At 48.9% G+C, this 42,532-nt stretch carries 37 protein-coding genes, 3 tRNA genes and 2 pseudogenes (1 of these 42 cut by a window edge); 19 read left to right on the top strand and 23 right to left on the bottom strand.

Features of this window, described 5'->3' with window-relative positions:
- The coding region (locus O3660_RS02605) for a bifunctional (p)ppGpp synthetase/guanosine-3',5'-bis(diphosphate) 3'-pyrophosphohydrolase (protein WP_371464506.1) at positions 1-1,834 on the bottom strand (1,834 nt) is incomplete at its 3' end.
- Between the two features lie 141 nt (positions 1,835-1,975).
- On the opposite strand from O3660_RS02605, the gene grxB reads away from it, so the two are divergent.
- The gene (grxB, locus tag O3660_RS02600; RefSeq protein ID WP_371464505.1) at positions 1,976-2,647 is read left to right on the top strand and encodes a glutaredoxin 2; all 672 of its coding nucleotides are present in this window, start codon (positions 1,976-1,978) and stop codon (positions 2,645-2,647) included.
- A gap of 56 nt (positions 2,648-2,703) precedes the next feature.
- On the opposite strand, the gene O3660_RS02595 is transcribed toward grxB, so the two are convergent.
- From O3660_RS02595 to O3660_RS02585, 3 genes are read right to left on the bottom strand one after another with little or no spacing between them, the layout of a single operon-like run.
- Entirely contained in the window at positions 2,704-3,222 is a 519-nt protein-coding gene (locus O3660_RS02595; protein WP_049352757.1) for an ABC-type transport auxiliary lipoprotein family protein, read from the bottom strand.
- Positions 3,222-4,883, bottom strand: coding sequence for an intermembrane transport protein PqiB (gene pqiB / locus O3660_RS02590; RefSeq protein ID WP_049352755.1), 1,662 nt, complete (start codon positions 4,881-4,883; stop codon positions 3,222-3,224). Before pqiB ends, O3660_RS02595 begins: the two co-directional genes overlap by 1 nt.
- A complete protein-coding gene (locus tag O3660_RS02585) occupies positions 4,880-6,190 on the bottom strand; it encodes a paraquat-inducible protein A (RefSeq protein WP_079454066.1) in 1,311 nt (436 codons plus the stop codon). Before O3660_RS02585 ends, pqiB begins: the two co-directional genes overlap by 4 nt.
- A 404-nt stretch (positions 6,191-6,594) precedes the next feature.
- Here O3660_RS02585 and O3660_RS02580 point away from each other — a divergent pair, with 404 nt between their 5' ends.
- Positions 6,595-7,218 (top strand): biliverdin-producing heme oxygenase, encoded by a 624-nt coding sequence (locus tag O3660_RS02580; protein ID WP_049352753.1) that lies wholly within the window; start codon positions 6,595-6,597, stop codon positions 7,216-7,218.
- 120 nt (positions 7,219-7,338) lie between these two features.
- Here the strand turns inward: O3660_RS02580 and O3660_RS02575 are convergent, their stop codons facing one another.
- On the bottom strand, positions 7,339-8,880 hold the full coding sequence (locus tag O3660_RS02575; RefSeq protein ID WP_049352751.1) for a surface lipoprotein assembly modifier: 1,542 nt from the start codon (positions 8,878-8,880) through the stop codon (positions 7,339-7,341).
- Positions 8,881-9,250: 370 nt separating this feature from the next.
- On the opposite strand from O3660_RS02575, the gene O3660_RS02570 reads away from it, so the two are divergent.
- On the top strand, positions 9,251-10,249 hold the full coding sequence (locus O3660_RS02570) for a Slam-dependent surface lipoprotein (RefSeq protein WP_049352749.1): 999 nt from the start codon (positions 9,251-9,253) through the stop codon (positions 10,247-10,249).
- Positions 10,250-10,303: 54 nt separating this feature from the next.
- A complete protein-coding gene (locus O3660_RS02565; protein ID WP_049352748.1) occupies positions 10,304-12,721 on the top strand; it encodes a TonB-dependent hemoglobin/transferrin/lactoferrin family receptor in 2,418 nt (805 codons plus the stop codon).
- 208 nt (positions 12,722-12,929) lie between these two features.
- Here the strand turns inward: O3660_RS02565 and mnmC are convergent, their stop codons facing one another.
- A complete protein-coding gene (mnmC, locus tag O3660_RS02560; protein WP_371464502.1) occupies positions 12,930-14,540 on the bottom strand; it encodes an FAD-dependent 5-carboxymethylaminomethyl-2-thiouridine(34) oxidoreductase MnmC in 1,611 nt (536 codons plus the stop codon).
- Positions 14,541-14,665: 125 nt separating this feature from the next.
- On the opposite strand from mnmC, the gene O3660_RS02555 reads away from it, so the two are divergent.
- On the top strand, positions 14,666-15,256 hold the full coding sequence (locus O3660_RS02555) for a tyrosine-protein phosphatase (RefSeq protein ID WP_049352746.1): 591 nt from the start codon (positions 14,666-14,668) through the stop codon (positions 15,254-15,256).
- Positions 15,257-15,327: 71 nt separating this feature from the next.
- On the opposite strand, the gene cysE is transcribed toward O3660_RS02555, so the two are convergent.
- Positions 15,328-16,146, bottom strand: coding sequence for a serine O-acetyltransferase (gene cysE, locus O3660_RS02550; protein WP_049329088.1), 819 nt, complete (start codon positions 16,144-16,146; stop codon positions 15,328-15,330).
- A gap of 150 nt (positions 16,147-16,296) precedes the next feature.
- Between cysE and grpE the strand changes: the two genes are divergently transcribed.
- From grpE to O3660_RS02535, 3 genes are all read left to right on the top strand, one after another.
- Positions 16,297-16,857, top strand: a complete 561-nt coding sequence (grpE, locus tag O3660_RS02545) for a nucleotide exchange factor GrpE (RefSeq protein ID WP_371464501.1) — start codon at positions 16,297-16,299, stop codon at positions 16,855-16,857.
- A 300-nt stretch (positions 16,858-17,157) separates the two neighbouring features.
- Positions 17,158-19,086 (top strand): molecular chaperone DnaK, encoded by a 1,929-nt coding sequence (gene dnaK, locus O3660_RS02540; RefSeq protein ID WP_049352743.1) that lies wholly within the window; start codon positions 17,158-17,160, stop codon positions 19,084-19,086.
- A 267-nt stretch (positions 19,087-19,353) separates the two neighbouring features.
- Entirely contained in the window at positions 19,354-19,572 is a 219-nt protein-coding gene (locus O3660_RS02535) for a hypothetical protein (protein ID WP_003684970.1), read from the top strand.
- Between the two features lie 73 nt (positions 19,573-19,645).
- Here the strand turns inward: O3660_RS02535 and O3660_RS02530 are convergent, their stop codons facing one another.
- The 11 genes and pseudogenes from O3660_RS02530 to O3660_RS02480 all read right to left on the bottom strand — a co-directional run bounded on the left by O3660_RS02530 (position 19,646) and on the right by O3660_RS02480 (position 28,892).
- Positions 19,646-20,986 carry a DUF2868 domain-containing protein gene (locus tag O3660_RS02530; RefSeq protein ID WP_049352741.1) on the bottom strand — a complete coding sequence of 447 codons (1,341 nt, stop codon included), beginning with the start codon at positions 20,984-20,986 and terminating at the stop codon, positions 19,646-19,648.
- Positions 20,987-21,753: 767 nt separating this feature from the next.
- Positions 21,754-23,499: pseudogene (locus tag O3660_RS02525) on the bottom strand (DUF927 domain-containing protein).
- The gene (locus O3660_RS02520) at positions 23,496-24,596 is read right to left on the bottom strand and encodes a primase-helicase zinc-binding domain-containing protein (RefSeq protein WP_371464500.1); all 1,101 of its coding nucleotides are present in this window, start codon (positions 24,594-24,596) and stop codon (positions 23,496-23,498) included. The pseudogene O3660_RS02525 and the gene O3660_RS02520 overlap by 4 nt, the downstream one beginning before the upstream one ends.
- Complete coding sequence (locus tag O3660_RS02515) at positions 24,593-24,808, bottom strand: hypothetical protein (protein WP_049329080.1); 216 nt, start codon at positions 24,806-24,808, stop codon at positions 24,593-24,595. Before O3660_RS02515 ends, O3660_RS02520 begins: the two co-directional genes overlap by 4 nt.
- A gap of 142 nt (positions 24,809-24,950) precedes the next feature.
- Complete coding sequence (locus O3660_RS02510; RefSeq protein ID WP_049329079.1) at positions 24,951-25,289, bottom strand: hypothetical protein; 339 nt, start codon at positions 25,287-25,289, stop codon at positions 24,951-24,953.
- Between the two features lie 282 nt (positions 25,290-25,571).
- Positions 25,572-25,829, bottom strand: coding sequence for a helix-turn-helix domain-containing protein (locus tag O3660_RS02505; RefSeq protein ID WP_049329078.1), 258 nt, complete (start codon positions 25,827-25,829; stop codon positions 25,572-25,574).
- 112 nt (positions 25,830-25,941) lie between these two features.
- On the bottom strand, positions 25,942-26,148 hold the full coding sequence (locus O3660_RS02500) for an AlpA family transcriptional regulator (RefSeq protein WP_049329077.1): 207 nt from the start codon (positions 26,146-26,148) through the stop codon (positions 25,942-25,944).
- 97 nt (positions 26,149-26,245) lie between these two features.
- The gene (locus O3660_RS02495; protein ID WP_049329076.1) at positions 26,246-27,043 is read right to left on the bottom strand and encodes a hypothetical protein; all 798 of its coding nucleotides are present in this window, start codon (positions 27,041-27,043) and stop codon (positions 26,246-26,248) included.
- 1 nt (position 27,044) lies between these two features.
- Entirely contained in the window at positions 27,045-27,206 is a 162-nt protein-coding gene (locus O3660_RS02490; protein WP_193699283.1) for a hypothetical protein, read from the bottom strand.
- Between the two features lie 180 nt (positions 27,207-27,386).
- A complete protein-coding gene (locus O3660_RS02485) occupies positions 27,387-28,610 on the bottom strand; it encodes a site-specific integrase (RefSeq protein ID WP_049329075.1) in 1,224 nt (407 codons plus the stop codon).
- Between the two features lie 197 nt (positions 28,611-28,807).
- Positions 28,808-28,892, bottom strand: a tRNA-Leu gene (locus O3660_RS02480).
- A gap of 161 nt (positions 28,893-29,053) precedes the next feature.
- On the opposite strand from O3660_RS02480, the gene O3660_RS02475 reads away from it, so the two are divergent.
- The 4 genes from O3660_RS02475 to O3660_RS02460 all read left to right on the top strand — a co-directional run bounded on the left by O3660_RS02475 (position 29,054) and on the right by O3660_RS02460 (position 30,615).
- Positions 29,054-29,719 carry a hypothetical protein gene (locus O3660_RS02475; RefSeq protein ID WP_049329074.1) on the top strand — a complete coding sequence of 222 codons (666 nt, stop codon included), beginning with the start codon at positions 29,054-29,056 and terminating at the stop codon, positions 29,717-29,719.
- Positions 29,712-30,305 carry a GTP cyclohydrolase II gene (gene ribA / locus O3660_RS02470; protein WP_049351962.1) on the top strand — a complete coding sequence of 198 codons (594 nt, stop codon included), beginning with the start codon at positions 29,712-29,714 and terminating at the stop codon, positions 30,303-30,305. The genes O3660_RS02475 and ribA overlap by 8 nt, the downstream gene beginning before the upstream one ends.
- Positions 30,306-30,430: 125 nt before the next feature.
- Positions 30,431-30,506: transfer RNA gene (locus O3660_RS02465), tRNA-Val, on the top strand.
- 32 nt (positions 30,507-30,538) lie between these two features.
- Positions 30,539-30,615: transfer RNA gene (locus O3660_RS02460), tRNA-Asp, on the top strand.
- Positions 30,616-30,805: 190 nt separating this feature from the next.
- On the opposite strand, the gene parE is transcribed toward O3660_RS02460, so the two are convergent.
- Both parE and O3660_RS02450 read right to left on the bottom strand, forming a co-directional pair.
- A complete protein-coding gene (gene parE / locus O3660_RS02455; protein WP_049350900.1) occupies positions 30,806-32,791 on the bottom strand; it encodes a DNA topoisomerase IV subunit B in 1,986 nt (661 codons plus the stop codon).
- Between the two features lie 68 nt (positions 32,792-32,859).
- Entirely contained in the window at positions 32,860-33,396 is a 537-nt protein-coding gene (locus O3660_RS02450) for an RNA pyrophosphohydrolase (RefSeq protein ID WP_004520487.1), read from the bottom strand.
- A gap of 328 nt (positions 33,397-33,724) precedes the next feature.
- Here O3660_RS02450 and O3660_RS02445 point away from each other — a divergent pair, with 328 nt between their 5' ends.
- From O3660_RS02445 to O3660_RS02435, 3 genes are all read left to right on the top strand, one after another.
- Positions 33,725-34,870: a polyamine ABC transporter substrate-binding protein gene (locus tag O3660_RS02445; protein WP_049350901.1), complete on the top strand. Its 1,146-nt coding sequence runs from the start codon at positions 33,725-33,727 to the stop codon at positions 34,868-34,870.
- Between the two features lie 107 nt (positions 34,871-34,977).
- Positions 34,978-35,250 (top strand): ACT domain-containing protein, encoded by a 273-nt coding sequence (locus tag O3660_RS02440; protein WP_003680574.1) that lies wholly within the window; start codon positions 34,978-34,980, stop codon positions 35,248-35,250.
- A 15-nt stretch (positions 35,251-35,265) separates the two neighbouring features.
- Positions 35,266-36,621: a PFL family protein gene (locus O3660_RS02435; protein WP_049350902.1), complete on the top strand. Its 1,356-nt coding sequence runs from the start codon at positions 35,266-35,268 to the stop codon at positions 36,619-36,621.
- A gap of 48 nt (positions 36,622-36,669) precedes the next feature.
- Here the strand turns inward: O3660_RS02435 and O3660_RS02430 are convergent, their stop codons facing one another.
- From O3660_RS02430 to O3660_RS02420, 3 genes are all read right to left on the bottom strand, one after another.
- Positions 36,670-37,170 (bottom strand): glycosyltransferase family 9 protein, encoded by a 501-nt coding sequence (locus O3660_RS02430; protein ID WP_191620539.1) that lies wholly within the window; start codon positions 37,168-37,170, stop codon positions 36,670-36,672.
- A 208-nt stretch (positions 37,171-37,378) separates the two neighbouring features.
- Positions 37,379-37,867, bottom strand: coding sequence for an N-acetyltransferase (locus O3660_RS02425; protein ID WP_036472879.1), 489 nt, complete (start codon positions 37,865-37,867; stop codon positions 37,379-37,381).
- A gap of 130 nt (positions 37,868-37,997) precedes the next feature.
- Positions 37,998-39,527, bottom strand: a complete 1,530-nt coding sequence (locus O3660_RS02420) for a helicase HerA-like domain-containing protein (protein WP_049350586.1) — start codon at positions 39,525-39,527, stop codon at positions 37,998-38,000.
- A 241-nt stretch (positions 39,528-39,768) separates the two neighbouring features.
- Here O3660_RS02420 and O3660_RS02415 point away from each other — a divergent pair, with 241 nt between their 5' ends.
- The 4 genes and pseudogenes from O3660_RS02415 to O3660_RS02400 all read left to right on the top strand — a co-directional run.
- The gene (locus O3660_RS02415; protein ID WP_049350585.1) at positions 39,769-40,998 is read left to right on the top strand and encodes a multidrug effflux MFS transporter; all 1,230 of its coding nucleotides are present in this window, start codon (positions 39,769-39,771) and stop codon (positions 40,996-40,998) included.
- A 60-nt stretch (positions 40,999-41,058) separates the two neighbouring features.
- Positions 41,059-41,868, top strand: a complete 810-nt coding sequence (gene murI, locus O3660_RS02410; protein ID WP_049331752.1) for a glutamate racemase — start codon at positions 41,059-41,061, stop codon at positions 41,866-41,868.
- A gap of 11 nt (positions 41,869-41,879) precedes the next feature.
- Positions 41,880-42,071: pseudogene (locus O3660_RS02405) on the top strand (UvrB/UvrC motif-containing protein); the annotation flags it as partial.
- On the top strand, positions 42,058-42,532 hold the 5' end (the start) of the coding sequence (locus tag O3660_RS02400; RefSeq protein ID WP_371464498.1) for a hypothetical protein. 515 nt of this gene lie beyond the right edge of the window; only the first 475 of its 990 coding nucleotides appear in the window; it begins with the start codon at positions 42,058-42,060; the stop codon falls past the right edge of the window. The pseudogene O3660_RS02405 and the gene O3660_RS02400, both read left to right, overlap by 14 nt.

Raw genomic sequence — 42,532 nt, 5'->3', positions numbered from 1 at the left:
GTTTGCAGCATTTGGCAAGCGTGGTCATCAGGCCGTCTTCGCCGTCAATCAAAATGCCGTTTTTGCCGCCTTTTTTGATTTTGGACTGCTTAACGATATTGGTTTCATCAATCGGCACAGGAGGCGGCTCATTCAGTGCGCCGCAGGCTTTGTGGATGGCGCGGTTGGAAACTTCGCCCTGACCGATGGCCGTATAGAGTTCGTCAGTTTTTTTGAAGCCGAGTTTTTCCGCCAATGCTTGCAGATTAGGTTTGGGGAAGATTTTTGACAACTGTTTGTCCAACTGGGCGCGGCCTTCTTCGCGCACGGTATCCGCATTTTGCTGGCGGATGTAGGCACGGATTTTGCTGATGGCGCGGTTGGATTTGACCCAGCCTTCGTAGAGCCAGTTGACGGAAGGATTTCCCTCTTTGGCGGTAATGATTTCAACGCGTTGTCCGTTTTCCAAAGGTGTGGACAGCGGTACGATTTGTCCTTCGACTTTTGCGCCGCGACAACGGTCGCCCACGCTGCTGTGCAAGGCGTAGGCGAAGTCGATGGGGGTTGCGCCCGTGGGCAGGGAGAGGACTTTGCCGTGCGGGGTCAGGACGTAAATCGTATCGTTGAAAAGCTCGGTTTTGAAGGCGGCGGCGAGGTCTTCCTTGCCGCTTTCCGCCATGTTTTCGCGCCAGTCCAAGAGTTGGCGCAACCAGGCGATTTTCTGTTCGTAGGCGGAATCGCCCTTGCCGCCCTCTTTATAACGCCAGTGGGCGGCGACACCGAATTCGTTGAATTGGTGCATATCGAAGGTGCGGATTTGCACTTCCACGCCTTTGTCTTCCGGGCCGACGATGACGGTGTGCAAACTTTTATAGCCGTTGCCTTTCGGGTTGGCGATATAGTCGTCGAACTCGCCCGGAATCGGCTGCCAGAGGCTGTGGACAATGCCCAACGTGGTATAACACTCTGGAATGGTGTCCACCAAAATTCGTACGGCGCGGATGTCGAACAGGCCGTCGAAAGTGAGCTTTTTCTTTACCATTTTTTTGTAAATGGAGTAGATGTGCTTCGGTCTTCCGGCAACTTCAAAATGAATATTGTATTTTTTCAGTTCCGTACGCAGGATATTGAGGAAGTTTTCGATATATTCGAGGCGCTCGGTTCGTTTTTCGTCCAAAAGCAGGGCGATTTCGCGATATTTTTCCGGCTCTTGATGACGGAAGCCCAAATCTTCGAGCTGCCATTTGAGTTGCCACACGCCCAAGCGGTTGGCGAGCGGGGCAAAAATGTCGAGGGTTTCTTTGGCGACGGCGCGTTTTTCCGGATTGTCGGGAACGTTGCTTAAGAATTGGAGGGTGCGCGTACGCATTGCCAGCTTGATCAGGACGACGCGGATGTCGGTAACCATCGCCAACAGCATTTTGCGCATGGTTTCGGCCTGTTGGCCGCGTTCTTCCGGCGTGGCAAGGCTGTCCACGCGTGCGAATTGGGTCAGTTTTTGTACTTCGTCTACGCCTTTGACCAGCTCGCAAACGGTGCTGTTGCAGCGTTCGGCAATCAATTCTTGCCAAGTGGGAACGTATTTGCCGATGTCGGACAAAATCGTAGCCGCCACGGCATCGGGCAATAAGTCGAGTTCGCTGACGATTTGCATCGAGCCGAGAAAATGTTCCATTAAAGGCTCGCCGTAAGTCGTTAGGGCATCGGCAGGATAATGTTCTTTAGCTAAGTCAAAGGCCGTCTGAATCAGGTTTTTATCGGAATCGGGCAGCGCGGCAACATAGCCGTCGAACCAAGCGAGGAGGCCTTCCAGCGTTGCACTCGATGTTTGGGGCGTTTGGCGAATAGTGGTCATGGCGTGCGTTTTTTCTTTTTGATAAAAACGTTGCCATTGTAACAGTTTATTGCCGACAGCCCTAGATTTGTATGCGAATGTGGCACTATGTTTCAGGACACCTTGTTTTAGGACACCTTGTTTCAGACGGCTTTGGGTGTTATGGTTAACCGTTTTGAAATTTTAAGGAGTATTTCGATGAAACTGTATATTTACGACCATTGCCCGTTTTGCGTCCGTGCGCGGATGATTTTCGGTTTGCGCGATGTGGCGGTGGAAGAGGTTGTTTTGGCAAACGATGACGAAGCTACGCCGATTGGTATGATTGGCTCAAAACAAGTGCCGATTTTGCAAAAAGAAGACGGTTCGTTTATGGGCGAGAGTTTGGATATTGTCCGTTACACCGATCAAGGCCGTCTGAAAGAAGAAGTTCGTCCCGAGGTTCAGGCTTGGTTGGACAAAGTGGGCGAATACAATAACAAATTGGTACAGCCGCGCATGGTTAAAATCGGCCTGCCCGAATTTGAGACCGATGAAGCGAAAAAATACTTTATTGACAAAAAAGAGAAAAGTATCGGCAATTTCGAGACTAATCTGAACAAAACGGCGCAATATCTGGAGCGTCTGCATCAAGACTTGGCCGAACTGGAAGCGCTGGTGTGCGAAGGCGAGGGCTTGGGCGGTGAAATCAGTTTGGAAGATATCCTGACTTTCCCTATTTTGCGCAACCTGACCGTTGTGTGCGGTATTCAATGGCCGCAAAAAGTGATGGATTATTTGTTGGCGATGAGCGAGCGTTCCGGCGTGGCTTTGTATTTTGACCGTGCGTTGTAATGAGTGTTTGAAACATGAAAAAGGCCGTCTGAAAGTTTTTCAGACGGCCTTTGGGTTTAATAGGCAATCGTATCGGCAACCTGTGACAAACCGTTTTCCAACGATTCGAGCATGGCGGTATAGCCGTCGCCTTGTTGCGGCGTGACGGCGTTAAACGGTTTGCTGCGTCCGTCCGGCCATTGTGCATAACCGCTGATGGTGGTCTGCCCCTGATAGCTGCCTTGGAAGGCTTCAATATAGATTTTCAGGGTTTGGCTGCTTTGGCTGCGTGAAGCAGGCACAAAGGTGCGATGTGGATTGAGGCGGTTGAGCTTGTTGCTGAGGTTTGCTGCCAACGCGCCATCGAGCGGTGCCGCCCAAAGGTGGTTTTTCGCCAGATTCACATGATAGGCATCGGTTTGGTAAACGAGGCCGCCGTTGGCAAGCGGTTCGGCAAGGTTGACTTTAACCGCAATTTCGCTGCCATGCGTAGCAGGTCGGATATACTGGCTGTCGGGCAGAACGAAATATTGTGTGCTTTGCGCAGTGCCACAGGCGGCAAGCGTCAGGGCGGCGGCAATCGGGAAGAGGCGCATTATCGGCTTCCTTTCGGTATAGGGTCTTTGCTGCTGCTGTTGAAAATCAGCGCGTTGGGTTTTTCTTTCAAAGTATTAATCACGGGTTGAACGTCTTTTAAGGTTTTGTCCAAACTTTGCAGCGTATTTTGTACGTCGCCGTAGATAGGCGATTGAGGTGATACGCCTTGCAGGGTTTGGCGCAATTCTTTTAGGGTTTGGTTCAACTCGTTCGGAATGTTTTGTGTCTGCGGTTTGCCGACCAGTTTGTCGATGGAGCTTAGGGCGGCATTGGCAGATTTGAGTGTGGACTTGAGCTCGGCAAGCGAACCGTTCAAGCCGGCAACGGTTTTATCCAATGGCAGATTATTGAACTTGTCTAACAAATCAGCCACTTTTGCCTGCAAATCGTCCAAACCGCCGCCTTGGGTTGCGATAACGGTATCGCCTGCATAAACGGTATGCGGTCGCAGCTTAGGCGAGGCAGAAGGCTGATCGTTCAACTCAATCATTTTGCTGCCGGTCAGCAGGTTGTTGCTGGAGATGGTGGCAGTCAGGCCTTTGTTTAAGGCCGTCTGAAATTGTTGTTTCCAATGTTCTTTGCTTTGTTCGTCCGCATTGATTTCCAAACGGGAAGGCTCGATGCGGATTCGCACGGGAATCCAACCGTTTTCAAACAAGTGCAGGCTGTCGTTGCGGTCGAAATAAGGGACATCGGAAACCACGCCGACATTCAGGCCTTTGTATTCGACAGGCGAACCGGCAGACAGGCCGCGGACGGATTGTTTGAAAAATGCGGTGTAGTACAGCGAGCGGTCGTCAGGCAGGTTGGCAACTTCGCTGCGGCTGTCGTAAAGCGTGAAGCTATCCTCGCTTTTAACGTTTTTGCTGTCGCTTGTTTTAGGCGAGTCAAAGGAAATCGCGCCGGACAGCAGGGCAGGCAGAGGGGCGGAGTTGAGTTTGACGCCGCTGCCCGTGGTTTCGATATTAATGCCGCTTTCCAGCCAGAAACGGCTGGCGGAATTAATCAGTTTGTCGTTAGGGCTTTGGATGAAGATAGTGTAATGCACGCTTTGGTCGGACGGGTCGAAATGTGCGCTTTCTACTTGGCCGACCATAAAGTTTTCATACAAAACAGGGCTGCTGACGTTGAGGATGCGGTCGTTTTTACCGATCAAATTCAGGCGCAGGCCGCTTTGACCGATGGCGGCAATCGGCGGAATGTCTTGGACGACAAATACATCTTTGGTTTCTTGGCTTTTACCCGGTGTAAATGCAATATATGAGCCGGAAAGTAAGGTTCCCAAGCCGGTAACGCCGCTTTGGTCGATACGCGGTTTGACCACCCAAAATTGGGTATCGCTGCGGATAAGGTCTTTGGCATCCGCGCTGAGCTGTGCAGTGACTTCCACGCCTTTTTGGTCGTCGCGCAATTTGATGCGGGTAACGCGTCCGACATCGACGTTCAACACTTTAATAACGGTGTTGTTGACCTCGATGCCTTCGGCGCTGTCCATCAACAGCGTAACGACAGGGCCGCGGTTGCGGATGTCTTTAACCAAAAGCCAGCCGCCGGCAATCAGCGCAATCAGCGGAATCAGCCACACGATAGACGTGAAGACATTGGTTTTCTTGACACGTGCCGGGGCGTGATAATTGGGTGAAGAATCTTGTTTTTTCATTGTGTTAAGGTCTGGTCAGAATCAAGGCCGTCTGAAAGCTGCTGTTGCTTGTCCCAAATCAGACGGGGATCGAAATAATAGGCCGAAAGCATGGTCAAAATAACGACCAGGCAGAAGTAAATCGCCGCACCACCTGGCACGACGCGCGCCATATTGGTGTGGAACGAACTCATCAAAATAATAATCACAAAAATATCAATCATCGACCAGCGGCCGATGGATTCGGTAATCCGATACAAAACCGACATCTTGTCCGCGCTCATCACGGGTTTGAAGTATGCGGAATAAATCAAAACCGCCATCGCAATAATCTTCAAAACCGGCAGCATAATACTGGCACTAAAGATAATCACAGCAATCAATCGGTCGCCGTCGTCCCACATATAAACAATGCCGTTGAAAATCGTATTGATCTCCAAAGCTGTCGGGTTGGACGAAATCATAATCGGCAGGATGTTGGCAGGGAAATACAGGATAAACGCTGCGACTAAAAACGCTAGCGAAATGCTCAGGCTTTTCGGGCGGCGACGGTATAAGTCCGCACCGCATACGCCGCAAGGCTGCTCGTCTTTATTGCGGAAATACAGGCAACGGCTGCAACAGATTTTGTCTTCAGTGGCCGTCTGAACCGCATGGCCGCCGGTTAAACGGTGAATCTTATAATAAACCCAATGCTGCGGAATCGATACCGAAGTCCGAATCAGCATGACCGACAACGGAAACATCAGATAAAACGCCGAGCCGAATTCTACCGTAGCAACGGACGAGAGCTTGATATACGCCACCAGAGTGGAAATAAAAAACACATCCACCATAATCCAATGACGCAGCCGCACCAATACACGCGTTGCAAAGCGCAGCGCAGGGTAGGCCTTTTCGCGTATCAAAGCCGTATAAACATAAAGGCAGAGCAGTAAAAACAGTAAGGGCGCGCCGAAGGTGAGGATAAACATCACTTCCGCCAGAAAACCATAATCCAGCGAAATCAAAAGTCGCATCATTTGCGGCAACGACAAAATCGATGTCACGCCGAACAAATCGACGCGGATATACACCATATTGTACGCGAATGCCATCAGAATCAAGGTTGTCAGCGCATAGGCAATCGGCGCGATATACGGATTGTTTTCCACTTCCACGATTTCATGGTTGCACACCGGACAATGCGCTTCCTGCCCCTGACGCAGGCGCGGAATATCCATACGGCAGCCGCAATCCGGGCATTCCACCGTATGTGCAGGCAGCGTCGCATCAGGAAGATAAGACTTGTAGCGCCACCAGCGATGGTAGGCAGGAATCCGTTTCATGGTTCGGCAGGGGGTAAAGAAGGTGCAAAGAGTGTCGCATTATAAAGGAAAACAGAAGGATAGCCCAAATTTAGGTTGATATTTGATTGAATGGCGGCTGTTTAATAAGGTTTGGGCCGTCTGAAAAGTTTGAAAAGACTTTGGAAGATTATTGCTATGGGCTGTTAAATTTTATTAATAGGTCTTAGTTTGGTTTATTGTCATTAGGATAAAAATGAGATATATTTTCAGTCTTTAAAAACATGATTAGCCTTGTAGATTTGTGGAAGGTGCGTGGTCAACGAACCTGAAGCAGGTTAAAAGTTATCTTCTTTGTTTTTAAAACGATTCTTTTCAAATCAGACGGTATTTTTAACCATAAAAGCCGTCTGAAATCATTAGTCTCTTAATTCAAAGGAAACATTATGAGTGAAACCCAAGAGCTGACTTTCGCCAAACGCTTGAAAGAGCAAACCACGACAACGCACGACAGCGTTGATAACTTGGTTATGTCCGTTCAACCTTTTTCCAGCAAAGAAAACTACATCAAATTCTTGAAACTTCAATCTGTTTTCCACAAGGCTGTTGACCATATCTATAAAGATGCCGAATTGAACAAAGCCATTCCAGAGCTTGAATACATGGCGCGTTACGATGCCGTGACTCAAGACTTGAAAGACTTGGGCGAAGAGCCTTACAAATTTGACAAAGAATTGCCACACGAAACCGGCAATAAAGCCATCGGCTGGCTGTATTGTGCAGAAGGTTCTAATTTGGGTGCAGCGTTCTTGTTTAAACACGCTCAAAAACTCGAATACACCGGCGAATTCGGCGCACGCCACCTGGCTCCGCATCCGAACGGCCGCGGCAAACACTGGCGCGCTTTTGTCGAGCATCTGAATGCTTTGAACTTGACTCCTGAAGCCGAGGCGGAAGCCATTCAAGGTGCGCGCGAAGCATTTGCTTTCTATAAAGTGATTTTGCGCGAAACCTTCGGTTTGCCGGAAGGTGCAGAAGCGCCTGAAGGTATGACACCGCACAGACTCTAAAAAATAATTAAATCAAACAGACAAGGTCTCGGCGTAGATGTTTGCAGGGGCCTTTAATTACACTACAAAGTTTTGTTTGAACGGGTTGCTGTCTTATACCTACTCAGATTTGATTCTCCTTTAAAAATTCCATTCACCACCTAATGACCATTGATGAATATTACGCATTGCATATGGTGCATTGCTACGGGTGTGACTATAACTATAATTCAAAGTAGGGGTAATGCCTTTATAAGATAATTTGTTGTGACTAAGGCTGATAGAGAGGGAGCGCTCCCGGTTGCGTTGCGACTCCGTACCGAATGCCATAATGCCTTTATAGCGACGGTTGGCAAATGAAGCGGTAAGTCTGCTGTTAAGCCCGCCTAAAACCTGCCATTGCTGTATCCAACCTATATTGAAACCGTTGCGGTGGTAGGCCGCATTGTTGACGGTATTACGTATGTTTTTGTTTTCAGGAACAAAGCGGTTGTATTGCCAACCGCCGAACAGGGTCGTACTGCCGAAACGGCGCGCTAGGGAAAGATAAGTACTGTCGTGCCAACCATCGTTGCGCAGTGCACGATCAGTTTCCCGATAGTTTTGGCGGTAGCGCTCCAGCGAGTAATAAAGTTGTGTTGCGTTACCGAGATTGACCATATGCGAAAGCTGTACGCCAACACCGTGTGCCAGCATATACGGCGCGGCGCGACGGTTATTTTCTTTTTTGCTGTCAAACTCGCTGCTGCCTGCCAACTGTGCCTGATAAAACGGTAAAACGCTGATGGTTTGTTTGCCATCCTTGCGCTGCCATCCCAAATAAGCCCTGCCGAACGCATCGTCGTAAGCCGATTGACGGTCGAAAAAATAGCTTGTGCCGCTGAGGTTGGTACGGAATTTGATGGCGTGATGCCCATACAATGGGGTGAGTTTTTCGGTGTTCAATTCGTAATTCAAGCCGTTGGCACTGACAGGTAAGGTAACACTGCATGCGGTTTGCCCCCTTGTTTCGATGCAATAACGCGGAGCAGCGTTGTTGGCATTATCGTTATGCACGGGGCTGATTCCGCCAGACCATTTCCATTCTGTCTGCCGTTTGATGGCTTCTTGAAAATGTTTGACATTTTCCAAAACGGGGGCAGGTATATCGCGTTGCGCGGCATGACGAAAATGCATCGTTGCCTCACCCAAACGATGGTCCTGAAACTCTGCAGCTGCCAAATCCAATAATATGCGGTCGTCTGAAACGTCAGATTCATAAAGGGTACGATAACGTTCGACCGCTTCGGAATTTCGTCCTTTCAACTTTGCCAGCAAAGCATCGGCACGCGCAATCAGTTTGGGATTGTGGTTGGGCTGTTTGCGGTAAAGGGCAACAAGCGAGGAAACCAGATCTGCGCTATTGCCGTTAAGTGCTTGAACTAACGCGTCCTCAAGAATATGCGGGTTTGACGCTAAAAAATCATCGTTAATCAGAGTCGGTCTGCCTATATTCTCATTCTTTTCAGACGACCTTTCTTCCTCAGATAAAATATCTAACCATTGTTTCTGTTGTACTTGTACAGCAGTATTCTGAGAAGAAATATTCTGCCGAACACCCTCTTCGGGAAATTCAGCAAAGACTACTGACGGCAATAGGTAGCACAAAGAAGCTGAGACAATTTTTTGTTTTATTTTTAGCATTTAAAGTCATCCGAAATATATGTATATATTGCAGGGCAAACCGTTTCTAATAAGGGATTTGCTCTTATCATAAAACTGCCTGAGGCATCTCAGGTAATTTTATTTTTTGCATAAAAAATACAGATTCGTATTTAGATTTATCATTATAACGGCAAATTTACGAAATATATATAACTTATTTATTTTTATAGGATTATAAATTACGTAAATATATTTAACAGAGAGAGGATAGCATAAAGATTCACCCTAACTACTGAATAGAGAAAATATTAGTATTGCTAAAATAAAATATTTGTTACACAATATTTCATATTATTAGTAATACTTATCATTATTGTATTTGAGAAGCTTGTATTTAGAGAGATTGGTTATGAAAATTAATGTATTTATAGTACCCATTGCAACTACCTTTATTTTGACTGCATGTGCAGGTGGAGGTGCATCTGAGCCCAAAGTTCCCGTTGCTATTCCGACAGCGCAACCTATCGCCAATGTTAAGTTGAGTGATGAAAGCAGTGCGATACAGACCATCAATACCCTTTCCGGTAAAGGCGGCAGTCTGCGTGAAGCGGAACTCGAAGTGAAAACATCATGGGGCTACAGCTATACCGATAAACAATATGTCTATCAAACCCCTTCTGGTAACTATTACAACATTAGTTCATATTCTGATCCGATTGTCCCATCATATTCCAGCCCATCTTATGCCCTTCGTACCCGCCATGAAGGACAACCTTTATCTGAAGGTGGCAAACTGTTTGTCTGTTGCAGTAGTTCGGGACAGTTCACCAATGCCCCTGCAACCAAACATGATCACCTTAAATTTGGCGCATGGATAAGTTCAGACGGTACGGCAGACCTGTTTGTCGGCGGCAAACCTGTCGGAACGGCAAAACCGTCTTATTACACTCCGTCAGACAGTACTGTGGCAAAAGGCAAGACCACATACGAAGTTTGGGCAGTCCGCGTCCGCAACGGCAATATCGTTACCTCAACCTACGATCCAGGCAAATCCTCCGGGTTGTCTGAAAAAAACACGCCCAAACTTTCACTGCTGACAGCCAATTTCAACACCAACAAACTCGGCGGCACGATTTTAGGTAATGCGGATTACGGTCCGGACGTTGTGATGAAAGATGTAGGCATCAATGGCGTTGATTTCTCAGGTACTGCCGAATCCGATGGTAAAAACGGCAAAGTCGAAGGGAAATTCTTCGGTCAGTTCAATAGTGGTTATAAAACAGAAGTCAGCATAGGCGGCAAAGTAACCTTCGATGCTGACAAATCGTTAGATACTGTATTTGGCGGCGTAGAAAATTCATCAGACCGCAATACGACAGATACAAGTTTGACACCTGTCAGCAAGTAACCGCACATCAAGCATTCCAATAATAGATAATCAATATATATTAAGAGGCAAAAAATGTCCTTCCATTTTAAACCTGTACTGCTGGCAGCTATTGTCAGCCAAACTTTCCCTGCCTTCGCTGCCGATCCTATTCCTCAAGCTTATCAGGAGTTGAATGAAGTCAAAGTCATTGGCGGCCGCAAAGTACAAAAACTTGGTGAAGAAAAAATCCGCCGTCAGGCTTTGGATAAACAAATGGTCTCCGATGAAAGCGACTTGGTGCGCTACGATCCGGGCATCAGCGTCGTTGAAGGCGGACGCTCCGGTTCTAACGGTTTTACCATACGCGGTGTCGATAAAGACCGCGTTGCCATCAACGTGGACGGACTGGCACAAGCAGAAAGCAGGTCGTCTGAAGCATTCCAAGAGTTGTTCGGCGCATACGGCAACTTCAATGCCAACCGCAACACTTCCGAACCCGAAAATTTCTCGGAAGTAACCCTCACCAAAGGTGCGGACTCGCTCAAATCCGGCAGTGGTGCATTGGGCGGTGCCGTCAACTATAAAACCAAATCCGCAAGCGACTATATTTCCGAAGAAAAACCCTACCACTTAGGCATTAAAGGCGGCTATATCGGACGCAACAGCCAAAAATTCAGCAGCATAACCGCCGCAGGCACTTGGTTGGGACTGGACGCATTGATGGTCTACACCCGCCGTTTCGGTAAAGAAACCAAAAACAACAGCGACGCTGCCGATACCGTCATCACCGACAACAAACAAAGCTGGAACCCGAATGCCGGCAGCACCAACTACGGCAGCCGCGGCGTAGCCCGCAGCAAACCCGATCCACAAGATTGGGTAAACAAAAGCACCTTATTCAAACTGGGTTACAACTTCAACGATAAAAACCGTATCGGTTGGATTTACGAGGATTCACGCACCGATCGCACGACGACTGAATTATCCAATATGTGGGCGGCAAACTGGAAAGGTGAGGCTCTGGGCGATACCCGTTCCCGTCAAGATATTTCCTACCGCAAACGCATCGGTTTCGAATACAAAAACCAACTTGACAAAGGACCATGGGATAACCTTAACCTGCGTTACGACCGTCAAACCATCGACATGAGTACCTGGACTTGGGACTTGCCGACCGATTACGCCCAAAACGGTATCAACAGCGACGTATACCATATGTTCCGCAACATCCGTCAAAAGACCATACAATATGGTGCCGATGCCGAAAAACAAATCGACTTCTCCAAATCGGTATGGGCAATGCAATACGGATTGGGTGGTTCCCAAAACGACAACGGCAATAGAGATCATAGCTATTGGGTACGCCTATACGACCCGAAATATCAAACGTCCAACAACCAAGAATTGACTATGCTGGTCGAAAGCTCCTCCAAAAACCGTTTTGCCTACTGGAACAACACCTTCCAATTCGGCGACAGCAGCCAATACCGCCTCAATGCCGGGCTTCGCTACGACAACAGCAGCAGCAAAGCCAAGGACAACCCCAACTATACCCCTGCCATCCGCGGTCAAATTCCCTATCTTGGCAGCGAGCGTAAACACAGCGGTTTCAGCTATGGCTTAGGATTAGACTGGAAATTCACTCCGCATTTGAATCTTCTGGCGAAATACAGTACAGGCTTCCGCGCGCCGACTTCGGACGAAACCTGGCTATTGTTCCCGCATCCTGACTTCTACCTTAAAGCAAACCCTAACCTTAAGGCAGAAACCGCCAAAAACTTCGAGCTGGGACTTGCCGGCAGTGGCAAAGCCGGAAACTTTAAACTCTCCGGCTTCCAAACCCGCTACCGCAACTTTATCGAGCTGACCTACATGGGCGTGTCCTCAGACAACCCCAACAGCCCTAATTATGCGCCGATTTCCGACGGTACCGCATTGGTCAGCTCACCCGTTTGGCAAAACCAAAACCGTTCCTCCGCATGGGTGAAAGGTTTGGAATTTAACGGCACATGGAACCTCGACAGCATCGGTTTGCCGCAAGGTACGCACGCAGGTGTCAATGTCAGCTACATCAAAGGCAAAGCCAAACAGACCAACGAACAGGAAACCCCAATTAACGCACTTTCGCCGTGGTCTGCCGTTTACAATCTGGGCTACGACGCTCCTTCCAAACGCTGGGGTATCAATGCGTACCTGACACACACTGCAGCTAAAAAACCGTCTGACACCGTTCACAGCAGTGATGATTTGAACAACCCATGGCCGTTTGCCAAACATAGCAAAGCCTATACGCTTTTCGATCTGACTGGTTACGTCAACTTGGGCAAATACTTCACTGTGCGCGCCGGTGCTTATAACATCGGTAACAAAAAATATTACACTTGGGAATCTCTACGTAGTATCCGTGAATTTGGTACAGTTAATCGTGTCGATAATAAGACACATGCAGGTATAGAGCGTTTCTCTTCACCAGGAAGAAGTTACAACTTTACACTTGAAGCCAAGTTCTAAGGTAATTAGAACAGAAAGGAAGGTTGGTAAAGCTACAGCACCACCAACGGCGTTGACCGCGATGGCAAAGGCTTAGATCGCTACCGTGCCCAGGTCGCAACTATGCCGTGTCTTTGGAATGGAAATTCTAAGCAGTTAACGGATAGCTAAAGGCCGTCTGAAAGTTTTAATGACTTTCAGACGGCCTTTTTTATTTACAGCGAAATCCTTAATCGGATAACAACGGTTGCTGCCGAACAATCGCGCGGATGATGGCGCGGTTGGGGTGTAGCGCGGTTCTCAGCCTTTGCGATAGCGGATGCGGCAAGCCGAGTATTTCGGCTGCAATGGTGGCGGCGCAGATGGGGGCTGTCGCCAGTCCGCGCGTGCCGTGTGCCGTATTGATGTAGGCATTGGGCAGGTAAGGGCAGGGGATATTGTCGAGGCGGTAGTTTTTGTCCAATGCCAGCTTGGCGTAAGCGGACTGCATGGCGGTGATGTCGCCGAGCGCGCCGACAACGGGCAAATGGTCGAGGCTGTCGCAACGTAGGGCGGCATGGCCTTGTGTGGTTTGAAGGCCGTCTGAAAACGAATTTTGCTCAAACAGGGATTGTGCCAATGGCGGATTGAGCTGGTGCAGGGCGACGCGGTTTTCAGTTTCTTCGTGCGGATACCAAGTTTCATCGTTGCTGTTGAGGATAAATGTCGCGCCGTAGCAGTGGCGGCCTTGCCAGCTCGGACTGATGTAGCTTTCTCCGGAAATGGCGCAACGCAGTTTTTGTGAAAACGGGCTGGCAGGTACGACGCCGGTTTGTCCGCGGATTTGGCGGAAAGGCAGGGCGGAGACGTTGGTGTCGGCGGCAGTCGGGCTGTGTGCGCCCATACAGTAAACGATATGGCTGGCATTGAAATGCACGTTCGGCGTGTGTGCCGTCCATTGTGTACCGTCATGCAATACTGCGGTCAGCGGCGAGTGTTCGTGCAACTCAATCAGCGGATGATTCAATAGGGTATGCACGACGGCAGACGGATTCAGCCATACGCCTTGCGGCCAGTAAAGGCCGTCTGAAAATACGTCTATGCCTGCGATGTGTGCAGCCTCTTCGGCAGATACGCTGCGGTAGAGGTGCTTATGCTGGTGTTGCAAACCCAAGGCCTGATTGCGTTTGCGTTCGCTGTCGTCAAAATTCAAATGCAATACGCCGTCGCCGCCCCATACGTCGGAGTCGGGCAGCAAGTCTTCCAATAATCGGCGCGTGTAGCCGTAGCCTGTCAGCAGTAGCTCGGTTTGTTCGGTATCGTGTGGCGAGATTTTGGCGTAGAGCAAGCCTTGGCGGTTGCCGCTGCCTGCCTGCGCCGCTTTACCGGTCTCCAAAACCGTAACGCGTACGCCGTGTTCAGCCAGTTTGCGCGCGGTCGCCGCGCCGGCAATGCCTGCGCCGATAATCAGGACGTGTTCGGGCGCGGCTTGATGTTCAGGCCGCCTGAACCAAGGTTTTAGAGGAATAGGGGCGGATTGGGATATGGCTTCGGTTTGCCATTGGATATGATGGAAATGTTCGTGTAAGCGGTCGGTGCGGTGTGGCGGAACCAGCCAGAGATGCACATCAGGCAAGATGTTTTCTAAAACATTAACACTGTTGAACTGAAGACATTTCATGGCTTGAGCGAGACGGTTGTTCAGACGGCCTTCAAGCTCGGAGGGATGATTTGACAGCGGAAAATCGGGAATATGGTTTTCAGGCAGGCAGACAATCAAATAAAGCGGTGCGGTATGTTGTTCGATTGCGTGGCAAAGGTCGGCAAGGGAAGGTGTGGTGTTCCAAGCAAGGTAGGTCATGATGAAAGGCCGTCTGAAAAAAGAGGCTTTATTGTAACGCGGTTTGCGCGGATAGAATATCCGAACGGGTTTTGAGAGAATCGCATGATATTTTGATTTCCAATTGATTTTCATACAGGAATTTTATGCGCCGTCTTTTGTTGTGTCTTCTCGCTTCCGGCTTGCCCATCGCTTGCTCGTCCGTGCCGCCGGATAACGGCAGCAAAGCCGTTCAGTCCGAGCGTTGGGCAACCCCCGTCAAACACGATGCCAACCTTTATCGTATCGACGACAAGCTTTACCGCAGCGAGCAGCCTGTTGCCGAAGATAGCGAAGCCATCGTCAAACTGGGCATTCAAAGCGTGATCAACTTGCGCTTTTTCGACCGCAACGATGACGACCATTTGAAAGCGTATGGTTTGACCTTGCTAAACCGTCCGTTGCTGTCATGGAGCATTAAGCCGAAAGAGATTGCGGAAATCCTATACTTAATTGAAAAACAACAGCAAAACGGCGCAGTGCTTATCCATTGTTATCACGGCGCAGACCGTACCGGTTTGATTGCCGGAATGTACCGCATCATTTATCAAGGCTGGACAGCGGAAGAGGCAAAAGCCGAAATGCAGCACGGGCCTTACGGTTATCACAGCATTTGGAAAAACATTGCCAACCTGTTTACCGAAGAGAAAGTCAAGCAGGTTAAAACGCACTTGGAAGCCTTGCGCAAACGCGGTTAACACCAAGATTTAAATGATAAAAGGCCGTCTGAAAGATTTGTTTTCAGACGGCCTTTTAAATGGCAGATTGCTTAAATCACAAAATCCGTAGTCGATAATTGAATGTTTTGATCCATATCGGCAGACGGGGTTTTGGACGAGCGGCCAACCGGTTTGGCCGGTACGCCGACAACGGTAATCGAAGACGGTACGTCGGCAACCACCACGCTGCCTGCGCCGATTTTGGCATTTTCGCCGATGCGGATGTTGCCCAAAATCGAAGCATTCGCACCAATCATCACGCCATCGCCTATTTTCGGGTGGCGGTCGCCGCTTTCTTTGCCCGAACCGCCCAACGTTACGCCGTGGAGGATGGAAATATTGTTGCCCAAGACGGCAGTTTCGCCGGCCACAAAACCGGTGGCATGGTCGAGCATCAGGCCGTGACCGAAACGGGCGGCCGGGTGGATATCGACACCGAAGACTTCCGACATGCGGTTTTGCAGAAAATACGCCAGCGTTTTACGGCCGTTTTGATAGAGCCAGTGGTTGATGCGGTGTGCCTGTACGGCGTGGAAACCTTTGAAATACAACAGCGGCAGCGAATATTCATCACAAGCCGGGTCGCGCTCATAAATGGCTTTCAAGTCGGCCTCGACGCATTTGCTAATGCGGGTGTCCACGCTCAAAGCCTGCTGGTAAATTTCAAACAGCGCGCGTACATCCATAATCGGACTGCCGAGCTTGCTGGAAAGATGGTAGGCAAGTACCGAATCGAGCGAATCGTGGCGCAACACGGTTTGATGTAGGAAGCTCGCCAGCATCGGTTCGGCTGCGGCTGCGGCTTCGGTTTCTTCGCGGATGGTGTGCCACAGATTAAAATCAGTTGAATTCAAATGGTCTTTTTTCATATTCGAGGCCGTCTGAAGAATAAAATCAGATGGCTATCTTACCGTTTTCCAACGTCTTTTAACAAGGCATTTGATAATCGACGTTCAAATGCTTGAAGTTTTTTCAGATGGCCTTATATATGGGTTATTGAATGCTAACACTCTAAAAGGATGTCAGAAATGACGGATCGTAACGAACAACACCAAAACGAAGCCGAAGAAGCGGCAACCGTAGAAACTGCTGAAGCAGTTGAAACCGAACAAGCAGAACCGACTTACGAAGAACTTCAGGCGCGTATTGCCGAGTTGGAAGGCCAGCTCAAAGACAGCGAGCTGCGCGGTTTGGCAAATGAGCAAAACCTGCGTCGCCGCCATCAGCAAGAAATCGCCGATACACATAAATTCGCCGGACAAAAATTTGCCGCCGAAATGCTGCCTGTCAAAGACTATCTTGAAATGGCGCTGCTCGACCAAAGCGGTAATTTCGATGCCCTGAAAATGGGCGTACAAATGACTTTGAACGAGTTGCAAAAAGCGTTTGATGCCACCCATATTAAAGAAGTCAATCCTCAGGCAGGCGAGAAACTTGATCCGCATTACCACCAAGCCATGCAGACAGTGGTCAGCGAGCAAGAGCCGAACACCATCGTCAGCGTGATGAAAAAAGGCTACACATTATCCGACCGCGTTTTGCGCCCTGCGATGGTTGTCGTGGCGAAAAAAGAAGATTGAAGGCACCGCTTGATAAAGTTTATCAAGCATAAAATCTTCAGACGGCCTTATCCGGTTTCAAAGCCCGATGTTCCGCTATTGGAAAATCATTCCGATAAACTGGAATCGGAAAATTAAAACCGGCCGTCTGGAAAAAGAATAAACGGTTTGTGGATAAATAAATCAAGTGATTGAATTTAATTTGAAAAAAAATTCAAATTAAGCCTTGAAAAAAAATGAAGCAACCTTATTTACAAGCCATCGGAACGAAATGTTCCACAGGATTATTAATTTAGAAAAGTTTATTAGGAGCAACATAATATGGCAAAAGTAATCGGTATTGACTTAGGTACAACCAACTCTTGTTTGGCCATTTCTGAAAACGGTCAAACCAAAGTGATCGAAAATGCAGAAGGTGCACGCACCACTCCTTCCGTTATCGCTTATCTGGACGGCGGCGAAGTCCTCGTTGGCGCACCCGCCAAACGCCAAGCGGTAACCAACGCTAAAAACACCATCTACGCTGTAAAACGTTTGATCGGTCATAAATTTGAAGACAAAGAAGTTCAACGCGACATCGAATCCATGCCTTTCGAAATCATCAAAGCCAACAACGGCGACGCATGGGTGAAAGCGCAAGGCAAAGAACTGTCTCCGCCGCAAGTTTCCGCAGAAGTCCTGCGTAAAATGAAAGAAGCCGCCGAAGCTTACTTGGGTGAGAAAGTCACCGAAGCCGTGATTACCGTTCCAGCCTACTTCAACGACAGCCAACGTCAAGCGACTAAAGACGCAGGCCGCATCGCAGGTTTGGAAGTAAAACGTATCATCAACGAACCAACCGCAGCCGCTTTGGCGTTCGGTATGGACAAAGGCGACAACAAAGACCGCAAAGTAGCCGTATATGACTTGGGCGGCGGTACTTTCGATATCTCCATCATCGAAATCGCCAACCTCGACGGTGACAAACAATTTGAAGTATTGGCTACTAACGGCGATACTTTCTTGGGCGGTGAAGACTTCGACCAACGCTTGATCGACTACATCATTGATGAGTTCAAAAAAGAACAAGGCATTGATTTGAAACAAGACGTAATGGCTCTGCAACGTCTGAAAGAAGCTGCTGAAAAAGCCAAAATCGAATTGTCTAGCGGCCAGCAAACTGAAATCAACCTGCCATACATCACTATGGACGCAACAGGTCCTAAACACTTGGCCATGAAAATTACCCGTGCCAAATTTGAAAGCCTGGTTGAAGATTTGATCCAACGTTCTATCGAGCCTTGTAAAGTCGCATTGAAAGATGCCGGCTTGAGCACCAGCGACATCGACGACGTAATTTTGGTCGGTGGTCAAAGCCGTATGCCGAAAGTACAAGAAGCCGTTAAAGCCTTCTTCGGTAAAGAGCCTCGTAAAGACGTGAACCCTGACGAAGCTGTTGCCGTAGGTGCAGCGATTCAAGGCGAAGTATTGAGCGGCGGCCGTAGCGACGTATTGCTGCTGGACGTAACTCCTCTGTCTTTGGGTATCGAAACCATGGGCGGCGTGATGACCAAGCTGATTCAAAAGAACACTACTATTCCGACTAAAGCGTCTCAAGTGTTCTCTACTGCCGAAGACAACCAAAGCGCAGTAACCATCCATGTACTGCAAGGCGAACGCGAACGCGCTTCTGCCAACAAATCTTTGGGTCAGTTCAACTTGACCGACATCGCACCTGCACCACGCGGTATGCCGCAAATTGAAGTTACTTTCGACATCGACGCCAACGGTATCTTGCACGTTTCTGCCAAAGACAAAGGCACCGGCAAAGCGGCCAACATCACCATCCAAGGTTCTTCAGGTTTGAGCGAAGAAGAAATCGAACGCATGGTGAAAGATGCCGAAGCCAACGCTGAAGAAGATAAAAAACTGACTGAATTGGTCGCTTCCCGCAACCAAGCTGAAGCCCTGATTCACTCTGTGAAAAAATCTCTGGCCGACTACGGCGACAAACTCGACGCTGCTGAGAAAGAAAAAATCGAAGCTGCGTTGAAAGAAGCTGAAGAAGCAGTTAAAGGCGACGACAAAGCCGCTATCGATGCCAAAGCCGAAGCTTTGGGTGCAGCCAGCCAAAAATTGGGCGAAATGGTTTACGCTCAAGCGCAAGCCGAAGCGCAAGCAGGCGAGGGCGCACAAGCCGAGTCTTCTGCTAAGAAAGACGACGACATCGTAGATGCCGACTTTGAAGAAGTAAAAGACGACAAAAAATAATTGATGCCGTCTGAAAAAAGCGCGAATCGAAAGGTTCGCGCTTTTTGTCGTTTGGGAAATGTGTAAAGACGCTTTATTGAAATTGACGGTAAACTTTCAAAAGCTTGCTACATTATCGTGTTGCCATACTTCTATTGCCGAATTTTGAATAGATTTCGCCAAGTGCTGACAGCAGCTGACAGTCAAAGCCATTAATATTTGTCCATCGCTTGAGTACGAATAAATTCTTATTTTTACCTCAAATCAACCCCTTGAAAGAAGATAAATATGAAAAAACTGATTCAAATGACCTCTTTGATGGTTGCTGCTGCCGGTTTGGTATTGGCTTCAGTCGCTTCTGCACACGGTAAATACGAAATGCATCCGAAACAAGAACGTATGCACAAAAAAGCCAAACCGCAAAAAATGAAAAAACCTGCACCTAAAGCCAAACACCACGCAACCAAGCCCAAACATCATCAAGAGCATCGCCACGACCATCATTAAGATGAATCCTCAACAATAAATAAGGCCGTCTGAAACCCAAACATCAGGTTTCAGACGGCCTTCGGTTTATCTGTCAAATAGAGTTTTGCCGTTTTTCTTGTGCCAAACGGGTCGGCTCCAACCAGGCAATGTTTCTTTCTGCCAGCGCATCGCGCCAATAATCCAGTTTGGTATCCAAATCTTCAAAGAAACTGTCTTGATTCAAAAGTTGAATGATAACGCCGCCGTCCGTCGCTTCGGCTAAACGGCTGATTTGACGCAAAATGCCGCGGTCGGGAACAGTTTGCGTGCGTACGCCGATGAGAAGTTGCGCCGGAGTTTGTTTCAATTCGGCTTCTAATTGTTCCAAATCTTTTCTGCCGGCGGCCACGCCTTTATCTATCCATTCTTGTGCCAAAACGCCGGAAAACCAAAGCGGCTCAGGCCATTCCGTTTCCAGTGTAACTGCCCATTTGGGCGCATTATTCAGCGTAATTTTAGATGAAACAGGGATGATGTTTTCCTGAAAATCATCGGCATCGACAATTTTCGTTTGCCATGTGCGGAGGATGTTTTGATAGTACGGCTGATTCAAATCCAAACGTTCGCGAAGGGTTTTTAAAGTAATCTTGCAAGCCAGCCAAGCAAGCAAGCGCGGCAGAATGCCATAACAGATAATGCTGCCGATGAGTAAACCTGCCCAAGCACGTGCATCTTCGATATGATTGTTCAGACGGCCTGCAATTACGGCCTGACTGTCGGGAACAGGAAAGCCCAAACGTTCCGGCAGCCATGACAAAGCCTCAACCGTTTTCACCAATGCCGTATTACTTAAAAGCGTGCTTTCCCAGTTGAATGTATATTGACGTACCAAAAGCAGCAGCAAAATAGAAACCAACATTCCCGACAGCGTGCATAGCCATAGACCGTGCGAAGTTGCACCAATCAGCCAACGCGTTTGCGGTTTGCGCCATTCATCCACATAAAGCCGCAAAATTGCCTGATTGACAGGATCTTTGCCTCGGAACCAAGTTGCCGGACTGCTGATAAAGTGCACATTTTTCAAACGCAGGAATAAAGTCGCCAGCCACACCAGCAGCATGATTGTATTCATGCCCAAAATCCCGGCCAAGACCAGAAAAAAGTTCAGCCCCTGATTGTCCATCAAAAGATAAGTGCTGGAAAAACCGACCGTAAACAACAATGTCGCCGCAACAATCCAAAGCCAAAACGAGCCTGTCTCCACCTGTTGCAACACATATTTTAAATGCTGGTCGCGGTCAATGATTTGGGCGCGGCGTATCAGTTTTTCCTCGTTGCCGCCATCAATATGCTGCAACGCTTCCGTCGCCTGCACAGGATCTCCCGGAAAAATATAGGCACGTTCTTCAAGGATACGGACCAATTCGACAAGTTTTTGCGATGGATTCAACATAAATGATAGGCCGTCTGAAAGATACAATGGAAACAGCTGTAAAAGCAGTTTCGATTTCGAATGGGTGTATAGTGGAATAGATGTAAAAAAAGCAGCCCGAAAGCTGCTCATTTTGAGTGACGGAGAGACACGCACTTAAGAGGTAATTCATTGTTTTATATTATAAAAATAATAAAGCAATCCAAATATACCCCCAAATAACCCCCCATCTTGCAAAGGCCAAAAAATTATTTAGCAGTCTAGTGCCGTCCATTATAACTTTTTTTGGGGCGTGTTGTTATTTGAGTGAGTAGGCCGGTGGCTTCCCGCTCAAATTTAAACCGCTATATATATACAAAATGCACTGGTTACTCTGGTTACCTGGTTACCAGCCCCTAAAAACCTTTATAAATCAACGATAATTCGGTAACCAGTTATGCCATTGTCATTGGTTACCAGTGCCGGTTAAGTGGTTACCCGCCATTTTTTGCTTTCTTTTTATGGACTCGCAAAATTCAAGAGACTGCATTATTACGCGCGCGCGTATTGGTGTCGAAATTATTTGTTCTTCGCTTGCCTTTTTGGTAGATATGACAGAAATAGGCTAAAATCGCGCTGTAAGCGTGTTTTGTTGATTGGGTAGGGTCAGGTATAGGGCAGGGTGTGAATAGCTCTAAATTTTGATATTTGGGGGCTTCCTGTCGATTTTATGCTTTCTTGGTTGGTCTGCCTGAATGTTTAGACGTAAAAAAGCCCGCCATTGTCGGTAATAGCGGGCTTGCTCTTGGTTATTCGTCAAAGTCGGGCGGGGCTTCTCCCATCAAAACATAAAATCGGCTTGCAACGCCGTTGCGTTTGCGCTGGTGTTGCCATCTGCCGTTATCGGCTTTTTTTAACCATTCGTGATCATGTAGGACTTCACATACTTTGCGCTGGCTATATCCTTTGCAGACTTCATTTTCAAAGGTTACGGGGATTATCCAATATTCATCTATGCTCCCCTCTTGTTTCCGATAACCTGCGTGATTTTGGTTTGTGGTTTGGGCGTTCCAGTCTGAAAAGCGCATTGATAGGGCGTTAACGTCCATGAAAGCGATTACTTGCTCAATGATTCGGCGGTCTTCGCGGTTTCCTGTGCCGTTTTCTTCCAGCCATTCATTGAAACACTGCTTCACTCCTGCCTCGCCTGCTCCTTGTCTCATGCCGGTAATAGGCGCGGCATATTCCAAGACAGCGGCCAAGAGGGCAAAGCGGCGGGCAATTCTTCGCGCCTGTCCTTCCATTGGCGGCAAGGTTTCAAGGAATTGGTCGCGGCGGGCTTCTACGGCTTGGGCGGCGGCTTCTTTTCCGTCTTTGAGGATTTGGCGGATAAGGGCGCGGCCTGCTGTTCCTCGCTGCTTGGCTGTGGCTTGGTTGATATGCTCCGACAGTTTCGCGCCATCTGTGAAGCCGTGCAATGTGTCGTAAATGCCGTATCTTGCCTCTGCTTGTATGTCAGGTAACCTAACATGATTACCCGCTTTCCATTGGGCGCGGTCTCCTATCAGGCTCTCTGGGTTTATCTCGCCGGTTGAAAGTATCAGATTGCGCCATGTTTTCTGCCGGCGGTTGCCGCCATCTTTTGCGCCCTGTGTTTTTGACACGCCGTTGATAACGCTGTAAACCATTTGCGGGATTTTTCGCGGGTCGGCTGATTGCCCGATTTCATCTAACACCAGCAAGCCATCATTGCGGGCTAAAGCTAAATTTTGCAAGCCAAGCGGGGTGGTATCTCAATTTCCTTTAGTGGTTTCAGGGTCTCCCCATACGCTCAAGGCAAGCCGGGCGGCGGTTGTTTTGCCTTTTGAGGAATCGCCCGCTAAATGGAAACCGCCTCCCTCTTCGTTCAAAAGTGCCAAGAATGGCGCGGCCATGCTTAAACCTAAAGCAAGGCATAGGCGGCTATTGTTCTCTGCGTATCGCGCGGCCTGCTCCTGCCATTCCTTGAGGCTGCCTTTTTCTGTGTAACCGTCTTTTTGGCTGGTGTCTCCGTTGTATAGAATGTTTGCGCCGTCTGCGTTAACGGCTTCCCCGCCTGCCAGTATGTAGGCTTCCCCGTTCCAGCCGGCGCGGTCGGTAATGGTAAAGGCTGTTTGGCTTCCCTCTTTCTGCAAATAGTCTGCCAGTCTTCGCCTTTTTGTCGGCTCGCTCCCAATGGATAAGCCGTAAAACCCCAAACGCCCCCAGCATTTCCCCTCTGTAATTTCTGCTTGTGGTAGGGCGGCGGTCTTTTGTTGGCGTGTGATTTTGTCTTTAAATTTGATGATCCGATAATACGCGCCGTCATTGTCTTGCCCCGTGCCGATAATGTCGATAGGGTCGGAAAGGAATTGCGGCTCTGCTTCGATAGCATCTCCGTCTTTGTCGGTTCTAACGTTTATCCACCATACGCCCCGATTGTCGATTTCAAAGTGAGGGCGCGGGCGGAATGGCTCGATATTCTCAAGGTTGTAGTCTTTGGTGTTTTCCTGCTTCGCTGTTTCGGTATTTTTCATGCTGTCTGTCCTCCGAAATGATTGTCTGATTGCTTTTTCTCGTTCAGTTCGTCCAGTGCGTCATAGCCTGGCGTTTCGCTCTGCCATATGCTCGTCTTGATCCCCTGCTTAATGGCTCGCATTGCCAAGTCATAAGCGGCTCTGTAACCAACGGGGCGGGGCGTGTCGTTATCGGCAATAATCGCAATTTCTTTTATACCGTTCAGAAACTGAAAATTTGCCATGCTGTTTGCGCTCAAGGCCGCGTATAAGCCCCAATCGTAAGCCTTGTACAATTCACGGGCGGCAAGGGCGGTTTCTATTCCCTCTACAATGACAAGACGGCCATTTTCAGGAATCGGGAACAAGTGGACGGTTTGCCCTGAAATGCTGCCTTGCTTACGGTTTCGCATTTTCTTGGCCGGTAAGGTTTCGCCCGTTTCAGGGTGTTTGATTGCCAGTTTCTGATAGCGTGGTGCGTGTAGTCCGTCCTCTCCGCATGGCTTGTCATAGGCCGTCTGAAGATAGGTAAGGTGCAAGCCTTGTAGCTCCTCATCCATGTCGCGGATAGCGCAAACCATACACGGGAAACTACCAAGCAGAAGCGGCTTATCCTCGCCTGTTGTCCAATAGTCTTTTTCAGGTAGAAAACGGACGTTTTCGGGTAAATGCGCCATCTCCAAACCGCGTGATTTCAGATACTGGATAACAGGGGAATCGGGGCGGATAGGTTCTGTGCTTCTCCATAATGCGGCCAGTTTCTCGATTTGGTCTTTTTCGGGGCGTGGCTGCGCTTGTGGGCGTTTTGGCGGTATCGGCAAGGGGTTTGCATTGTCCATGCCTAAAACGCCTGAAACCTGCTTTAAGGCCGTCTGAAAGTCGCATTGCAAATAGTGCATTACCAAGCCGAAACCATCGCCCGCGCCGTTGTTGTAATGGCTGCAAATGAATGTGCCGTTTCCGTCCTTGTCGTCATATCTGAAACGGTCTTTCCCTCCACACGCGGGGCAGGGCTGGTGTTTGTTTTTCAGGTATCGCGGGTCTATGCCGATAGCGGCGTGGATTTCCGGCCAGTGGTATTGCGCGGCTGCTTTAATGTCTTGATATGTTGGTTTCATTGCTCCGCCTCCTCTGATACTGGTTCTAAAACAATTCCTGCTGTTGGGTCGGTTTCCCATATTGCGGGCGTTTCCGGCTCTAGTTGCTCCGTGTCGGCGTGGGCGGGCTGGTTACAGGCTCGGACTACCAAAGCCAAAAGCAACACCCAAAACACCAGCAAAGCGCGGTTTAAATACCGGCGGAAACGGTCGGATTTAATGGTCTGTTTCATGGTTTTATCCTTTGCTCTGCTCCCAGTGTTTCAAAACATGAATCTAATAAAATCAATAGGTTATAAAAACACTAGGGCGAAGTTTGCCCTATGCCGTCTGAAATAGGCGGCATGGCGGGTTAGGTTTTACGGGGTTTGGGGTTTATTTCGCGCCGCGTGTTTGGCTGTGGATTTGGCTGAAGATTTCGTCATTCAAATTCGCTGACGTTTCAAACAGGCTGAAAGGGTGAAGCTCTGCCAGCGTCTCTACCTCGTTCTTGGCGGCTTTGATGAGTTTTCGGACGGTTAAAGAGAAGGTTTGTTGGTCGATAGCCATATCGGTCAGGATTTCGGCTGCGTCTAGGATGGCGGCAAGGTTTTCGGCGGCGCGGCCTGCGTAAAAGCAAGCGTCTGCTGCGTCGTTTGCCAGCTTGTGAGGAATGGTTACCGTTTGGGCTTGGTTTTGAATGTTTTGGATTTGGGTAGAAATGGAAGATTGCATTTGAAATGCTCCTATACGTTCGAGATTTGAGAAATGCCCAAATAGGGGGCGGTGCTCTCTCCTGCGTATAGTCAGGCGTGGGCGTTGCCGTTACCACACACCGCCATAAACTTTGATACGCCGTCCAAAGCCTGTGAATAGGCTTCAAACGCCATAAGAGAAAATGGCGATAAAAAATCAGCGTTTACCCTGCTGATTTGGGCTATACGATTTGAGAGAGAAACTTAATTCTGCTTCCCAAAGCTCAATCTGTCAATTAATTTCTTACGGGGTTAGACGGCGTTATGACTTACTCCTTTTCGACACCAGCAAAGAAAACCGCCCGCATTTCACGGTCTCCCCGAATTGATTTTGCACTTCTTCCATCACGGTTATGATTTCATGCCCCGCTCTGCGAAGCTCCATAATGCGCGTGTTATAGCTAAGTATGCCCATCTGTGCCAGTTCCCATGATGTAACGCTCCCTTTTCTCAATCGGGCTAAAATGCGCTCTCTTTGGCTTGGCGTTTTGGGCTTGCTGTTGATATAATCAGTTTTCATCAGATTTTTTACTCCGTGCCGTCTGAATAGCCCTCTATTCAGGCGGTTTTATTTTGTCTAAAGGGATAGATTCCCGCTGATTCTTCGCGCGCGCGTATTGCTCAGAAAACTCCTATTCTTCGCGCTTGGCGGCCAGTTTGTTGAGATACTCTTCAATCTCACTGGAAAGCCAGCCGGTAATATTTTCAGAAAGTTTGAGGGGCTTAGGAAAATCAGGGCGGTAATGACGGCTCTTAGGGTTTACCCAATTCCAGATAGTCGCCCGTGAAACGCCCATAACGCGGGCGGTATCGTTTACTCTTAATACAGTATTATTCATTGCTTGCCTTTCTTGGTCGGTGTTATATGACAGACAAAATAATAGCCGCCTCTGTGGGCGGCTTTTCCTAAATATGATTTTTTAGAACCTAATTAGGCTACTGTGAAAGACGGTCAATACCTTGCTTGATGTATTTTGCTAACGTATCCCTAGTAGGGGTCTTGCCTAGTTTATCAGCCTGTCTTTCCCATTCTTGGATAATAGTCTCTGCGGCTTCATATGGTTTACTACAATCAGTTTTTGTATAGATGGCAGAAAGTGCCGCAATAATTTCAGCTTGCTTATTTTCAGTGCGCTTACTGATAGGTTTTTTTATTTTCATTCTCTCGCTCAATGCTTCTTTTAGTTCTATTAAGTCATCCTGAAAGATACACAAATCATTTTTACCCACCTTAATGGCATTATCGGGTATATCTAAATCTTCCCGCTTTATACGCATATCTTCTGATAGTGCTAATCCATCCAATAAATTATATGGAATATAACAAAACCCCCAACGTTTAGATTCAGTCTGTTCAGCGGATGGAGTAGCAATAGTTTTCTCCAATACCTCATCAGTGCCTATAAATGCTAATTTATCAACAATATTTACTGTTAAAAACTCTTTTTTCCCCTCTAAGTATCTAGCATTAATTTCTTCTAAACGGATAAAGTCGCCCTTGTATAGCAGCATTTCAGGAATTTCAGCATACTCACCTTTTTCATCTTTATCATATAACCAATCATAATATGGTCTCCTCGTAAAATAATATTCCTGTCCAATGCAATTTATATATACCTCAGTCAAACCAATGGCTGCATAATGTATCAAGTCATCTGCTGTATATGGGTCGTTAAAATCTTTACTTAGCTTCTCTGCTGCCGCTTCAAGTGAGTAATACATTCTCCAAGCCATGTTAAATATCCTTTGCAAGCTCAAAAGGGTTTATAAGTTTCACGCCGTTATGCTCAAATCTACCGGCTGCCGTTTCGCGTTGCTTCGTGCCGGTCTCAAGCTCTATGTTTCCTACGGCCAGGCGGTCAAACGAAAGCAAAACATCTAATACACTGTATTTCATAGGGTTAACTTCTTTCTGTATAAAATGGTAACCAGTGGTAACCAGTTGGTAACCAGTAAATTTACGTTAACTGGTTACCGCTTTTTCTTTGTATTTATATTTATATTCATATAGTTATATTTGTTAAATTTTGTGGTAACCAGTGTAACCAGTATATTTACTCTCGCACATAGGGATTTTTTAATCCGTCTTGCTCTCTTGAATCATCTGTAATGCCTGGTTGTATCGCTCCCGTAAATAGTCGCTATACCATTGCATAAACTCTGCGCGCTCATTCAGATAATCGGCGCGGTTATAGGCGGCGCGGATTTTGTTGTTCTCAACGTGGGCAAGTTGTCGTTCTATCGCGTCAGGGTTGAAACCTTGTTCATTCAAAACGCTGCTTGCAAGCGAGCGGAAACCATGCGGGGTAGCTATCCCGTAATAACCCATGCCGTTGATGATTTTTCCCGCTGTATTTTCGCTGATGTAACCAGTTTTGGATTTAGGGCTTGGAAATAGAAAGGGTGTTTCGCCGGTTATGGCGTGTAGTTCGTTTAATAGCTCAATCGCCCAATCAGACAAGGGGATTGTGTGCTCTCGTGGCCGTTTCATACGATCAGCGGGAATCGTCCATGTTTTGCGCTTAAAGTCGATTTCCTGCCATTGGCCGCCGCGTATCTCTTTGTTTCGGGCAAAGCAAAGCATGATCAACATTACGCAAATTCTGTTTTGTTGCTCACAATCTGCCAGTATCAAGCGGCGGTAAAACTCGGTCAGCTCTTCACGGGGCAGGGCGGGCATTCTTTTGCTTTCTGTTGGCTCTATATAGCCTTTCAGTAACGCGGCAGGGTTTCGGTCGGTCAATTCTTCATAACCGGCATAGGTAAACACCGCACCTATCCATTGCCTGATTTTTTCAGCGGTTTCCGACACGCCCCGCTCTGTTACTTTATCCAATACGGCCTTTATCTCTTTTTTCCCGATTTTGTTTATAGGCGTTTCCCCAATAATAGGGAAAACATCTGTTTCAAAGTACCGCAAAACACGGGCGGCATGATTAGGCTTCCAGCTTTTGCGCTTGGTAGTTTTCTCATGCCATGCCTTAGTAACGTTGGCAAAGGTATTCAGTAAGGCCGTTTTGCGCTCCTGTTTGGCCTGTTGCTTCATTGCTGATGGGTCTTGCTCTTGTGCAATCATGCGGCGGGCGTTTTCAGCGGCTTGGCGGGCTTCTACCAGTGAAACGGTCGGATATTTTCCGATGGTAAGAGTTTTCTCTTTGCCATCTATACGGTATTTCAGACGGAATACTTTCCCGCCCGCTGGTGTAACTTCAAGATATAAGCCGCCCCCGTCAAATAACTTGGTTTTCTTTCCAGTATCGGACGGCTTGGCGGCTTTGATTTGGCGGTCGTTCAGGGGCATTGGGGGTATGTTTTTAGGGGGTGTTGTCAGATGCCCCGAATCATACCCCCATATTTTGCTTTATTCAATTATATGGCATTGGGGGTATTTAGACACTTGGCAAGGGGGTTATTAGCCTGAAAGCCTTGCCAGTATTGAATCTTGATTACTGCGTTAGATTTGATTAGACAAAAAAATAACCCCTGAAAGGGGTTGAGTGGTGCGGACGGAGAGACTCGAACTCTCACACCTTGCGGCGCCAGAACCTAAATCTGGTGCGTCTACCAATTTCGCCACGTCCGCACTAATTTGAACCGTGGATTATACACAAGATTAATGGGGGCGCAAAGTCTTGTTTGCTTGAATTTTTCGGTTTATCCCTTATATAATGGTTTATTCCGGCCGTCTGAAAGCAGGGTTTGTTTTCAGACGGCCTCAACTTTACTATTGGTGAGGAAGGGCAGATGCCTGCTTTATTGATTAAAGATTTTTTGCAGACGCAAGGTTTGAAGTTGCCGGCGGATGAGATACATGTTGCTTATTTGACTGCCCAGACTGTGATTAAAATGGGCAATGCTTCGGTTGAGCGTTCGATTTTGTGGCCGTCTGAAGACGGTTGGCAGTTGGCGGATTATGTTGATGCCGAACATGAATTGTTGCTGAAACAGATTTTTATGGCTTTGGATTCAGTTGCCGAGCGCACTGAGCATTTGAAAAGCGCAGCGGTTTATACAGCATTTCCGAAAGATGGCGCGTTGTCGCTGGTTCGACTGAGCCGTTGGGGCATGCCATTGGAAAATGTGATTCCAATCGACGAGCAGACCGGACAGGCTTTTTTGGTTGTGCGTACGGCGCAAAGCGGTTGGATGAATGTTTGTCAGAATGTGGCGTATTGGCAGGAAATTGGTGAATTGTCGACCGAACGCAATCATCCCGGTTTGAGTCAGATTTCTGTTCCTGTCTGTATGCCCAGTGGTGCGGTCTTGGGTGTGGTACATGCTGAGTTTGATGTCAAAGACGGCGCACCTGACGAAGTATTGGTGGCTTGGATTGCCCTTGCCTTGGCCCTGTCGGATTCTTTGAAAAATCTGTTGGGCGTGGCTGAAAACGAGGAAGCGGAAAATGAGTGAGGCCTTGAAGTTTGTTGCGTCATGCCGTTTGCCTACGGAATGGGGCGAATTTACCATGCACGGCTTTGAAGAAGAGGGCGGTCAGGAACATGTCGCATTGACGATGGGCGATGTTTCAGACGGCCTGCCTGTGTTGTCGCGTATCCATTCAGAGTGTTTGACCGGTGATGCTTTATTTTCGGTGAAATGTGATTGCGGCCCTCAGTTGCAAGCGGCGATGCAGGCTGTTCAGAAAGAAGGGCGTGGCGTTATCGTATATTTGCGCCAAGAAGGCAGGGGCATTGGTTTGATAAACAAAATCCGTGCATATCGTCTGCAAGATCAAGGTTTGGATACGGTTGAGGCTAATGTAGCGCTTGGCCTTCCTGTTGATGCTCGCGACTTCACTTTGGCCAAGCAGATTTATGATTATCTGCATATTCGTGAAGTTAGGTTGTTGACCAATAATCCTGAAAAAATCCAAACGTTGAAAGATTCCGGCATTAATGTGGTCGAACGGATTGCATTACATGTCGGCGAAAATGTGGAAAATGAACGTTATCTGCATACTAAAGCGGATAAATTGGGACATTTGATTTTTGATTGATGGATAGGCATAACGGTGTTTTTTGTGGTTAAATAAAATATTCTATATTCTTTCAATGGGATATATTTTTATTTAAATAAAAACCTTGCGTGTAGCCTGATTTTTTGATTTAATGTCGGCTTATCGGGTGATTAGCTCAGTTGGTAGAGCGTCTGCCTTACAAGCAGAATGTCGGCGGTTCGACTCCGTCATCACCCACCAAGTTTCCTTTCATTGTCTTTGACAGTGAATGCGCGGTGGTAGCTCAGTTGGTTAGAGTACCGGCCTGTCACGCCGGGGGTCGCGGGTTCGAGCCCCGTCCGCCGCGCCATTATTTAAAAAGCACTGATTATATCGGTGCTTTTTTATTTGTCTTAAAGATACAATTAAGCTGCAAAAATAGAAACAGGTAAGTAACGGGGTATTGAAATACTGTTTAACCTTAAATTCTGATGATTTTAAAAAAGGCCGTCTGAAACTTTTAAAGTTCCAGACGGCCTTTAGCCTATTAAAACAATGGATTAAATATCCAATTCCGCCATATCGCCTTCGCGTTCCATCCATGCGCGGCGGGCGGCGGCTTCGCCTTTGCCCATTAGTTTGACGAAGATGTCGCGTGTTTCGTCATCCGCGCCTTCGGGGATTTGCACCTGCAACAGGCGGCGGGTGTCGGGGTGCATGGTGGTGTCTTTGAGCTGGTCGGGGTTCATCTCGCCCAAGCCTTTGAAACGGCTGATGGAATAGGCGGTTTCTTTGACGCCTTCTTTTTGCAGCCGCTCTAAAATGCTGTCAAGTTCGTTTTGGTCGAGGGCATAGAATTTGCGGGCGGGTTTGCTTTTGCCTTGTGCGTTGACATCGACGCGGAACAGCGGCGGCTGGGCGACGTAGATGTGTCCATCGGCGACCAGTTTCGGGAAGTGGCGGTAGAACAGGGTCAGCAGCAAAACTTGAATATGCGAGCCGTCCACGTCGGCATCGGACAGGATGGCGATTTTGCCGTAGCGCAGGCCGCTTAAGTCGGGATTGTCGTTGATGCCGTGCGGATCGACGCCGATGGCGACGGAAATGTCGTGGATTTCGGCGTTGCCGAAGAGTTGGTCGGGGTGGACTTCAAAGCTGTTAAGGACTTTACCGCGCAGGGGCAGGATGGCTTGGGTGGCTTTGTCGCGGGCGAGTTTGGCGGAGCCGCCGGCGGAATCGCCTTCGACGAGGAAGAGTTCGTTTTCGCGGATGTCTTCGCTTTCGCAGTCGGTCAGTTTGCCGGGCAGGACGGCGACGCCGCTGCCTTTTTTCTTTTCGATTTTTTTAACTGAACGCATCCGCGCCTGTGCCTGACGGATGGCGAGTTCGGCGATTTTTTTGCCGAAGTCCACGTTTTGGTTCAGCCACAATTCCAAAGGATCACCCGATACGGCGGCGACGAGTTTCAGCGCGTCGCGGTTGGTCAGTTTGTCTTTGGTCTGACCTTGGAATTGCGGGTCGAGGACACGGGCGGAGAGGACGAAGGCGGTTTTGCTGAACACGTCGTCGCTTTGTACTTTCACACCGCGCGGTAGGAGGTTGTGCAGGTTGATGAAATTGTTGACGGCGTTGAACACGGCTTGTTTCAAGCCTGCTTCGTGCGTGCCGCCCAGCGGGGTGGGGATGAGGTTGACGTAGCTTTCGTTGGCGCACGAGCCTTCTTCCAGCCAGGTCAGGGCAAACGCGGCGCCTTCGCCGATGCTGAAATCGCCGTTGTGGTCGTCTGAAATGTAGTTTTCGCAAGAGAACAGCGGTACGGCTTCTTGCACGTCGGCAATCAGGTCGGTCAGATAGCTTTTCAGACCGTCGGGGTAGTGCCAGGTTTGTGTGTGCGCTTCGTCTTCGCCCTTGACCGGGCGGGTCAGGGAAACGCGCACACCCGGCAGCAGCACGGCTTTGGCGCGCAGCAGGCGTTCGAGTTCGGGGATGCTGTAATTCGGGCTTTCAAAATATTTGCCGTCCGGCCAGACGCGCACTTCGGTGCCGCTGTCTTTGACGGCGCATTTGCCCACTTCCGCCAACGGTTCGACCACGTCGCCACCGGCAAACACGATGCGGTGGATTTTGCCTTCGCGTTTGACGGTTACCTCAAGGCGGGTGGAGAGTGCGTTGGTCACGGATACGCCCACACCGTGCAGGCCGCCTGAAAAGGCATACGCGCTGCCGCCGTCTTTTTTGTTGAACTTGCCGCCCGCGTGCAGACGGGTAAACACGAGTTCGACCACGGGCACGCCTTCGACAGGGTGCAGCCCGACGGGAATGCCGCGTCCGTTGTCGCACACGGAAAGCGAACCGTCGTCGTGGATGCGCACGTCGATTTCAGTGGCGAAACCGCCCAACGCCTCGTCCGCCGCGTTGTCGATGACTTCTTGGCAGATGTGGGTCGGGCTGTCGGTGCGTGTGTACATGCCGGGACGTTCTTTGACCGGCTCCAAGCCTTTGAGGACGGTGATGCTGGATTCGCTGTATTGATTGTTTTTAGCCATAGGAATAATGTAAAGGCCGTCTGAAAGGATGAAAAACAACGCTTTCAGACGGTCTGAAAGCGTTTGGGTTATAGGTTTTCTATTGGATTGCGACGGATAAAGTCTTCATAGCTTTCTATGCCGCGCAAGAAACGGGAGAGTTCGGTCAATGCGTCCAAATACACGCCGCGCTTGAAGTCGATGACTTCGTCAACCGGCGCCCAGTATTGGTGCCAGCGCCAGCCGTCAAATTCAGGATGATGGCAGGCGCGGAGGTTGACGTCGCTATCGCGGCCGACCAAGCGCAAAAGATACCAAATCTGTTTTTGTCCGCGATACGAACCGCGCCATTCACGGCGCACCCAATGGCTGGGTACGTCATAACGCAACCAGTCGCGCGTACGGCCAACGATTTTGATGTGTTGCGGTAACAGGCCGACTTCTTCGTACAATTCGCGGTACATGGCGGTCTCAGGACTTTCGCCCGGCTTGATGCCGCCTTGCGGAAACTGCCATGAGTGTTCGCGTACGCGTTTGCCCCAAAAGACTTCGTTACGTTCGTTAATCAGGATAATACCGACATTGGGGCGATAGCCTTCTCTGTCTAACACGGTGTCGCCCTTCATTAAATTCAATCGTGCAATTTTCCCACAAATTGGGCGGTTTTGACAAATCTTGAGGCCGTCTGAATAAGCCCACAGTTTTTTCCAGACGGCATGAAACCGTTTCTGAAAAAATGTTGTTTATGAATAAAACCATAGCTTCAGGCCGTCTGAAAAATGAAATTTTTTTCCGCTTTAAGGTATTGCATTCAAAAGCTTTTTGCCGTTTAATGCAAACCTTGCTGAATTAAGGGCAAAGGACACATGCTGGCCGCCCCCACAGTTTCCCTTTTGTAAGTGGCATCCGCCACCGCTGCAATATTTTTACCCCCCGAACAAAAGGTCTGAAACCATGAAAAAATCTTTGATGGCGGCGGCAATCGTGAGCCTCGTCTTGACTGCGTGTAGCGGTGGAAAAGAAACCGCCGCAGAATCTTCCGCATCTCAAACTCAAACTTCTTCCTCTCAAACGGATAAACTCAATATCTACAACTGGTCGGATTATGTCGATCCGGCCACGCTGTCTGAGTTTGAAAAAAATACGAATATCAATGTCCGCTACGATTACTACGATAGCAACGAAGCGCTGGAAGCCAAGCTGCTGACCGGCAAGTCGGGTTATGACCTGGTTGCACCTTCTATTGCCAATGTCGGCCGTCAGATTAAAGCCGGTGCGTATCAAAAAATCGACAAATCGCAAATTCCCGATTACGCCAATATTGATCCTGATTTGTTGAAAATGATGGAAACCGTCGATCCGGGCAACGAATATGCTGTGCCTTATTTTTGGGGCATCAATACGCTGGCAATCAACAAACAGCAGGTTCAAAAGGCTTTGGGCACCGATAAGCTGCCTGAAAACGAATGGGATTTGGTGTTCAATCCTGAATACACCCAAAAACTGAAATCCTGCGGCATCAGTTATTTCGACAGCGCCATTGAGCAGATTCCTTTGGCTTTGCATTATTTGGGCAAAGATCCGAACAGCGAAAACCCTGACGATATCAAAGCTGCTGTTGAAATGATGAAAAAAGTGCGTCCCGACATCAAACGCTTTACCTCGTCCGGCTATATCGACGATATGGCTGCCGGCAATCTTTGCGTATCGGTAGGCTACGGCGGCGACCTCAATATTGCCAAAACCCGTGCCAAAGAAGCAGGAAACGGCGTCGAAGTCGAAGTATTGGCGCCGAAAAGCGGCGTTGGTATTTGGGTGGATTCGCTGATGATTCCGCGTGATGCGCAAAATGTGGCCAATGCACACAAATACATCAACCACACGCTCAATCCGGAAACAGCGGCCAAAAACGGCAACTATGTGACTTATGCTCCGGCCAGCCGTCCGGCGCGTGATTTGATGGATGAAAAATACACCTCTGACGAATCTATTTTCCCAAGTAAAGAATTGATGGAAAAAAGCTTCATCGTTTCGCCCAAGTCAACCGATGCGAGCAAACTCAGCGTTCGCTTGTGGCAGGGTTTGAAAGCAGGGCGATAATCAAAATTGAAATTTGAATACTCAGGCCGTCTGAAACAGTTTTTCAGACGGCCTGAGTGTTATAATTGTCAACACTTTTCAAATATCCTATCAGGAGAAACAGCGTTATGAACAATTCAGTCATCACCGTCATCGGTAAAGACCGTGTGGGCATTGTGTACGACGTTTCCAAAATTTTAGCGGAAAACCAAATCAATATTCTCAATATCAGCCAACAGCTAATGGACGATTTTTTTACCATGATTATTTTGGTGGATACTTCAAAATGCACCAAATCGCGTCAAGAGGTTTTGGATTTGTTTGCGGAAGAGAGCAAAAAACTCGCGCTTGATATCCGCATGCAAAACGAAGAAATTTTCCAAGCCATGCACCGTATTTAAGTCGGAGGGAGAGCCATGAGTATTCAATCCGGCGAGATTTTAGAAACCGTCAAAATGGTGGCCGACCAGAATTTTGACGTGCGCACCATTACCATCGGCATTGATTTACACGACTGCATCAGCAGCGATATCAATGTGTTGAACCAAAACATTTACAATAAAATCACTACAGTCGGTAAGGACTTGGTGGCGACGGCAAAATATCTGTCTGCCAAATACGGCGTACCGATTGTGAATCAGCGCATTTCCGTTACGCCGATTGCCCAAATTGCCGCGGCCACCCATGCCGATTCCTATGTCAGCGTAGCGCAAACTTTGGATAAGGCTGCCAAAGCCATCGGTGTGTCCTTTATCGGCGGCTTTTCCGCGCTGGTGCAAAAAGGCATGTCGCCTTCGGATGAGGTGCTGATCCGTTCCATTCCCGAAGCGATGAAAACCACCGATATCGTGTGCAGCTCCATTAATATCGGTAGCACGCGCGCCGGTATCAATATGGATGCGGTCAAGCTGGCAGGCGAAACCATCAAACGCACGGCCGAAATCACACCCGAAGGTTTCGGCTGCGCCAAAATTGTTGTGTTCTGTAATGCAGTGGAAGACAACCCGTTTATGGCAGGCGCGTTTCATGGTTCGGGCGAAGCGGATGCCGTTATCAATGTCGGCGTATCCGGCCCGGGTGTCGTAAAAGCCGCGTTGGAAAATTCAGATGCAACGACATTGACCGAAGTTGCGGAAGTAGTGAAGAAAACGGCTTTCAAAATTACCCGTGTGGGCGAACTCATCGGCCGCGAAGCTTCAAAAATGCTGAATATCCCGTTTGGTATTCTTGATTTGTCATTGGCACCAACTCCTGCCGTCGGCGATTCGGTGGCACGCATTCTTGAAGAAATGGGCTTGAGCGTCTGCGGTACGCACGGCACGACAGCGGCTTTGGCATTGCTGAACGATGCCGTGAAAAAAGGCGGCATGATGGCTTCCAGCGCGGTCGGCGGTTTGAGCGGCGCATTTATCCCTGTTTCCGAAGACGAGGGCATGATTGCGGCTGCTGAAGCCGGTGTACTGACACTGGACAAGCTCGAAGCCATGACAGCCGTCTGCTCCGTTGGTTTGGACATGATTGCCGTCCCCGGCGATACGCCTGCTCATACCATTTCCGGCATCATCGCCGACGAAGCCGCCATCGGCATGATCAACAGCAAAACCACCGCCGTGCGTATTATTCCGGTAACCGGCAAAACCGTTGGCAACAGCGTTGAGTTTGGCGGCCTGTTGGGCCACGCGCCTGTAATGCCGGTCAAAGAAGGCTCATGCGAAGTGTTCGTCAACCGAGGCGGTAGAATCCCGGCTCCGGTTCAATCGATGAAAAACTGATTGGATTGATAAATAAAAGGCCGTCTGAAATTGATTTTCAGACGGCCTTTAATGCTGTTTTTTATCGGCGATGTTGCGGTTGAAAATGTGGTAGTTTTCTTTGGCAAAGCCGATGTTGTAGGGCGCGCTGATGCTGCGGATTAAAACCAAATCGCGGTTGCGCACCAATACGGTGGGATCGATAACGACATCATATTGCCCTGCAATCGAGCGGCCGGTTTCCCGATACGAGCGGCTGCTTTTGGCTTGGACAATATGCACCGCGTCGATATGCGGATTGGCGTCAAACAGGCTGCGGTTGGCCTCGGTGCAGACCACGCCGATGCGGATGTGCGGCGCGGATTTTTTGATTTCGCGAAAGGCAAACGAGCTGACGATGTAGTCGCCGATTTTGCCGTCTTGGCGCAAAAACAGAATGCCGCCGATATTCTCCGGCGCAAGCGGCTTTTCAGACGGCACCGGCGCACGGTCGAGCCACGCCTTGCCCGCACGGATGCGCAGCGTTTGCAGGCGTTTTTTGATGGCTTTGAACAGGGTTTTAGCGGTCATTTTTGGGGTCTTTTGGGTGCGGACGGCCTATTCGTTCCCTCTCCTACTTGCGGGGGAGGGCTAGGGTGGGGGCGTTTGCGGCTTCGGGAACATTACGAGGCGGCGGCAAAGCGTTTCTGTGAAACGCCACCCCCTCCCCAACCCTCCCCCGCGCGAGCGCAGGAGAGGGAGTTGGAAACCGGTCGTTTTCAGTTTTTCAGACGGCCTTTTACCGAATCGTTTTGCTGTAAATATATTGCAGCCCCTTTGTGCCCATAAAGGTTCGCCCCGTATCGGCAAATCCGCAGCTTTGGTACAGGCCGATGGCGGCGCGGTTGGCGTGGTGTACGCCGAACACGATTTCGTCGCAGTCGGGCAATATGCTGCGGATGAGCGGCGCCAATTTATCGTCAGCCAGCGCCGCGCGGGCGCAGCCTTGACCCTGATATGCGGGGTTGACCGACATCGAGCGCAGCAATACGGCGCGGGGGTTGGCGCTGTAAGTAAGGCGGTCGCTGCCTTTATCAAGGATGAAAAATCCGATGGGGCGGTTTTGGCACAAAATGGTTACGGCCAAACAGTCGGGCGCGGCGAACCGGCCGTTTTGCAGCCGCTCTTGGGGCGAAACCGAGTATTGTGCTTGCTCTCCGTGCAGACGGTAGTCCAAATCGGCGGCGTGTGCGGGGTCGTACAGCACAAGGGTAACGGTTTGGGGCATGGCGTGTTTTCCTGTTTGGCGGGCACTTGGCTTGTTTTCAGGCTGCTTTGAGGCCGTCTGAAAGCAAGGTGTCGGATACAAGTATCCGACTTGCGGCTATTGCAATAAAGGCAGTATGTTTGCAGGCTGATTATTTGAACATATTTTTAATAATGCCCATTACGCTGCGGGAAATGGCGTTGGTTACTTGGCGGTTGATTTGGCTGCCGATGGCGTCGGCAACGTTGTAGCCCAAACCTTGGCCGGATTTTTTACGTCCGCCGCTCAAGCCGCCGATCAGTCCGCCGAGGATGCCGGGATCGGCATTGGCAGCTTCTTTTTCTGCGGCTTTTTGCGCTTTTTCCTGTTCTTTGGCGGCATTTGCGGCTTCTTTTTCAGCGGCAGCCTGGCTGTCTGCTTCGGCCAATGCTTCAAAAGCGGAGTAGTTGTCCACCATGTCTTTATAGGTTGGATACAAATCGTCGTTTTGGAACAAACGGTTGCGCTCTTCTGCGGCAAGCGGGGTCAGGGAGGATTGCGGCGGCAGGATGAGGGCGCGTTCTACCGGCTCGGGCATACCTTTTTCATCAAGGAAGGAAACGAGGGCTTCGCCGACGCCGAGTTCGGCAATCGCTTCGGCAACTTTGATGTTTGGGTTGCTGCGGAAGGTTTCGGCAGCGGCTTTGACTGCTTTTTGGTCGCGCGGTGTGAAGGCGCGCAGGGCGTGTTGTACACGATTACCCAGTTGGCCGAGAATGGTATCGGGCAAGTCGAGCGGGTTTTGGGTGACGAAATATACGCCTACGCCTTTGGAACGGATCAGGCGCACGACTTGTTCGATTTGTTCGACCAGCGCATTGGCGGCATTGTCGAACATCAAATGCGCTTCGTCGAAGAACATCACGAATTTAGGTTTGTCCAAATCGCCGACTTCGGGCAGGGCTTCAAACAATTCTGCCAGCATCCACAGCAAAAACGCGCTGTACATACGCGGCGAGCGCATCAGTTTTTCGGAGTTAAGGATGTTGATGATGCCTTTGCCGTTGTCGGTTTGCATCCAGTCTTGCAGGTTGAGGGAAGGTTCGCCGAAGAATTTTTCTGCGCCTTCGTTTTCCAAAGTCAGCAGTTGGCGTTGAATCGCGCCGATACTGGCGGCAGAAACGTTGCCGTATTGTGTGCGGTATTCCGAAGCGTGGTCGGAAACGTGTTTCAACATGCTGCGCAGGTCTTTCAAATCCAGAATGTGCCAGCCTCTGTCATCGGCAACTTTGAACACGAGGTTGAGCAGGCCTTCTTGCGTGTCGTTCAGATTCATTAGGCGGGCCAAAAGCATAGGGCCCATTTCTGAAACGGTGACGCGTACGGGAATACCGGTTTCACCGTAAACATCCCAAAAGCGCACGGGGAAATTTTGCAGCCATTGTTCGCCCAAACCAAACTCGGCAATGCGCTCGCCCACTTTTCCGCTGTTGGCACCGGCTTGCGCGATGCCCGACAAATCGCCTTTGACATCGACCAAGAATACAGGGACGCCTTCGCTGCTGAAGGCTTCCGCCATGCGGCGCAGGGTAACGGTTTTCCCCGTACCGGTCGCACCGGCGATCAAGCCGTGGCGGTTGGCCATTTTACCTTGGATTTCGAGCGTTTTCCCGTCGGCACGCGCAATTTGAAATGTAGTCATGATTATTCCTTAGGATCCGTGATGTGAAACAATTTGTTGTCTTAAAAAACAAGCATTTTAACGTTTGCGGCGAGGGGGTTCAACCAAGCAAAGTTTCAGACGGCCTTAAGTTTTGCAAAGGTTTTTTTGCAGTGATTGGACAAGGTTGAAATCTGCTATAATTCCATCCAATCCGCAACCGTCTGACAAGGCGGTTGTTTTCTTTGTTTTTTGAATATTTTTTACGAAAGCGAAAGTCGGAATGACTGCACAACAAGCCCCTTTGGGCGAAAAAACCATGGCCGTGCTGATGGCGATGTTGGTCGCGCTGATGCCGTTTTCTGTCGATGCCTATCTGCCTGCGATTCCCGAAATGGCGAAGTCGCTGGGTTCGGACATCCACCGTATTGAGCAAAGCCTGAGCTTTTTTATGTTTGGCGTGGCGTTTGGTCAGGTAGTCGGCGGTTCGATTTCGGATATTAAAGGCCGCAAACCTGTCGCCTTGGTGGGCTTGAGCATTTACTTTGCCGCCGTTGTCGGTTTGACGATGGTGAATAATGTCGAGCAGCTGTTGAACTTGCGTGCTTTGCAGGCGTTTGGTGCGGGGATGACCGTGGTGATTTCCGGCGCGATGGTGCGCGATTATTATTCCGGACGCAAAGCCGCGCAGATGTTTGCCTTAATCGGCATCATTCTGATGATTGTGCCGCTGATGGCGCCGATGATTGGTGCCGGCTTGCAGAATTTGGGCGGTTGGCGCATGATTTTCGGCTTTCTGGCCTGCTATTCGCTGCTGCTTTGGGGGTTGATGTGGTATTTCCTGCCCAAGCCGCACCAAAAAGGCAAAATCAGCATGGACGTGTTCGGCGTGGTGGCAGACAGGTTTAAACGCGTTTTGAAAACGCGAGCTGCGATGGGCTATTTGTTTTTCCAAGCTTTCAGTTTTGGTTCGATGTTTGCCTTTTTGACCGAATCATCGTTTGTGTACCAACATCTGTATCATGTTTCACCAAACCAATACGCTTGGATATTTGCGCTCAATATCATTACCATGATGTCGTTTAACCGCGTTACCGCATGGCGTTTGAAAACCGGTACGCATCCGCAAAACATCCTCAAATGGGGCATTATCGTCCAATTCGCCGCCAATCTGTTGATGACGGTTTTGGTGTTGTCACTGTCTCTGCCGCCTTTGTGGGCTTTAGTGCCATGTGTGATGTTTTCAGTCGGTACGCAAGGTTTGGTCGGTGCGAACACTCAGGCCTGCTTTATGAGCTATTTCAGCGCAGAGGGTGGCAGCGCAAATGCCGTTTTAGGCGTGTTCCAATCTCTCATCGGCGCATCGGTCGGCATGGCAACGACTTGGCTGCATAATGGTTCCGCCTTGGTAATGGCCGGTATGATGTTGAGCTCGACCGTATGCGGTATCGTACTGTTGTGGATTTGCTCGCATCAGGCTTGGGTAGAAAACGATAAAAAAGAATATGTTTAACCTTCAGGCCGTCTGAAAACGGTTTCAGACGGCCTCAACTCTATATTGAAGAAATTAACCATGAGTACCAGCAAACAACGCCCCATCGGCGTATTCGATTCCGGCGTCGGCGGCTTGACCAACGTCCGCGCCCTGATGGAACGCCTGCCAATGGAAAACATCATCTATTTCGGCGATACCGCACGCGTTCCCTACGGCACCAAATCCCGTGCCACCATTGAAACCTTCGCCATGCAGATTGTCGATTTCCTGCTGGAAAACGATGTCAAAGCACTCGTCATCGCGTGCAATACCATCGCCGCGGTTGCCGGACAAAAAATCCGCCAAAAAGCAGGCAATATGCCCGTATTGGACGTCATCTCCGCCGGTGCGGAAGCCGCTTTGCAAACCACCAAAAACAACCGAATCGGCATTATCGCAACCAACACTACCGTCAACAGCAATGCCTACGCACGCGCCATCCATTCAAAAAACAACGACACGCTGGTGCGCACACAAGCCGCGCCCCTGCTTGTGCCATTGGTTGAAGAGGGCTGGCTCGATCACGAAGTCACCCGCCTGACCGTACGCGAATACCTGAAGCCGCTCTTGGCCGACGACATCGATACGCTGGTGTTGGGTTGTACCCACTTCCCACTGCTCAAACCGCTTATCGGCCGTGAAGCACAAAACGTCACCTTGGTCGATTCCGCCATCACCACCGCCGAAGCCACCGCCAAAGCCTTAGCGCAAGCAGGTTTGCTGAATACAGAAAACGACAATCCGGATTACCGCTTCTACGTCAGCGATATCCCACTGCGCTTCCGCACCATCGGCGAACGCTTCTTGGGTAGAAGTATGGAACAGATTGAGATGGTAACGTTGGGTTGACTGGAAATATTAAAGGCCGTCTGAAAGGTAAGAACAAGGTTAAAGTCGGCGAAATTCACAATGAAGAAGACGCGATTAAAGAAATCGCTAAACTGGAAAAAGCCATGCAGCAGGCTGCTAGAGATTTACAGTTTGAAGAAGCGGCTGTGTTGCGGGATAAGATTCGGAGGATTAAGGAGAATCTACTTTTTGGAGCTGAATAAAATGAATAAGAAATTACTACAAAATGCTATTAATTCCATTGAAATTGGTATTGAAGATTATGAACTAAGCCAACAAGATGAACGTAGGATTATTTCTTGTGTAAGAAATGTTTTTGCGGGAATTTTGCTGTTATTTAAGTATAAGTTAGTTGAACTAAGTCCAGATAATTCGGATGAAGTGTTAATTAAACAACAGATTTTATGGGTCGTGGAAAATGGCAATATTGTTGCAAAGGGTAATGGTAAGAAAACAGTTGATGTTCAATCTATTAAAGATAGATTTAAATCATTAAATATCTCTGTAGATTGGAGTAATTTAGATAAAATAAACAATTATCGCAATAAAATTGAACATTATTATGATGAATTATCTATTAGTTCCGTACAAGAAATGATTGCAGTATCTTTTCCTATTATTAATAATTTCATTAGAAATAATTTAGATTATGATCCTGAAGAGT

The organism is Neisseria sp. 27098_8_139 (assembly GCF_041433195.1).
GTDB classification, from domain to species: domain Bacteria; phylum Pseudomonadota; class Gammaproteobacteria; order Burkholderiales; family Neisseriaceae; genus Neisseria; species Neisseria subflava.
Note: the sequence above shows the minus strand (reverse complement) of the source record. Positions and strands in the feature narration are given on the sequence as shown.

Bases quoted from the DNA above. Each gene is read 5' to 3' on its own strand.
- grxB (WP_371464505.1), top strand. From the start codon at position 1,976: ATGGTTAACCGTTTTGAAATTTTAAGGAGTATTTCGATGAAACTGTAT.
- O3660_RS02595 (WP_049352757.1), bottom strand. From the start codon at position 3,222: ATGCGCCTCTTCCCGATTGCCGCCGCCCTGACGCTTGCCGCCTGTGGC.
- pqiB (WP_049352755.1), bottom strand. From the start codon at position 4,883: ATGAAAAAACAAGATTCTTCACCCAATTATCACGCCCCGGCACGTGTC.
- O3660_RS02585 (WP_079454066.1), bottom strand. From the start codon at position 6,190: ATGAAACGGATTCCTGCCTACCATCGCTGGTGGCGCTACAAGTCTTAT.
- O3660_RS02580 (WP_049352753.1), top strand. From the start codon at position 6,595: ATGAGTGAAACCCAAGAGCTGACTTTCGCCAAACGCTTGAAAGAGCAA.
- O3660_RS02575 (WP_049352751.1), bottom strand. From the start codon at position 8,880: ATGCTAAAAATAAAACAAAAAATTGTCTCAGCTTCTTTGTGCTACCTA.
- O3660_RS02570 (WP_049352749.1), top strand. From the start codon at position 9,251: ATGAAAATTAATGTATTTATAGTACCCATTGCAACTACCTTTATTTTG.
- O3660_RS02565 (WP_049352748.1), top strand. From the start codon at position 10,304: ATGTCCTTCCATTTTAAACCTGTACTGCTGGCAGCTATTGTCAGCCAA.
- mnmC (WP_371464502.1), bottom strand. From the start codon at position 14,540: ATGACCTACCTTGCTTGGAACACCACACCTTCCCTTGCCGACCTTTGC.
- O3660_RS02555 (WP_049352746.1), top strand. From the start codon at position 14,666: ATGCGCCGTCTTTTGTTGTGTCTTCTCGCTTCCGGCTTGCCCATCGCT.
- cysE (WP_049329088.1), bottom strand. From the start codon at position 16,146: ATGAAAAAAGACCATTTGAATTCAACTGATTTTAATCTGTGGCACACC.
- grpE (WP_371464501.1), top strand. From the start codon at position 16,297: ATGTCAGAAATGACGGATCGTAACGAACAACACCAAAACGAAGCCGAA.
- dnaK (WP_049352743.1), top strand. From the start codon at position 17,158: ATGGCAAAAGTAATCGGTATTGACTTAGGTACAACCAACTCTTGTTTG.
- O3660_RS02535 (WP_003684970.1), top strand. From the start codon at position 19,354: ATGAAAAAACTGATTCAAATGACCTCTTTGATGGTTGCTGCTGCCGGT.
- O3660_RS02530 (WP_049352741.1), bottom strand. From the start codon at position 20,986: ATGTTGAATCCATCGCAAAAACTTGTCGAATTGGTCCGTATCCTTGAA.
- O3660_RS02520 (WP_371464500.1), bottom strand. From the start codon at position 24,596: ATGAAACCAACATATCAAGACATTAAAGCAGCCGCGCAATACCACTGG.
- O3660_RS02515 (WP_049329080.1), bottom strand. From the start codon at position 24,808: ATGAAACAGACCATTAAATCCGACCGTTTCCGCCGGTATTTAAACCGC.
- O3660_RS02510 (WP_049329079.1), bottom strand. From the start codon at position 25,289: ATGCAATCTTCCATTTCTACCCAAATCCAAAACATTCAAAACCAAGCC.
- O3660_RS02505 (WP_049329078.1), bottom strand. From the start codon at position 25,829: ATGAAAACTGATTATATCAACAGCAAGCCCAAAACGCCAAGCCAAAGA.
- O3660_RS02500 (WP_049329077.1), bottom strand. From the start codon at position 26,148: ATGAATAATACTGTATTAAGAGTAAACGATACCGCCCGCGTTATGGGC.
- O3660_RS02495 (WP_049329076.1), bottom strand. From the start codon at position 27,043: ATGGCTTGGAGAATGTATTACTCACTTGAAGCGGCAGCAGAGAAGCTA.
- O3660_RS02490 (WP_193699283.1), bottom strand. From the start codon at position 27,206: ATGAAATACAGTGTATTAGATGTTTTGCTTTCGTTTGACCGCCTGGCC.
- O3660_RS02485 (WP_049329075.1), bottom strand. From the start codon at position 28,610: ATGCCCCTGAACGACCGCCAAATCAAAGCCGCCAAGCCGTCCGATACT.
- O3660_RS02475 (WP_049329074.1), top strand. From the start codon at position 29,054: ATGCCTGCTTTATTGATTAAAGATTTTTTGCAGACGCAAGGTTTGAAG.
- ribA (WP_049351962.1), top strand. From the start codon at position 29,712: ATGAGTGAGGCCTTGAAGTTTGTTGCGTCATGCCGTTTGCCTACGGAA.
- parE (WP_049350900.1), bottom strand. From the start codon at position 32,791: ATGGCTAAAAACAATCAATACAGCGAATCCAGCATCACCGTCCTCAAA.
- O3660_RS02450 (WP_004520487.1), bottom strand. From the start codon at position 33,396: ATGAAGGGCGACACCGTGTTAGACAGAGAAGGCTATCGCCCCAATGTC.
- O3660_RS02445 (WP_049350901.1), top strand. From the start codon at position 33,725: ATGAAAAAATCTTTGATGGCGGCGGCAATCGTGAGCCTCGTCTTGACT.
- O3660_RS02440 (WP_003680574.1), top strand. From the start codon at position 34,978: ATGAACAATTCAGTCATCACCGTCATCGGTAAAGACCGTGTGGGCATT.
- O3660_RS02435 (WP_049350902.1), top strand. From the start codon at position 35,266: ATGAGTATTCAATCCGGCGAGATTTTAGAAACCGTCAAAATGGTGGCC.
- O3660_RS02430 (WP_191620539.1), bottom strand. From the start codon at position 37,170: ATGACCGCTAAAACCCTGTTCAAAGCCATCAAAAAACGCCTGCAAACG.
- O3660_RS02425 (WP_036472879.1), bottom strand. From the start codon at position 37,867: ATGCCCCAAACCGTTACCCTTGTGCTGTACGACCCCGCACACGCCGCC.
- O3660_RS02420 (WP_049350586.1), bottom strand. From the start codon at position 39,527: ATGACTACATTTCAAATTGCGCGTGCCGACGGGAAAACGCTCGAAATC.
- O3660_RS02415 (WP_049350585.1), top strand. From the start codon at position 39,769: ATGACTGCACAACAAGCCCCTTTGGGCGAAAAAACCATGGCCGTGCTG.
- murI (WP_049331752.1), top strand. From the start codon at position 41,059: ATGAGTACCAGCAAACAACGCCCCATCGGCGTATTCGATTCCGGCGTC.